Below are 57,671 nucleotides of genomic sequence, written 5' to 3' on the forward strand. Positions count from 1 at the left end.
CCTGAAATAATCGACCGCGTCATGGCCGATGAAATGAAACGCGGCTCATAGCTTCCATCTCTCGACACCCGAAAACGCTTTCGCCGGACGCTCACAACAAGACCGCAAAGTTCGAGCAGATGATGCCAATCACATCCGTTACTTGCGAGGCGGGATGCATCAAAGCTTAAAACGGCACCCACCTTCCCGGCGCACAAGAGCGCGACGAGACGGTCGAAACCGAGGCAGTTCAGCAAGGCCTGTGTGGAACTTCTGTCAAACTGACAAGTTGTGCGGAGTTTCTGCTAAAAGTGATAGTTCACTCAACAAATTTTTCCGAAGGATGGCTTCAGGCCTGAAACCGAGCCGATGGATCGGTGAGGGGCCTGTTCCGTCATTTCGCAGAGCATAAATCGGCAGCTATCGATCTGAGATGTCAGATGTCCGCGTCCTCAGCCCCGCACCGCCAAACCTTCAGCAAGGAATTCCACGAAAGCTTCGGTTCTACGGGAAGGACGCCGGCCGGGCGGATAGATTGCGTAAAGATTGTTTCCTAGGATCGCATAGTCTTGGAGGACTGGTTCCAGCCTTCCGGTCAGAAGATCGTCGCGAATGTCTATGCTAGATTTGAGGACGACACCCGCACCTCCTATCGCCCAATGACGCAGCGTGGCGCCTTCATTCACACTTCTATTTCCGCTAACGCGGACACCAAAATGACGGCCTCCCTCTTGGAAATGCCATATGTTTTGCGCGGAGTCCGGACGCGTCAGAACAAGGCAGTTGTGACGAGCAAGTTCGTCAGGATGTGTGGGACGCCCCATTTTATCCCAATAGGATGGTGATGCGCAGACATGTCGAACGCCTGATGTCAATAATCGCTGGTCTTTGCGTGACGAGCCCAATTGCGCCATTCGCACTCCCAGATCAAATCCGCTCTCAGCCAAGTCTGTAACGGAGTCGCTAAGCATAAGAATGATACTGATCTCGGGTTGGAGCTCGATAAATCCGTCAATGAGAGGCGCGAGGATAGCTCGCCCGAAGTCGACGGTGGCTGTTACCCGTATACTGCCGCGCAGCCGGCCGCTATCTCTGACAGCGTCAGTTGCTTGACGGATTTCAGCCAGGATGCGTCGGGCATCCGTAGAAAAACGTTCACCTTCCTCCGTGAGTGACAGCCGGCGAGTAGTACGCGCTATCAAGTTCGTGCCCAGTACATCTTCCAGTCTCTGAAGGGACATTGTCACCGTGGCCGGTGAAAGCGAAAGTGCCCTCGCCGCGCTCGCTAAGGAGCCGTGATCGGCGATCGCTACGAATATCCTAAGCTGCGCAAGAGAATCTATCATTCAATAATCTCAAATAGTGAAACGAATTTATTGCATATTATTTAGATAAATAAAATCTCCTAGTCTGTATTCGTCGGACCCGGGATGCGTCGATCGTGCTTCGGTGAGCCGAGATAAACGAGGAAAATCTTGGAGATCGAAACTATGCAAACGTTGGCAAATCAGAAGGTCTTGGTGATCGGTGGGAGCTCAGGCATCGGTGAGGCTTCGGCTTCGGCGCTGCAAGCGCTTGGAGCACAGGTTACCATCGCGTCTCGTGACAAGAAAAAGCTGGAAGTTGCGGCTGCACGGATTGGTGGGCAGGTCGGAGCGGACGTTCTGGATACGACCGACACGGTGTCACTAGACGCCTACTTCAGTCGCCACGATGCGTTCGATCATATCGTGATCTCTGCCGCCCAGACACCAGGTGGCCTGGTGCGCTCTCTGCCACTCGAACAGGCTCGCGCTGCGATGGAGAGCAAGTTCTGGGGAGCTTACAATGTAGCGCGTGCAGCGCGGATCAAGGACGGGGGATCTCTCACGCTCGTCTCCGGCTTTCTCAGTGTGCGGCCAGGCGAATGGGTGCTGCAGGGCGCAATCAACGCCGCGCTGGAATCGCTTGGTCGTGGGCTTGCGCTGGAGCTCTCGCCGGTAAGAGTGAACACGGTATCGCCGGGGGTTATCGCGACACCGCTGTGGAGCGGTATGGCCGACACCGATCGCCAGCATATGTTCGATACGACAGCTGCCTCCTTGCCGGCGCGCCGGATCGGCCGTCCGGAAGATGTTGCTAATGCTATCTGCTACCTCGTGACAACACCCTATGCCTCAGGCTCGACTGTGTTGGTCGATGGGGGCGGCGCGATTGCATAACGGCGGAGGATTCGTGATGACCGGAACGCAACAGAACAAGGTCGCGCTCGTTGTTGGCGCGACCGGAATCATTGGCACTGCTCTCGTGCAGACCTTGCTGAGTGCCCCCGGCTGGAATGTCCGGGCATTATCGCGACAACCAGTGTCCGATGTATCAACCATTGGTGCGGATCTCAGCGACCCTTCGGCACTAAAGGCCGCGCTTGCCGCCGCTCGTGACACAACCCATGTGTTCTATGCTGCCTTGGCGCCGCGTCCGACACTGGCCGATGAAAATGCAGTCAACGGCGCCATGCTGCGAAACCTGCTAGATGGGTTGTACGCGGTTGGTGCGCCACTGAGGCGTATCGTTCTTTATCAGGGTGCGAAAGTTTATGGCGTCCATCTCGGACGCGTACCCTCTCCCTTTTACGAAGATGAGAACCCGCGCCACATGGGTCCAAATTTCTACTTCACGCAGCAGGACGAGCTGTGCGACCGTCAGGCGAAGGGTGGACCGGATTGGTCTATTTTACGGCCAGACGTTGTTGTTGGGAATTCGATCGGTAGCTCAATGCATATCGCGATGGTGATCGGTATGTTCGCTGCGCTAACGAAGGCAAGTGGTGCAACCTTTCGCTTTCCGGGATCCAATCGGGTTTATGAGGATGTCTTGGCCCAGATCACGGATGCGAATTCTCTAGCTCGCGCAAGTCTCTGGGCAGCCCAAGCCGACGGAGCTCGAAACGAGGCCTTCAATTACGTCCAAAGTCCGTTTCGCTGGCGACGAATTTGGGAAAGGATCGGCGAAGCGTTCTCCCTTGAATGCGGCCCACCGATGCCTCTCAGGCTCGCTAATCACATGGCAGATAAGGCCGATATGTGGGGAAAAATGGTGAGGAACAGCGGCTTGCTAGAGAGGCCTTTTAGCGATGCCGTAGGATGGCCTTTCGGTGACTTTGTTTTCAACACCGAGTTTGACATGGTGTCTGACATGGGCAAAATTCGCCGTGCGGGCTTTCACGAGGATCCCGATCCTGCCGCATCGCTCATCAATGCAATCCGACAGTTGCAGGAGATGAGAGCCCTGCCTCGATTATGAGTGTCTCGTCATCGGACATTTTGTGCTTCTAAGCGTTGTTTTGTCCGGCGGCCGAGGTCGTCGGCAAGAGATTGCACGTCCAAATGAGAAGTGCCGGTGAGCTTGAGACGGCCCGCAAGTCGCAGTTCAGTGTAAACTTACAAGTGCGGTCAGAGTCGCATTAAAGCGACTTTCGAAATGCTGGTCGAGGCAAAACGCTTAGTCCGCAGGAAACGATGATCGAGGAAAGTACGCAGATCGCGAGGTATCGGGCCGGGCGCCCATACATTACAACTTCCTGAGTTGATCGCTGCTTTGTTCAACGATGACGCTGGGTCGATCCATCTGTTTGAGATCTCGCAGGATGCCAGCAAAAACCGAAGGGATTTGAAGCCGAACCAGCTCAAAAACCGACGCAATGGCAAGTGAAAAGACGCTGCGTGTATGATGTCGCGCAGATTTTCAGCTCTGCTGGGTCGCTGTCTAGTCAATCGCGACATGGGAGGAGCGAACATGAATCGGACTAAGAAATCGGCTACAACTGTACTCGGAGGTGTTGCCTTTTGCATCGCAACCTGCGTTGGGGTGTCTTCTGTTTCGGCCGCTGACAAGATCAAGGTCGGTGTGCTGGCAAGCTTGGAAGGACCGCTGACCGCTCTAGGTGAAGACGGGGTGAGGGGATTTCAGACTGCTCTTAAAGGACACAACGCGAAAGCGGGTGGTCGTGAGATCGACGTCGTAATCGCAGCTTCCGACGCCACACCGGACTCAGCGCTGCGGGCTGTCAGAAAGCTTGTGGAACAGGACAAGGTCGATATCGTGATCGGCCCCGTCTCCGGCGACGAAGGCATTGCCGTCAAGGAATATGCCAAGACCCATTCCGGGGTGACTTTCATCAATGGCGATTCCGCTGCGCAGGAAACAACCTTCCCGGACCCGGCTCCGAATTACTTCCGTTTCAATGGCGACGGAGCGCAGTGGATGTCCGGCCTTGCCGACTACATCTACAATGACAAGGGTTATAAATCAATCGCTGTGCTGGGAGACGACTATTCCTTCCCCTATACTCAGGTCTTCGGCCTGACGATCGAATACTGCTCACTGGGAGGCAAGATAGAGGATAAATTCTGGGCGCCTCTCGGAGCCAAGGACTATTCCTCGATCATCGCTGCGCTCCCCGATACCGTCGATGCGATTTTTGTCGCGCTCGGCGGGTCGGACGCCGTAAACTTCACGAACCAGTACCAGCAGGCTGGCGGGACCGCGAAGTTGATCGGCGGCGCCATCATGGTCGATCAGACAGTTCTTTCTGCCAAGGGTGAAGCGAAAAAGGCATTGCTCGGAACGGTTTCTTCGGGGCAGCAGGCCGACACCTGGGACAATCCGAAGTGGCAGGCTTATGTGAAGGCCTACCAGGACGCATTCCCAGCCGACAAGCGATTTCCGACGCCATCCGGTATCGCGACGGGATATTACAATGCGGCGCTCGCCGCATTCACGGCCTTGGATACGGTCAAGGGTGATCTGAGCGACGGGCATAAAAAGTTTCGTGAGACGCTTTCGACTATGACGCTCGATGCGCCCAATGGCGAGATCAAGCTCGACAAGAATCGACAGGCTGTAGTGACCAACTTTGTGACTGAGGTCGTCGAGGATTCGAACGGGAATCTGGTCAACAAGCTTGTCAAGACCGTTCCGAATGTCACGCAGACGCTTGGAATGGATGCTGCCGAGTACACCAAGATCGGCGCTCCTACGCGAAACGGCATCGAGTGCAAGAAATATCTCTAAGGCTCTCCCAAGCCCGACTGCGGCCGGCGTCGGAATCGACGTCGGCTGCTTTTTTGACCAACGGCTTGGCTCATATGTCAAATCACCGACCGGACAGAGGTAGGGTATTTTTTACATAGAGTATCATTCTTGCTCGGCTTTGCAGCAGATGACTTGAAAACAAGCAAAATCGGGATGTATGATCGATTTCCCTCGAGGAGGAGGGAGAGGCAGAGGAGGAGTTGCCTCAATGACAAAAGCAATTGGAGTGTATCACGGACCTTTTGGCCGCGCTACCCTGTTCCATCTAGACCGAGCGATTATACCGCATGCGCATAGGGAAGGGCACTTGCTCTTTCACGTTTGTGGCTCGGAAGGTCGTATCCGGATAAACGGCGTCGACAATGCGATAACCCCGACCGAAGCGGTGGCGGTCAACCCGTGGGAACTCCACGAGTATAAGCCAGACACAAGCCAAGGCCAGTATATCGTCGTTCTGTATATTCGGCCAACCTGGTTCAACTCGCGCCAGAGCGAATTCGGTGCCTTGAGATTTGCATCGACCCAGTTTTCGGTAACGCCGGATATTGGTTATCGGGTCAATCAGCTTGCCGAACTGCTTGCCAGTAACACGCGCGAGGAAGAGATCGACTGTCTTTTGTATGATCTGACCAGAGCGTGCTTTATCACCTCGTACCGTACTGCTGCGGAGAGATCGCAGGGAGACAATTATTCCAGCAACGATTTCCGTGTCAGGAAGTCTATGGTCCTGATGTCGGAACGCCTTGATCGGGAACTCGACGTCGCGCAGCTCGCCACGGATTCAGGATTGTCGCGTCCACATTTCTTCAAGCTTTTCCGAGCCCAGATGGGCATTACGCCGAAACTGTTCTGGAATACGCTACGGCTTGAAAAGGCCTTCGGGGAACTGGTCGAGACGCCGAAGCCGATTTGTGACATTTCCTACGATCTCGGGTTCTCGTCTCAAAGCAGCTTTTCACGCTTTTTCTGTCTGAACACGGGAATGGCTCCGACCGACTACCGCCGGGTCGGTCATGTCATTTCCGGCGGAGGCATGGCCGCTTAGGCCGGATCCACATTGCTTTCGCTTTTCGAAACCCTGCCACTGAAAAGCCGGCAGGGTTTTTCTTTGTGCTGCTTCGACTAGGCGGCCTCGAACTTCATTCCAGGCGTCATTTGAGAAGACGCTATGACAAACACGCCCTAACCGTTGGCGCTAACATCTCTCCATATTGCCTAACCCGGCCAGCCGGCGGTGATTTTTGGGAGGAATGATCAATGATCGGTACGGCCTTTGTCGCCCTATTCGCCTGCGCGGAGTTTTTCGCATGACGGATCTCGCAGGGGCGGCCGCCGCGGCGGCTAGGCATCGCGGACGGTTCTCGATATGGATAGAGCGCCATCCCGTCCGGACTAGCGTCTTCGCGATCCTTGTCCTCCTCTTTTTGTTTGCGGTGTTTGCTCCCTGGTCTCCAGGTCTCGAATCCGTATTCGGACGCAAGCGCATCTTCGTCTCGGCGATCATGAACGGGCTGACGCTCGGCGCACTCTACTTCGTCGTCGCGAGCGGTTTCACATTGATCTTCGGGTTGATGCAGAACGTCAATCTCGCGCACGGCTCCCTTTACGCACTCGGCGGATACATTGGATATGAGGTTGCGACTGCGTCGGGATCGTGGGCGCTGAGCTTCATCGTATCATTCCTTGCGATCGCGTTTGCTGGCGTTCTGCTGCAGTTCTTGGTCTTTCGCCGCATGGAGGGCGAGGTACTTCGCCAGACCATGGTTACCATCGGTATTTCGATCGTCGCAGGCGATGCGATGCTTTGGATCTGGGGTGGCGGCTTCTACCAGATAGAGGCGCCCCGCTGGCTGTCCGGGGCCACGCAACTTCCCATCGTCATCGCGATGAAATCCGATGGCTCGGCGGTCTATCTCGGCTATCCTCTCATCCGTGTCGCGGTGCTCCTTGCATCAATCGTTCTTGGCGTCGCCATATGGCTCGTTCTGAACCGCAGCCGCATCGGCATGCTGGTCCGGGCCGGTGTCGATGATCGCCAGATGCTGGCGGCGACGGGGGTCAGGGTTCAACTGCTTTTCGTTTCGGTCTTCGCGTTCGGCGCAGGACTTGCAGGACTTGCCGGCGTGATCGGCGGTACTGTCCAGGCGCTCGGCCCCGGTGAGGATATCCGTTTTCTCCTCGCCTCTCTCGTCGTCGTTATCGTCGGCGGCATGGGCTCCATTACCGGTGCCGCGCTGGGGGCGCTGATCGTCGGTCTCGCGGAGCAATTGGGCTCCGTCTATATCCCCACCTACGCGGCCATGATCACATTTCTCATCATGGTGGTCGTCCTCGCCATCCGCCCGCAGGGCATCATGGGGCGGGCTTGAAGATGGCGAACGTTATGTCCACTACCGGAAACACTCCAACAGAACGGCTCGAAGCCTGGTTTAAGTCTGTCCATCCCGCCGCCTGGTGCGTCGGAGCGGCTCTCGTTCTGGCGCCCACATATAGCAGCGACTTCATCCTCACGCAGATTTTCTGCTGGGCCTTCATCCTTGGAACGATCGGGCTGAGCCTTATGTTTCTCGCCGGCTATGGCGGCATGGTCTCGCTGGCACAGATGACGACCGCGGGCGCGGCAGGCTATGCGGTCGCCTTGCTCGGCCCGAGCGGCTCCGCTGTCAGCCTCGCGCTTTCGGCATGGATATACATTCCTCTGTCGATCATCTGTGCGATGGTCCTCGGTATGGTGGTGGGTGCGGTTTCGGTTCGCACCCAGGGCATCTACACCGTTATGATCACGCTTGCGATCTCTGCCGCCTTCTTCTATTTCACCAGCCAAAACCAGGAAGTCTTCAATGGGTCGCGGGGCTTCAACGCCATCACCGCCCCCAAGGTCTTTGGCGTCGACTGGCAGTCGTCCATTCCTTTCTACTACCTGTCGCTTTGCATTGCCTTCCTGACGTTCCTGCTTGTAACCTACGTTTCGCGCACGCCGTTCGGCCTCGCCTTGCAAGGAATCCGCGACAATCCCCGACGCATGGGTTCTCTCGGTTTCAATGTCACGGCCCATCGTGTGCTCGCCTATGCCATGTCGGCCTTCATCGCTGCACTCGGTGGCGTGCTGCTTGTCTGGTTCAACCGGCAAATCTCTCCCGGGACGGTGGCGATCGGTCCGGCAATCGACATCCTCGTCGTTGCCGTGGTCGGTGGACTGACCCTTCCGATCGGCCCGTTCATCGGTGCCTTCATCTTCGTTCTGCTGCGAACCTTCGCCCTTGATATCTTCCAGGCCTTCGGCTTCACCTCGATGCGGTTCAATCTCCTGGTAGGGCTGGGCTTCCTTGCAATCGTGATGTTTTCACCAGATGGCGTCCTCGGCCTCTGGAAGAGATGGCGCCACCTGATCGACCGCCGAACGCTCAGCGGTTTGCAGGAGACCAAGCCATGAGCGCAATCGTGACCGCCCACCAAGGCCATGCCCTCACATCCACGTCGGCCAGCATGGCCAACGCGCTCGAACTGCGCGGCGTCACCAAACGGTTCGGGGCTCTCGCGGCCCTGACCGAAATCACCCTGTCCGTGAAGCCGGGCGAGCGTCGGGCGGTTCTGGGTTCGAACGGCGCGGGAAAGACCACGTTGTTCAACTGCATCACCGGCGATTTCCTGCCGACCAGCGGCACGATCCGATTCTTCGGTGAGGATGTCTCGGCCTTCCCAGCCTACGAGCGCATTCGGCGCGGCCTGCGCAGAACCTACCAGATTTCGCTTCTGTTCGGTGGATTGTCGGTCCTGGATAACATCTATCTTGCCGGTCGCGGTGCATCCCGGTCGCGCTTTTCGCTTCTGAGGCCCGGTCGCGACGACGCCGTCATGCATTCGGCCGAGCAACTCGTGGACGCCGTGCATCTTCGCGATGTCGCCCGCGAGCAGGTCGCCAATCTCAGCTACGGCCAGCAGCGACAACTCGAAATCGCCATGGCTCTTTCCGGGGCCCCCCGCTTCATTCTGTTCGACGAGCCTGCCGCCGGCCTCTCCCCGACCGAACGGCGCGATCTCATATCGATCCTGCTGTCGCTGCCGCAACACATCGGCTTCGTCATCATCGAGCATGACATGGACGTTGCCTTGCGCGTCTCCGAAAGCGTCACGATGATGCACAACGGCCGCATCTTCAAGGAAGGCAAGCCCCAAGAGATCGAATCCGATCCGGAGGTTCAGGCGCTTTATCTCGGCGGAGGAGCACACCAGCATGGTTGACCGCACCTCCGCAGTCGCACTCGAAGTGCGCGGCCTGCACGTCTATTACGGCCAGTCGCACGCCTTGCAGGGTGTCGACCTCAGCCTCAAGAACGGAGTTCTGTCCGTCGTCGGGCGCAACGGGATGGGAAAAACCACCCTTTGCAAGGCGATCATGGGCATGGTCCCCGTCTCTAGCGGGACGATCAATTTCGCCGGGCAAAACCTCATTGGTAAGACGCCGACGGAAATCGCCCGTCTCGGTATCGGCTACGTTCCGCAGGGACGGCGTCTGTGGCGATCGCTTTCGGTCGATGAGCACCTGCGCCTGATGCAGAAGCCGAAAGGCGCTTGGTCGGTCGACCGGATCTATGCCACCTTCCCCCGGCTTGCGGAACGCAAGAGCAATGGCGGGGCTCAGCTTTCCGGCGGCGAACAGCAGATGCTGGCGATTTCCCGCGCGCTTCTCCTTAACCCCAAGCTGCTGGTGATGGACGAGCCGACCGAGGGCCTGGCGCCTGTCATCGTCGATCAGGTTGCGGACATGCTGGTTCGCATCGGCAGTGAGGGCGACATCGACGTCCTGGTAATCGAGCAGAATATCGGCGTGGCGACCTCGGTATCAGATGAAGTCGCGGTCATGGTGAACGGTCGTGTCAGCCGCGTGATGCAGTCGCATTTACTTGCTTCTGACAAGGAGCTTCAGCAGCGCCTGCTCGGTGTAGGACGACACGGGAACGAGGGCGAGTCTGTCCAGGAGCAGGCTACGTCGCCGGTAGGCCGACACACAGTGCGGGCGCCGGATCGCATCTTTCAATCGAATCCTTCGACTCCTACCCGCTGGGCGAAGCTGCCTTCGGTACGCACCTTGGAGCAATTGGCGCGGACGGTCACGGCCGCACCGGTTATTCAGAAGTTGTCCGGCGTGCCAACACGCTTTTCCAATCCGGCCGTCAATCGTCTAGTGCTGATTGTCGGCGCCATGAATCGCCGGCCCGAGGAGCTTCGCTTCGTGAGCGCGCAGCTCAAGGAGCATGGAGTCCCCACACAGATCGTCGATCTCTCCGATACCCAGGGAGATGGCCAAGCCTTCCGGCGCATCGTTGATGGGCAGGGAGCGGTCGCAGGTGCGATCGGCATTGCCGGTCTCGACGACGGCGTTGACATCGCAGCGGGCCTGGCCGGATTAGTCTTGGCCGCACCGAAACTTCTGCTGTGCCCGGCAACGCTTCGCTCTGGATCGGCCTGTGCGGAAGGTGCCGGCATCACAATGATGCCCACGCTGGCCGAGACCTTTGGCGTCACCAGGCTCAATCGGGACATCCTGCGCAGGGCGGCCATGGCGATGGTGGGGATGGTGAATTCCGGGCCTCGACAACAGGACGAACAGCCGGCCGCGATGCCGGTTCTTGCAGTCACCCGGTTTGCCGGCACGGACAGGGTCGCGGATCTTGTGTCACGAAAAGCCAAGCAATTTGATGTCTGGGGATTTTCCGCCGACGGTGTCGGAAGCTCGATCATCCCCCGATTGTGTGCGGAAGGCCGTATCGACATCCTTGCTGATCTCTCGATGATGGATATCGCAGACTTTGTCTGTGGTGGGACAGCGCCATGCGATCGTCTTGCGATCGGCGCAGTCGACTATTTCGGCACCTGCGGCGGCCTCGACACCGTTCGGCTTGACGCCGTTACGGCGGCGGCGGCAGGCCAGCGCGGACGCAAGGTGTTTCCTTTGTCCGGGAGTCTTTGGGGCATGCGCGTACTGCCCGAAGAAGCATCCGCGATCGGCCGTCATATCGGTAACGCCCTCAATGCGATGAGTGGCAGAATATACCTGTATTGGCCCGAGAGAGGTCTTTCGGAAGCGGATCGCATCAGAGGAGCGGCGGCAGACCCTCAAGCTGATGCAGCCCTATTGTCGGCTTTGGAAAGAACACTTCGAAAGACTGCATCACGACAGCTCATCAAGGTGCCATTCAGCGCCAACGATCCAAAACTCGCCGACATAGTGGTCAGCGATATGCCTGGCGAAGCCAAGTCGCTCCGCCTGACCAGGGCGCATCGATGATCTGCGAACCGGTATTCAGTATCAATCGAAAGCGCTGTTCTCGGCGCGTCAACAGTAATTAACGGAGGCAGCCTTGACCGGGGAAATGATCGGCCAACTCGTGCTTTGGCTCATTGTAGCGATCATCGCCATCTTCATCCTCTATTGGGTGATGAACTGGCTGTATCGTCGTTCGACCAAGGAGATTTCGTTTATCCGGACCGGCTTTCTTGGCGAGAAGGTCGTCATTGACGGGGGCGCCTTCGTGTGGCCCATCGTGCATGACATTACGCCGGTGAACATGAACACGCTGCGGCTCGCCGTCAGGCGTGAGCGTGACGAGGCGCTGATCACGAAGGACAAGATGCGCGTTGATGTCGATGCGGAATTCTTCGTCCGCGTCGCACCGACCCACGAGGCCGTGTCCAAGGCCGGTGCGACGCTGGGGCGCCGCACGCTTGAACAGGACGGACTGAATTCGCTGCTATCCGGTAAGCTCGTTTCCGCCTTGCGCACCGTCGCCTCGAAAATGAACATCGAGGAAATTCATGAAGACCGCGGGGCCTATGTCGAGCGCGTGCGCGAAGCGGCACAACTCGTCCTCACTCCGAACGGTCTGGATCTTGAAAGCGTGGCTCTGCTCGACCTTGATCAGACGGATCTCGAATACTTCAATCCGTCCAACCGTTTCGACGCTGAGGGCCTAACTCGCATCATCGAGCAGGTCGAGGCGAAGAGAAAACTGCGCAATGATATCGAGCAGGACTCGGTTATCCTGATCCGGACACGCAATCTCGAGGCCGAACGCCAAGCGCTTTCTATCGAGAGGCAGAGCGAACAGGCCCGCCTGGAGCAGGAGCGTGAAATCGAGTTTCTGCGCGCCCAGCAGCGCGCGGAGCTGGCCAGAGAGAGGGCTGAACGCGAGACCGATGCCGAGAGGGCACAGATCCTGGCGCGTGACGTCATCGAACGCGCGCGCATCACCAATGAGCAAAGCATTTCCGAAGCGCGCATAGCTTCCGAGCAGGAAGTCCGTCGCCGCGAACTCGACCGGCAGAAGATCATCGAGGCAGAAGAGATCGCGACCAAGCAGTCCATCGAAAAGGCACGACTGGTACAGGAACAGATCATTTCGGAAGAACGCATCCGCACGCGTCACGCCACGGAGGCCGCGGACATCAGCGCCAAGGAAGCGATCGAGCGGGCAAGGATAGCCCAGGAGCGCGCCGTCACCGAGGCCCGCATCGAGCAGGAACGCGAGACCCAAACCCTCGAGATCGAGCGCCGGCGTGTGATCGACCAAAAGACGATTGCTGCATCGGAAGAGACCGAAATGGCGCGTCTTGCTCAGGAACGCATCTTGACCGATGCGAGGATCAGCCAGGAAGAGCAGACCCGTCGTCGCGAGATCGAGCGCAACCGTACGATCGACGAGGCCGAGATCACCGCACGCGAAAAGACCGAAAAGCAGCGGATTGCACAGGAGAAAGCAGTCAACTCCGAGCGCATCGCCACAGACCGGGCTATCCGCAACCTCGAGATAGAGCGGAAAAAGACACTGGACGAAGCTCAGATCGTCGCCCAGCGATCAGTCGATGCTGCCAGCATCGAACGGGATAGGGTGATTGCAGCCGAACGGATCGCGGCCGACCAGACCACGCGGACATTGGAGATCGAACGCGACAAGCTGATCGATACGACCCGCATCACGGCTCGCGAGCTGACGGAAGCTGCTCGTATAGAACAGGAGCGTCGGAACCGTGAACTCCAGATCGCCCAGAATCAGGCGTTGGACGCTGCCGAAACAGCGGCACGGGCAGCGGTTGAAGCGGATCGGATTGCTCATGACACGAAAATCAACGTTGACCGTATCCTGTCGCAGGAAACCACGGACGCGCATGAGGTTGCTCGCAAGCAGGCCCTCCTGACCGCGGAGATCGCTTCGAAGGAAGCCACCGAGGCAGCCCGCATCGCACAGGAAAAGAAGGTTGCCGCAGATCGCATCGCTTTTGAACAGGCGACCCGCGAGCTGGAAATCGCCCGTAACAAGGCACTGGACGAGGCGGAAGTGGCTTCCAAGGCTGCGGTCGAGGCAGCGCGTATTGCCAGGGAGCGCTCACTGGCTGTTGATCGGATCGCCAGCGATGAGGAAACCCGCGAGCGCGAGGTCAAAAAGACAAGGGCTATTGAGGCCGCGCAGATCGCTGCCGACGAGGCGATAGACGCCGCACGTATTGCCCGTGAAAAGGTCATCGCAGCAGAACGGATCGCTGCGGAGCAGGAAACCAAGGCGCGCGAAATCGCCAGCAGCCAGTCTGTCGAGGAGCTCGATCTCAAACGGCGCCAGAAAATCGAGGGCGACAGGATCGCGGTCGAACTGGAGATCGAAAAGAAGCGCGTTTCAAGTACGCAGGTCCGCGAGGTCGTCGATATCGAACGCCGTCGCCAGGTCGAGCAAGCGGAACAGGAGCGCATCATCAGCCTCGCCACCAAGAGGGTCGAGCGTGCGGCGGCCGACGCTCAGGTTCGACAGGCGGAGATCGTGGCCCAGCGCGATATCGACAAAAGCGAGGTCTCCCGCGAACAGGTCCTCGATGCCGCACGGCTCGAGCGCAAGCGTTCGCTGGAACAACTGGATATCGCCCGCATGCAGGCTCTGCGCGAGGCGGAAATCAGTTCGCAGGAAGAGATCGAGCGTGCAAGGATCGCATCCGAACGCGGTCTCGACGAAGCTCGCATCGGTCACCAGACCGAGCGTCGAAAACTAGAGATTGGGCGCGAAAAGGCGGTCGAATCCGCTCAGATGGACAAGGCGATCGTTCTTTACCAGCTGTCGCTCGAACAGTCCGCCGCCCAAACGGCAGCCGAGATCGCAAGAGCGCGCGTCGCCGAGGCGGAAGAGCAGGTGAAAACTGCTCGCGAGACGGAAGAGGCGAAGCGCCGGCGGAGCGTCGATGTCGTGCTCGCCGAGAAGGCGGCCGACGAGAAGAGGATCGCTGCGGAAGCCGACAAGGTCCGCGCGGCTGTCGAGGCAGAGGCTCAGCGCCTGATCAACGAGGCGGAAAACGTACTGACGGACGGTGCACGCATGTCTCTGTTCCGCCGCAAGATGCTCGAGCACGTCGAGGGTATCGTTTCGGCTTCTGTCAAGCCGCTGGAGAAAATCCAGGACATTCGCATCATGCAGCTCGACGGGATCGGCGGTGGAGGCGATGCTTCTTCCCGCAATGCGACGGACGAGGTCATCAACTCCGCGCTACGATACCGGGTGCAGGCGCCGCTGGTGGACAGCCTTCTGTCCGACATCGGGATCGAGGGCTCTAACCTCTCCAAGATGGGTGGGCTGATCCGCGATGCCAGCGATATCCAACGCGTCGCCAAGGATGCAGAAAAGTCACCCCGCGGCGGCAAACCCGACGGAAAACAGGAAGGCTGAACGATCAGCCTTCCAATTCCAAAATTCGACCATCCGGAGCATCGAAAATGGCACGGGCGTATGTTTCATCCGTCATCAAAGCCCCAGCCGACAAGGTCTGGGCCAGGGTACGCAACTTCAACGGACTGCCGTCCTGGCATCCCCGGTTCCGGGAGAGCCGGATCGAGAATGCGGAACCGGCCGACAAGGTCGGCTGCATCCGGGAAATCCATCTCCAGAACGGTGAGCGCATCCGCGAGCAGCTTCTGGGTCTTAGCGACTATGACCTCTTCTGCAGCTACGGCATCCTCGAAAGCCCGATGGCGATTACCGACTATGTCGCAACCCTGCGGGTCATGCCGGTCACAGACGGAGACCGGACATACATCGAATGGACCGCCGATTTCGGTTGCGAGCCTAATGCCGAACCGGATCTGGTAGCCCGGCTCGAGCAGTCGGTGTTCCAGCCCGGCTTCGATGCCCTCAAGCGTCATTTCGGAGGCTGATTATGGTTCGTGTCGTTCGCAGCACGATTGTCGATGCGACGCCGGACAACGTCTGGGCCGTTATCCGCGCCTTTGGGGAAGTATCGCACTGGCATTCGGCGTATGCCGAAACCACGATTGAACGGGGCGCAGGCGGCGACGTTATCGGGGCCGTTCGCAAGGTGAAACTCGCAGATGGCGGCGAGTTCAGCGAGCAGCTTCTCACGCTGTCCGACGTCGATCTGTCGCTCACGACATGCCTGCGCGAAACGACTGTCCCGTTGTTCAACTACATCGCCCATACCCGACTCGGTTACATCACCGACGGCCAGCGAACCTTCTGGGAATGCGATTGCCGTTTCGACACCCCGGCGGCACGCCAGGAGGAACTGACGACACTGGTTTCCCAAACCCTTCTGGAAGCTGGCTTCGTGGCCATGCGCCAACGTCTCGGACTGGAGGTATAATGCCGATTTCACTGGAAACGTACGACAGGGTCGATCTTGCAGCCGACGCACTGGCGGCAGCTCGCGACGCGCGCGTGCTGGGTGGCGGAACGCTGCTGATGCGGGCAATTAATTACGGCGACCAGACTTTCGGGCGGGTCATTCGCTCAACCGATCCGGCACTAAATGAAGTGTCCTTCGACGGCCGCCGGATCCGGATCGGCGCACGGCTCACGATGGCCGGAATTATGAGGGAGCAGAATCTCGATTTCCTCGCGCCCGCCGCCCGTCTGGTCGGAGGCCCGGCGATCCGCAACGTGGCGACGCTTGGCGGAAACCTGTTTGCGCCGCATCCCTACGGTGACCTCGCCACCGCGCTTCTGGTCCTGGACTGCAAGGTCCAGGTCGCCGCGCGCGGCGTGCGCAGCGAATATGCGCTGGAAGAACTGCTCCAGGGGCGCGACCGCGGACCGCAACCCTTCGTTGCTTCCGTTACGATCGACCGCCCGGGCGCCGGCGAATTCCGTTACCTGAAAGTTTCGCGGGTCAAGCCAAAGGGGATTGCGGTCATAACGATTGCGGCCTGGCTACCGGTTTCGGCTGGCCGCATCGCCGGGGCCAGGATCGCCTATGGCGCCATGGCTTCCACCCCCGTGCGCGTGCCAGCGGTCGAGCGGGCGCTCGAAGGCCGCACACTGAATGAAACAGGAATTTCACTGGCCCTGGCGGCAGCGACCGAGGGCATCGAACCGCCCACGGATGCACTGGCAAGCACCTGGTATCGCAAGCAGGTCGCGCCCGTCCATCTCAAGCGGCTGCTGATGCAACAAGCAAAGACGAGATGAGACGATGAACAAAACACCTGTGCAATGCCGCCTCAATGGCTCCGATGTCGCCGCTTTCGCCGATCCGGGCGAAAATCTCCTGGATTTCCTGCGCCGCAGGGTCGGGGATCTTTCGCCGAAATACGGTTGCGGGCAGGGCACCTGCGGAACCTGTACCGTGATCATCGACGGCGAGCTTCGGCTCAGTTGTCTGACATTCGCGGAAACGGCAAGCGGATGTGAAGTGAGAACGACCGGCGGCCTGAACCGTGGCGGAAAGCTGTCAGCGCTTCAGACGCACTTTATGGATGGCTTCGCGGCCCAATGCGGCTTTTGCACGCCCGGCATGCTGATGGCGGCGACCGTGCTTTTGGAGCGTAACCCCGCACCGTCCCGGAAGGATGTCGAGGAGGCGATCTCCGGCAACATCTGCCGCTGTACCGGCTACGAGCCGATCATCGATGCCATCCTTAAGGCCGCCGATGAAATGCGCCGCTCCAACCGTTGAGAGATGTCATGAGCTCGATTGAATTTCGAAAAGACCTGTTCGCCGACGAGCGTGACGACACCCTCAAAGAGATCGGCAAGCCGACGCGTCGCCAGGACATTCTCGGCCATGTCACCGGACGCTCGCCCTTCTTCGACGACCATCTGTTCGAAGGGCTTCTGCACCTGAAATGTGTCCGCAGCCCGCATCATCATGCGCGCATCCGTAGCATCGACATCAGCGTTGCCGAAAGAATGCCGGGTGTGAAACGAGTCCTGCGCGGTAGCGACGTGCCGGTCAATCTGAACACCCTTTTGGGCATCATCGGCTTCGGCCGTGACGATGAACCTGCGCTTGCGACAAAGAAAGTCACATACGTCGGCGAGCCGGTTGTCGCTGTTATCGCGGAAACGGAACGTCTCGCGAGGGAAGCCTGCGCCGCAGTGCGCGTCGAATACGAGGTCATCCCGCATGTCCTAGATGTCGAGGAGGCGCTGCAGCCCAACGCGCCGGTGGTGAACGAAGCCTATCCCGACAACGCTTTCGAATTCCATGACAGGTACGATCATCAGAAGATCCGCTTCGGCGATGTCGAGGCGGCATTCGCACACGCGGACCACGTTCTGGAAGGCCGTTACCAGATGTCGCCGATCGAGCAGGCCCCGACGGAGACGTGTGGCGCGATTGCGGCGCCGGAAACCAACAATCGCTACGTCTGCTACACCTCGACGCAGGCTTTGTTCTTCTCGCTCGGCACGGCGGCCAAAATCTTGGACATCCCTTCAAACCGTCTGCATTTTATTGGCGGAACGGTAGGTGGCGGATTCGGGGGCAAGGTCGACAGCCTGCATGAGCCCCTCGCCATTCTCGGCTGCATCCTGACCGGGCAGCCTGTTCGTTACTTGTGGGACCGCTACGAGGAGATGCAGGTCGGAGCGCCGCGCGGAGCGGAACGCTGGTATCTCAAGGACGCGATTGGTCGCGACGGGCGAATCATCGCACGTAAATTTACCGGCTACTTTGATTCCGGCGCTTACACGCGTCTGTCCAGCTATGCGATCCTCAAGGCGGCCGGACATCTGCCTGGACCGTACACCATCCCCAATGTATCCGCCGACGTCTACTGCGTGTTTACCAACCGCACACCAGCTACGGCGATGCGCGGCTTCGGTATTACAGCCGTCGATTACGCTATCGAATGCCATATGGATAAGGGCGCCGAACTGGTCGGCATGGATCCGTTGGAATTCCGGATACTCAACTCCTACCGCGATGGCGATATGAAGGCGCATCGGCGGTTGGCCAAAAACACGGCGTTGATCGAATGCGTTCAGGTTGCGGCGGAAAAGGGTAATTGGCCAATCCAGCAGCAGTTCAAGGCGGATTCGAGCCTCAAGGGCGGCGGTGGCAAGCGGGCAGAATTGCCCGCCGCGACGCGAACAGACGAGCTTGGCAAGCCCGGCGCACGACGCCGTCGGGAGAGTCCGGCACCGCAACATGGCAAGGGTGTGGCGTCGTCCAGCGCGAGTACCTTGCGACCGTTGGCTCAGCCATCGCCGCAGCCCGCGTTTGCACCACCTCCGCCCCAGAATTTGCCACCACCGGTCACCTCGCCGCTGGCTGGCCCCTTGCAGGCAGCGGCGTCAGCTCCTCCGCTGGCACCCGCCGTCGAGAAGCCATATTCGCCGGACGAGCCGTTCCAGCGTGGTGTCAGCCGGCCGGGAGGTACACGCTTTCCGTCTGTTTCAGGTTTTAGGAGACGCTAATGGCCTTGCATCGTGGACGCGGCTTCGCCGCAATCAATTATCCGATCGGCATGAATCTAGGTGGTGACCCGTCTCAGGCACTGGTCCATTCCAGCCCGGACGGAAAGTTCACCGTTGCCCTCAGTTCCATTGATCTCGGTCAGGGCATGAAGTCTGTGGCCCGCCAGATTGCCGCCGAAACTCTCGGCGTTCCGGTTGCGGACGTCTATGTCGATACGGCTGACAGCGACACCGGCGCTCATTGCATGGGGAGTTTCGCCTCGCGCGGGACCCACCGCGTTGGGAACGCCGTCATCGAGGCCTCGAGAGAAGCTCGCGGCGTGATGATGGAAGCGGCGGCCCGCGAACTGGAAGTCGCTGTCGGCGATCTTGAGACCGATGGATCCGGAAACATTCACGTCAAGGGCGCTCCCTCGCGTTCGATCTCGACGGGCGCGGCCTGCGCGGCTGCTCAGTTCAAGCACGGCAAAACGGTATCCGGGCGTGGCATATTCCTTATCCCCCTGTCCTCCGTCGATGCCGATACCGGCGAGATGACACCGGTCACCTGCTTTGCCCATGCGGCGATGATCGTCGATATCGAAGTGGACGACGAGACAGGTGAGGTCAACGTTCTCGAGATGAACTCGGCCTATGAGGTTGGTCGCGCACTCAATCCCAAGCTCGTCGAACAACAGTTGGTCGGCGGCGCCTGGATGGGTCTCAGCCACGCCCTTTGGGAGACGACGGAGCCCTATTATCCGGCGCGAGATCATGGCCCGACCGACTTCAACGAATATACGATGCCCGGTCCGGCCGACATCGTCCCGCATAACATCGCCATTCTCGAGCGTCCGGCGCCCGACGGCCCATACGGTGGCAAGGGGCCTGGCGAGATGTGCGCCAATCCTGTCCTGCCAGCGATCGCCAACGCCGTCTATAACGCAGTTGGAGTGCGCGTAGACGAACTGCCGATAACGCCTGAAAAGGTACTTCGCGGCATCCTCGCAAACGGGGGCGCGCGCCCTCGCCATCGTCACTGAGGTCGCCATGCCCGTCCGTCGCAGCATTGCCGGCATCGATTCTCCCGTTGCGCTCGAAAATGCGCTGGCCGATGCGCAATACGTCGCCAATCCCGATCTGGCGACCGCATCCTACCTTGCACTGGCGCTCGGCAAGCCTCTATTGCTGGAGGGCGCGCCGGGCGTCGGCAAGACTGAGGCCGCAAAGGCTCTCGCGTCGATCCTCGGCCGCAAGCTGGTGCGCTTGCAGTGTTTCGAGGGCATCGATTCCTCCGCGGCGCTCTACGAGTGGAACTATCCGCGTCAGATGTTGGCGATCCGCCAGGCAGGCAACGACTATGTCAACATCTATACCGACGAGTTTCTGATTTCCCGGCCGATGCTCGAGGCGCTGAGGGAGGGTGAGCAGACCCTGCTGCTGATTGACGAGGTGGACCGCTCTGACCACGAATTTGAAGCCTATCTGCTGGAATTCCTGTCGGACTTCCAGATTTCCATTCCCGAGCGCGGGACTGTGCGGGCGAACGGCCGACCGGTCGTCGTACTGACCTCGAACAGGACGCGTGATCTTCACGAAGCTCTGCGCCGGCGCTGCGTATACCACTGGATTTCCTATCCGGAGCCGGCTCGCGAGGCACAGATCGTCATGGCACGGGCAGGTTCGGTAGCACGCAGCACGGCCGATGCGGTGGTCGCCTCCGTTAATCGCCTGCGTGCAGAGCCCCTGTCCAAGCCGCCCGGCGTCGCTGAAACGATCGAATGGGCCGAGGCGGCAAGCTTGCTGGCCGACCAAGGCAATCCTTGGCCGGCGGCATTCCGACGTTCGATCGGTGTGGCGCTGAAGGATCACGAGGATCTCGAATTCGTTGGCAGCCGGATCGAGGCCTTCATCCCGGGAGCAAGCGCATGATGGGCGTTGATCAGCTTCCGGTCCCGATTACGCATTTTGTACGGTTCACCGGCATCCTACGCAACAACGGTTTTCCGGTTTCGCCCGAGCAGACTATGGGCTTCATCAAGGCAATCGGGCTTCTCGGTCCTAATCGGATCGACGACATACATCAGGCGGCGATCGCCATGCTCGCCCCGCCGATCGAGCGCCGGGGTGAATTCGACGCGCTGTTTCGCAATCATTTTCAGGGTCAGGTGATCGAAGCGGCTGCCTCGGAAGCTGACGACGATGAAGAAATCCGGGTTCAGGACGCGCGAGAGGGAAGCATGGAGCCGCCGCAGGCGGACGAGGTGAATACTGTCGGTGGCGAGGCGACCTCGGCCGAGACGCTCACCTTGCGTGTGTTTGCGGACATGAACGAAGCAGAAGCTGTGCGCGCCTTCGCCCGGATGGCCGGGGAGCGGCTCCCCCGGCGTCGATCCCGGCGCATGATGGCGGGGCGAGGCGAAGGCTTCGATCTGCGCAGGAGCTTGCGGCAGGCGGTGCGCTTCGATGGAGAGCTCTTGCGCCTGTCGGAGACGCGACGCCGCACGACCCTGCGCCGCATCGTCCTGTTTCTCGACGTCTCCGGTTCGATGAAGGAGCAGACGGAAGCCATGCTCCGGTTTGCTCATGCCCTGGTACGCGTGGGTTCCGCCGCAGGCGCGGGGGTAGTCGAAGTCTTTACGATTGGCACGCGTCTGACTCGAATCACGCCCGCCCTGAAGGCGCGCAACCGCACGGTGGCGCTCGACGGCGCGTCCGCTCTGGTCGCCGACTGGGACGGGGGCACGCGGCTCGGCGACGCCATGGCTGCGTTCATGGCGGTGCCCCGCTTTGCAGGTTTCGCGCGGGGAGCTTCCGTGGTCGTCATCTCCGACGGCCTCGAGCTCGGCGAGACCGATACGCTCGAACGCGCCGTCCGCCGCATGTCGCAACTCGCATGGCGGCTAGACTGGCTGACACCGCTTGCGGCAGACAGTGCTTTCGAGCCTCGCACGGCGGCGCTGCAAGCCATAATCCCGTCGCTCACCAGTCTTGGCGACGGCTCCCGAATCCAGGTCGTGTGCGAGCATGTGCTTTCAATGGCCCGAAAATCTCACTTCAATCCGCAGCAGGGTTCGAACCCTCGTCAACAATGGAGGAAAAACATCTATGGCACTGGAAATTCATCTGCTCGATTTCGGTGATATCGAACTGGAAACCAGCTTTCTCGTCCTCGGTCTCGAATGTGGCCGCACGAGACGCGTACCGGTCTACGGATTCTTGATTCTCGGCGGGAAATATCCGGTCGTCGTTGATACTGGCTACCGCGACAACGCGATCATGGAATCGCTTGGCATGCGCGGGCTTCAGTTCCACGACAACCTGATCGAAAATCAGCTCGCCAAGCACGGCGTAAGGCCGGGCGACGTACGATACATCGTCCACACGCACCTGCATATCGACCATGCTGGCAAGGACGACGTGTTCCCGATGAATACGACAGTTGTCGTCAATCGTCGCGAACTCGAATGCTCTGTGTCCGGCATCATGCATCCACAATACCCGAAGCCCGACATCCAGCATATGATAGAGCGCCTTCACACCAAGGATGCGCTACGTCTGACGGACTTGGAGATCACCGGCGCCGAAGAGATTATTCCAGGCGTCTGGGTCGAGGCGGCCAATGCCCACACCGAAGGTTCGGCGAATGTCATTGTCGAAACGGCTGACGGCCTCGCCTGCATCTGCGGCGACGTCATCTATGACTTCAACGATCAGATCGTCGCTGATCGCTGGCGCGTTAACGACATGGAGCCGCGTGTCACCGGCAATCATGCCGGGTCGATCCGTGGCGAGAAGGCGGCGATCAAGAAACTTCTCAACAACTACCGCTACCTGCTGCCTATTCATACGCCGCCAGCAAAGATCGAGAATGGCAAGGTCGTCGCCCGCCTCGGGATGACCGTGCCAGGACCGATAACGCAGTCGATCACTGTGCCCGAATGGCGCCCGGTCTGAAACTGGCTATGCGCGGACGCGCCAGTGGCGCGTCCGCTTTTGCCTCTACGGAGAAACGAAATGCGTCCTCTTTTCATTGGTGGAAACCGTGTTGATACACCGGACACCCGATCGAACATCAATCCATCGAACCTGAACGATGTCATCGATCATTACTGCGTTGCCGATGCCAAGCTCACCGAACGGGCGATAGATGCGGCGGTGGAAGCATTTTCGGCATGGTCGGTTTCCGACATCCAGCTTCGCCACGACGTATTGCGTCGCACCGCCGATGAAATATTCGCCCGTCGGCACGAACTCGGCAATCTTCTCAGCCGCGAGGAGGGAAAGACGCTGAAGGAGGGCATCGCGGAGGTTACACGGGCGGCCAACATCTTCTGGTTCTTTGCCGGCGAAGCGCTCAGGGCGACCGGCGAGATCGTTCCCTCCGTCCGGTCCGGTGCGACTGTGGAAATTACTCGCGAGCCAGTTGGTGTCATCGGGATCATATCGCCTTGGAATTTTCCGATCGCGATTCCGGCATGGAAGATTGCGCCAGCGCTCTGCTACGGGAATACAGTGGTTTTCAAACCTGCTGAGCTGGTTCCAGGCTGTGCTTGGGAAGTAGCTGACATCCTTCACCGTGCTGGGTTACCTGCGGGCGTGCTGAATTTCGTTTATGGCCCGGGCTCCGTCGTAGGGCAGGCGATCCTCGACAGCCCCAAAGTCAATGCCGTGTCGTTTACGGGTTCGGTCGACACTGGAAAAAGGGTTGCCGAAGCGTGCGCGCGACACATGCGTCGCTGCCAGCTCGAAATGGGCGGCAAGAATCCCTTGGTCGTGCTGGACGATGCGGATCTGGAAAATGCGGTGGAATGTGCAATCGATGGGTCGTATTTCTCGACAGGTCAGAGATGCACGGCTTCGTCGCGGCTAATCGTGACCGAGGGCATCTATTCACGTTTCGTCGAAGCCTGTGTGGATCGTCTGAATGGCCAGCGGATTGGCGATGCGCGTGACCCTAACACAACCATCGGTCCGGTCGTCGATCAGAGCCAGCTCGATCAGGATATAGACTACATCGAGTTAGGGCGTCGAGAGGGAGCTAATCTGCGCTGGGGCGGTTTGCGCCTTTCCGCGGTGTCGGAAGGATTTTACCTCCAGCCCGCGCTTTTCATCGACAGCGGCCCTCATATGCGGATCAACCGGGAGGAAATCTTCGGCCCGGTCGCATCAGTCATTCGCGCCCGGAATTATGAGGAAGCGCTTTCGCTGGCCAATGACACACCGTTCGGCCTTACAGCGGGAATCTGCACGTCGAGCTTCAAGCACGTTCAGCACTTCAAACGTCATGCGCAGGCGGGAATGGTCATGGTGAACATGCCGACGGCCGGCGTGGATTTTCACGTACCATTCGGGGGCAGCAAGGGATCGAGTTTAGGCCAGAGGGAGCAGGGGACGTATGCCCGTGAATTCTTCACGCAGGTCAAAACCTCATACCAGCGTCCTTAAATGAGGGCAGAGATATCATTTCAGATTTCGCGAGTGACTTAAGATAATCAAGGAGCTGACGATGTCGACGACCGCTTCGCGTCACGGTCAATTCGATGATTACGTCATCGATTTCGCCGCCGAGAGACTGCTTATGGGACAGAGGGTTGCTCTCGTAACCCTTGTTGCTATCGACGGTTCGTCGCCCAGACCATTAGGCGCTCAGATGGCTGTGTCTGAAACAGGTGATTGGACCGGATATCTTTCCGGTGGTTGTGTCGAGAGGGCAGTTGTCACGGAAGCTTTGGATGTCCTTTCGGCCGGCCAGGACCGGCGTGTCCGGTATGGGAAAGGGTCCAAGTATATCGACATCCAACTTCCGTGCGGAAGTGCGATTGAACTCTACTTCCATGTGGATTTTGCCCCCGAAGCGATCCTGTCGGTGAGTAAAAATTTGCAGGACCGTTGTTCGACATCGATATCGATACCTAGCGAACTCAACGGGAAGAGCATTACACGCGTATACACGCCCGCGCGCCGGCTCATTGTAGCGGGACTGGGCCCCGCAGCCGTACAGCTTGCGATGGTCGCCAGTATCAGCGGATTCGAAACCGAGTTGCATTCGCCGGATCAGCCAACTCTGGCTGCAGTCGTTAATGAAAAAATCAGAATCCATACACTTTCCATCGGGCGCACCCCAGACTTTAAAGCTGATGAGCGAACGGCTTTTGCCTTCATGTTTCATGACCATGAATGGGAGCGCGATCTGATTCCAGCCGCGCTCGCGAGCGGCGCCTTTTACATAGGTGCCTTGGGCAGTTTTCGGACCCATATAAAAAGAATTGAAAGTCTTTCTGCTCTTGGTTTCGACAGGAATGTTCTGGACCGCATAAGTGGTCCAGCTGGCTTGCTGCCGGCGAGGAAGAGTGCGTCGGATATTGCCGTCTCCATTCTTGCGGAGATTATGCAAGCGGACGCTGCATTGCAGAGGCCACTGATCAGTAGTGAACACATAAATGGATCTCATCAGGTTGATTAGGTTTTTTTTAGGGAAGAGCAATATGTCGCAACCCAATTTGCCGATCGCAGCGTTGGTGCTCGCAGCCGGCAAGTCCAGTCGAATGGACCGGGGGCAGTCACACAAGTTGGACGCCTCTAAAAACCCCCTTTTTCGCTTATTTGTTGATTTCCGCGCAGAAGTGAGCCGGTGGGGGTGCGGACGAAAACTTGGACCACCAAGGAGGTAGTTCATGTATTCCTACGCAGACAGGCTTCGAGCCGTTGAGCTCTACATCCGGCTGGGCAAGCGACTGAACGCGACGATCCGCCAACTGGGATATCCCACAAAGAATGCATTGAGGGGTTGGTACCGGGAGTACGTCGAGAACCGCGACCTGCGTGTCCAAGCGGTGGCTCGAGCGCCAAAATATTCCGAGGCCCAAAAGCAGGCCGCCCTTGAGCACTTTCGTACCCATGATCGTTGCATCTCCGCGACGATGAGGGCGCTCGGCTATCCCGGTCGAGGAACTCTGACCGCATGGGTTCGTGAGGCGTTTCCGGAGACGCAGACTTCCCTGGTCGGTCGATCATGGCATCCGGGCTATAGTGAGAAGGTGCGGCAGGCTGGTGTCATCGGGCTATGCGGTGGAGATGAAACTGCTCAACAGGTCGCTGACCGGCTGGGCGTCTCAAGGCCGACATTGTACAGCTGGAAAGATCAGCTACTCGGTCATGAGGCTCCTTCATCCATGAAACGCCGCAATGCCAGCCCCAAGGTGCCTGAACGTGAAGAGCTTGAGCGACAGCTTGAAGCCCTCCAGCGTGATGTCCGCCAGTTGCAACTCGAGCATGATCTCCTGAAGAAGGCCAACGAACTCATAAAAAAAGACCTGGGCGTCGATCTGCAGATCCTGAGTAATCGGGAGAAGACCCAGCTGATTGACGCCCTTAAAGAAGTTTATCGCCTGCCAGAGCTGCTCGCTCAGCTGCGAATTGCCCGAAGCTCCTACTTCTACCACCGCGCTCGGATATCTCTGGCAGACAAGTATGCCGCCGTGCGCCTGAGCCTGACGGAAATCTTTGAAGCGAACCGTCGTTCCTATGGGGTCGGTTCAGGCTGAGGGCGAAATGACACTCTAAGCGGTCTTCTTGGTCGCGCTATCGTTGCCAAGATATAGGCTCACCAGGCAAACAAGCTCACGCTGCATCGCCGGGTCATCGATGCTCCCCCGGCGCGCTGCGTTATGGATCACCCCGTCTATCGCATCCGAAATCACGCGGCCCGCGACATTGTCGGCCTCGGTGGGCGCGCGCTTTCGGTAAGTGGCGACTGCCTGTGCGTAGTAAGAGAGATATTCAATCTCAAATTTGGTGTGGGGGTTTCGATACTCTTCGGAGCTGGGAGCTTCGTCCAGCAGCACACGGTGCAGGCCCGGATAGACGCTATGGGCCGCGACTACGGCCCGCACCAGCTGCGCGGCAAAGTCTGCCGGCGATAACCCGTCTGCACGGACGTTGCGCATCACGGCCATGCTGTCATCCAGATGACGGTGGCGGATCGCATCGACCAAAGAGAGCTTATCGGGGAAGTACTGGTAAAGCGAGCCGATGCTGACGCCGGCCAGCTCAGCTATCCTGTTCGTCGTAAACGCCGCCCATCCTTTATCACTTAGAATGCGAGCACCGGCCAGGACGATCGTTTCAACTGTTGCGCGGGATCGGGCCTGTCGCGGCTCCTTGCGCATCACGGATCGCTGTTTTGCAATGCGAGTAGACAAAAAGCTATCCCCGTAGAAAATGTGAAGGACTTGCTCACATTTTTAACCCTCGAGAGGATCGGTGGCAATGAGTGTTATACTCCAAACGCTTTACGGCTATCATGCTTGGGCAAACGTCGATTTGTTCAACAAGCTGGAAGGCGTAGACCCTGAAAAACACGGAACAGAGCTGCAAACGGCTCTTCGACTTATCAGCCATTATTACGTAGTCTCGCGGATATTCGCCGGCCATCTGCAAGGCGTCCCGCATGGCTTCATGTCCGATAATCTCGAAGAAATCCCGGCGCTGAATGATCTGAAAACCGCCGTCACGTCCTCTGACCAATGGTATCTTGATTATCTCCGTACAGTCTCTCCCGCTACCCTCTCCGAGGCCGTGGCCTTCACCTTCACCGATGGCGACAAGGGCTATATGACCCGAGAAGAAATGCTGGCCCATGTTGCTCTGCATGGCGGCTATCACCGGGGGGAAGTCGGCCGCATTCTCTGGCAGCTCTCCATCACTCCGCCCTGGGACACTTTCGCCGTCTACCTTCATCAAGCCGATCCCGCGCGGCGATTACAGGGTGAGCGGCCGCCTATACCGGTTAGCTGAGGAGTAATTCGTGAATGCCACTCACATGTTTTCAGCAACACTTCGCTTTGCGATATCTCCAACTGTATTTTTGCTGATCCCAAGATCACGGGCGATCCAGCGGTAGCTGCGGCCTTCAGCAATCAACGCCATTACCTTTGGCGCGAGGCGATCTGACTTGGGACGCTCCCCGACTTGGCGACCAAGCATTTTGCCCCGCGCCTTCGCAGCGGCGAGTCCAGACTTTACCCGCTCACTGATGAGGTCACGTTCGAATTCTGCAATGCCGGACAGGAATGTCGCGAGCATGCGGCCATGTGGCGAAGACAAGTCGAACGCCATCCCGTTCATGGCGATGACCGAGACTTTCCAGCTTTCCAGTTCGCGAAGGGTATGAAGAAGATCGACCGTCGATCGGCCCCAGCGAGACAACTCAGTAACGAGCACCGCGTCAATTTTACGAGCCTGGGCCAGTGCCATCACCTTTCGTCGCTCGGCACGGTCAAGTTTAGCTCCCGATCCGGTTTCTTTGAATATCGCGGCCACCTCGTAACCGGCGCGGTCGGCGAAAGCAGCCAGGTCGCGCTCCTGCCGCTCGCATGACTGGTCGGACGTCGAAACGCGGCAGTAGATGACGGCGCGCTGTCCCAATTGAACCCTCGTGGATTTTGGTGCCGGAAGGCCTTGATTTATAAGGGCTGATTGTTGTCCAGAACAGACTATACTTCAATAGGGACAATTGCGGCATGCCAAGGCGACATATTCTCACCGAGCGACAGCGCTCGGCACTCTTCGATCTGCCAACCGATGAATTGTCACTGCTTCGGCATTACACACTGGGCGACGACGATCTTGGACACATCCAGGAACGCCGCAGGCCGGAGAACAGGCTGGGATTCGCCCTGCAGCTTTGCACGTTGCGATATCCAGGGCGCGCGCTGGCTCCGGGCGAGGTGATCCCGCATGAGGTCCTGTCGTTCATCGGGACCCAGCTTGGTGTCCCGGCCGATGCGCTTCTCATCTATGCCGCACGACGGCAGACCCGCCAGGAGCATATGGATGCGTTGCGCGAGATCTACGGCTACAAGACCTTCGCGGGTCGTGGTGCCCGTGATTTGCGAGACTGGCTTTTCGACCAGGCTGAAGAGGCGCGCTCGAACGAAGATCTCGCTCAGCGTCTGGTCGCGCGTTGTCGTGAAACTTTGACGATCTTGCCAGCGGTATCGACAATCGAGCGACTATGTGCGGACGCGTTGGTCGCCGCCGAACGGCGGATCGAGACGCGGATCGCGGAAAAGCTCGACAATAACGCACGCGAACGGCTTGATGGGCTGCTGACCGAACTACTCGATGCCAATGTCAGCAGGTTCATCTGGCTTCGCCAGTTCGAAGTCGGCAATAATTCCGCAGCGGCGAACCGGCTGCTCGATAGGCTGGAATTCCTGCGCGGCCTCGCTCTCGATCCGCAGCTGATCGCCGGCATCCCGCCGCACCGTGTCGCACGCCTGCGTCGGCAGGGCGAGCGCTACTTTACCGATGGTTTGCGGGACATCAGCTCTGATCGACGCCTGGCGATCCTTGCCGTCTGTGCCGTGGAATGGGAAGCGGCGATCGCCGATACGGTGGTCGAGACCCATGACCGGATCGTCGGGAAGACCTGGCGCGAGGCGAAACGGCTGCATGAAGAACGGATTGCCGATTCGAAGGCAACTGTCACCGATACGCTCCGCGCCTTTACCTCTCTGGGATTATCCCTGCTAGAAGCCCGCAATGATGGTGTTCCGCTGGAAATGGCGGTCGCCAAATCGGCTGAATGGGGTCGGCTCGAACAACTGGTCGCGACCGGTGCCCAGCTCAGCAATACCTTGGCGGACGATCCATTGGCTCATGTCGGACAAGGATATCATCGCTTCCGCCGTTACGCGCCGCGCATGTTGCGGTGCCTTAAGCTCAAAGCAGCATCGGTAGCCCAGCCCTTGATTGCAGCCGCAAAAGCCATTGGCGAAATGCAAGCATCACCATCGGCGACCGACAGTTTCTTGCGGCCGAATTCGAAATGGCACCGCCAATTGAGAGCACAAGACCAAGGCGACAATCGCCTTCGGGAGGTAGCGGTCCTGTTCCACCTGCGGGATGCCTTCCGATCCGGTGACATCTGGCTCGACCATTCGCGCCGCTATGGCGATCTCAAACAGGTATTGGTACCGATGACCGCGGCACGGGCTAACACAAGAATGGCAGTGCCCCTCGATCCGCAAGTATGGCTGATTGATCGAAAGGCTCGGCTCGCCGATGGCCTGAAAAGACTTGCACGAGCAGCGCGCGACGGAACAATCCCTCGTGGCAGCATCGAGGATGGAACGTTGCGTATCGACCGGTTGACGGCTGACGTTCCGGACAGTGCCGAGGAACTAATACTCGATCTCTATCGCCGGATGCCGCCAGTTCGGATCACCGACATCTTGTTGGAGGTTGATGCTGCGCTCGGGTTCACCGAAGCCTTCACTCATCTGAGAACCGGGGTTGCATGCGGTGACCAGGTCGGCCTTCTCAATGTTCTGCTCGCAGAAGGGCTGAATCTGGGACTGCGGAAGATGGCGGAGGCCACGAACACGCATGATTACTGGCAGCTATCCCGCCTTGCCCGGTGGCATGTCGAAAGCGACGCAATGGACCAGGCACAAGCGACCGTGGTGGCTGCGCAGGCAAAGCTGCCGATGTCCCGGTTCTGGGGCATAGGCACGACAGCATCGAGCGATGGCCAGTTCTTCCCTTCGGCCCGGCAGGGCGAGGCGATGAACATGGTCAACGCCAAGTATGGAAACGAAGCCGGCCTCAAGGCTTACACTCACGTCAACGACCAGTTCGCGCCGTTCGCGTCACAGACTATTCCCGCGACAGTCAGCGAGGCCCCATACATCCTTGACGGTCTGCTCATGAACGAGGCCGGCCGTCAGGTTCGCGAGCAATATGCCGATACGGCTGGCTTTACCGATCACTTGTTTGGGACCAGCAGCATGCTCGGATACCGCCTAGTCCTGCGCATCCGGGACCTTCCGTCGAAGCGGCTGTACGTGTTCAATCCCGATGCGACACCCAAAGAATTGCGCAAGCTGGTAGGCGGTAAAGTCCGCGAGGAACTGATCGTTGCGAACTGGCCTGACCTTTTCCGCTGTGCCGCCACTATGGCCGCCGGCAAGATCAGGCCCAGCCAACTCCTGCGCAAGCTCGCTTCCTACCCGCGCCAAAATGATCTCGCGGTCGCGCTGCGGGAGGTCGGCCGTATAGAACGCACACTCTTCATTATAGAGTGGATCCTCGATACGGACATGCAGCGGCGCGCCCAGATCGGACTCAACAAGGGCGAGGCCCACCACGCTCTCAAGAATGCGCTGCGCATCGGTCGCCAGGGAGAAATCCGTGACCGAACCACCGAGAGCCAACATTACCGCATCGCCGGTCTAAACCTGCTCACCGCAATCATCATCTACTGGAACACCCTCCATCTCGGCCATGCAGTCGCAGAGCGCCGGAATGAAGGACTTGATGTGCCGCCCGAACTTCTGGCGCACATCTCTCCGCTGGGTTGGGCGCACATACTGCTGACCGGCGAATATCTCTGGCCCAACGGCGCAAAGGCTTAAAGTGTCATTTCGCCCCCAGCCGGAACCAACCCCATTGTTGCTTCACTTTTCATCGTCCTAGGCGTGTTCGCCTGCTGGCACCTGATACAGAAGCGCGACGCAATCATAGCCGGCGACTACTTTCGCCCGTTTGATTTGACTAACTGGTTTAATCTGGCCGCCTTTGCGGTTGGCGGAGCGTTTATATGGCTTGTCTTCCACCATATCTACGTCGCGAGTTTCGGGATTTCACTCAAAAGCATCTCGCTCAAGGATATCGAAATCACCCCTAAGGCGGCGGGTGAGGAATCAATCCTAAATCGTCACATGGACGAGATCATATACTTTTTCCAGTCGACGAAATATGACCTCGTGGTCATCGAAGATCTTGATAGATTTAACGATGCCGATATTTTCGTTACTCTTCGTGAGATCAACAGCCTGGTAAATACCAATTTAGGCAAGAAGAGAAAAGTCCGTTTCCTTTACGCCCTTCGTGATGACATATTCGTCAATACGGATAGAACAAAGTTCTTCGAATTTATAATTCCTGTCATACCTATCATCAACAGTTCGAATTCTATCGATATGGTATTGGAGCAGGGCAAGCGGCTGTCGCTCGACAGCAGGCTAGACAAACAATTTCTGCGGGAAGTTTCGAGATACCTAGATGATCTCAGATTAATTCAAAACATATTCAACGAATATGCAATATACGCAGCTAGCCTCGAAACAGATGACGAAGTCAATCTAAACGCGAACAAGCTGCTAGCAGTCTTGATTTACAAGAACGTGTTCCCCAGTGATTTTGAGAAACTCCACCGCGGCAAAGGCAACCTTGCACAAGTTCTTCATAGCCACGACCGCTACATCGCTGCTAGCGAAGCCCGCTACGCCGCTGAGATCTCCGAGATTGAGAAACTCGTGGACCTGAGCGAAAAACAACTGCCGGCCCACCTGAACGAATTACGCAGGATTTATGCGATGGCTTTAATAGAGCAGCTTCCTGCGAACTATGGAAGTATCTCGTCAGATCAAAGCAACTACATTCCAGTAGCTGATTTGGTCAAACACGAGCGACTTGAGGATTTTCTTAATGCAAGCCAAGTTTTCGTTAGAAATCCAAACGGATACCAGCAGAAAGTATCGCTGTCTGGTTTCCAGAACGACGTGAATCCGAATAGGACATTTCAGCAGCGAAAGAAAGATGTCGAAAATAAAGCCGCGTCATTTAGGAGCGCCGCGTCCAAGAAGCTTCAGGATCTACGGGCAAAGCTTGCTAATGTTCGGATGGCAAAATTTAATGAAATAGTTCGGGAGAGTTTGGACGAACTGGATGACATTTTTGGAGTTTTTGGGGATCGCGCCGAATTGGCTCGGTTTCTAGTTCTCGAAGGATTCTTGGACGATACCTACTACCAATATACGTCGTTATTCCACTCGGGACGCCTTTCGCCGAGCGACAATAAGTTTCTGATCCGGATTCGTAGCTTCAGTAATCCGGATCCTGATTTTCAGATTGATAACCCTAAGGAAGTCATTGCCGCAATGCGCGACGAGGACTTCAGCCGGAACTACGTGCTTAACGTTGAGGTCGTCGACTGCCTGCTTTCTGATCCATTGTTGTATGAGACGCAAATAAAAAAGCTGCTCGGATTCATCGCATCCGATTTTGACGACTGCGGGGATTTTTTTGCGGCCTACTATAGCCGCGGGCGCGGGGTGCCAACGCTGATCACGAGGCTCACGCGATCGTGGCCAGATTTCGTGACAGCTGCGATAAATAGCTCCGCCAACCTTACACATGTGGCCCGCATCATAACCCATCTGACTGAAACCAATTTAAAGAGTATCGCTGGCAAAAATCCAGCGCTGGCTGAATTTGTGTCTAAGAAGCTGCCCGACGTTTTGGCTCTCGGGATCGATTTTCCCCCTGAACGGTTAGAGCTTCTCGGAATTGAGGCCACCGATCTGTCTGCGATAGACCGTCATCCCGGTTTCATACGCGTGATATTCGACCGGGGGCTCTATGAGCTATCCATCGAAAACCTAGATTTCATATTCCGAACCGTCCTCGGTATTAAGGCTGACGCCAGGGCGCGGGAGCAGAGCTATACCCTGGTGCTTGAGGCAGACAGCGGGCCGCTTCTAGCTAAGGTAAACGGCCATTTCGGTGACTATCTGGAAAATGTTCTCCTTCGTCTGCCGGACAATCGCTTTGAAAGCGTTTCGGCCATTCTAGGTGTCATCGGTCGAGGAGATGTCGATCGTGAGTCGGTGGTAGCCTTCCTTGAAAAGCAGGCGATTTTACTACCGATATTGGATCAAGTTCCTCCGAATCTCCATGTGGTGCTTTTCAGGATCGAGAAGATCGAGCCGACCTGGGGCAATTGCCTGTCTTTCCTCGGTAGCGAAAGCTTCGACGCAGATATCCTCACGCAATTCTTAAACAGACCCGCCACGTTGGCAGCGCTTGCGGATCACGACGTTCCAGATGGGGACCAGGCACGCCCGTTGCGCAACTTCATCATCGAGAATGATCATCTGAGCGCGCAAGCTTATGCCTCTTACGTCGGGGCTCTCCCGAGGGCCTTCAGCGCATTCCCAAAACATCTTGGCTCGGAAAAGACGGGAATCTTGGTTGATTGCAAACGCGTAAGCTTTTCAGCCAAGAATCTCTCCCATCTTGGCAGCGACCTTTCGTTGGGCGTCAAATTCGTGGCGAACAACATCGACGAATTCTTTAAGGTCGAGGAGGAGTGCGAACTGGAGGACAACTTCCGAGAGAAGTTGTTAGAATCAAACCTGACCGACGAAAGTCGACTAAAAATAATTCGCGCGATGGACCTGAGTTTACTGGCGGGAGCACCAGCCCGCGCAGCGCTTATTGGAAAGATTCTGTCTCGCACTGGAATTGTTACGGAGAACTTGGGAATGGACGCCGCCCGTGAGGTTATCCTGAAATCCCACCCTTTCGAGACCCAGATACTGTTGTTCAATATGCTTCATGAGAAATTCGATGACGACCAGGTGCGGGAGATATTGAAAGCGCTTCCGGACCCACTGCCCGAGATCAAGCCGGGATGGGTAACGCCGAAGCTTCAAGGCAATGAAGCGAACCTGAAATTCGTTACGTGGTTGAAAAGTCGAGGGTTCATTTCGTCGTGGAAGCAGGGCGGGCTCTTCGACAACGACATACGTATGAACCTATTCAGGAAGTGAAGATCTGGCGCAAGTCGGGATCGTACTCGTAACCCTGAAATGCTCGGACGCCTTCCGGCTGCAGCGGTTGGTTGCCGCAGCCATAAGGCCACTGGCTGCTATCGAACGAGTTTGAAATTGAGCGCTGAGTTTAGATCCCGTCACACCAACGGATTGAACCGCCCCGGCTTTGCCGGAGACCCCAACTCGTGAGAAGTAGGGTCTATGACAAGCAAGACGACGAACAAATTCTCTCCTGAAGTCCGCGCCCGCGCCGTTCGGATGGTGACGGAACATGAAGCCGAACACTCATCGCGCTGGGCGGCGGTATCATCGATAGCTGCCAAGATCGGCTGCTCGGCGCATACCCATCATGAATGGGTGAAGAAGGCCGAGGTCGACAGCGGCAAGCGTGCGGGTTTGCCGAGTGACGTGGCGGAGAAGATGAAGGCTCTGGAGCGGGAGAACCGCGAGCTTCGTCAGGCGAATGAGATTTTACGCAAGGCCTCGGCGTATTTTGCCCAGGCGGAGCTCGACCGCCCACTGAAGCGATGATTTCCTTCATCGACGAACACCGCTCGGTGCTCGGGGTCGAGCCGATCTGCAGACTGCTGCCGATTGCCCCGTCCACCTATTATGAGGTCATCGCCAAGCGCACAGACGTGGACCGCCTGTCGGCCCGCGAACGCAATGATATTGCCATGAAAGTCGAGATACGCCGGGTGTTCAACGAGAACTTCCAGGTCTATGGCGTGCGCAAGGTCTGGCGGCAATTGCAGCGAGAAGGTTACGACATCGCCCGCTGCACCGTCGCTCGGCTTATGAGAACAATGGGGATTCAAGGCGTCATTCGCGGCAAGCCGATCAAAACCACCGTGTCGGACAAGTCCGCTCCATGTCCACTAGACCGGGTGAATCGACACTTCTTCGCTCCAGCGCCGAACATGCTGTGGTTATCCGATTTCACCTATGTCGCGACCTGGCAGGGCTTCGTTTACGTGGCCTTCGTCATTGATGCCTTCGCACGCCGTATCGTCGGTTGGCGGGCGAGCCGGACTGCCCATGCGGGCTTTGTGCTCGATGCCCTCGACCAAGCACTTCATGACCGGCGACCCGTCAAACGGGGCGGGCTGGTTCATCATTCCGACCGCGGCTCGCAATACGTGTCAATTCGCTATTCCGAACGGCTGGCGGAGGCGGGCATCGAGCCGTCCGTCGGGAGTGTCGGCGACAGTTACGACAACGCTCTCGCCGAAACGATCAACGGCCTTTACAAGGCCGAGGTCATCCATCGACGAGGACCGTGGCGAAACTTCGAAGCCGTGGAGTTCGCCACTTTGGAATGGGTCGATTGGTTCAACCACCGACGCCTTCTGGAGCCCATCGGCAACATACCGCCAGCCGAGGCCGAAGAACGATATTACGCCATGCTGGACGCGCCAGCCATGGCCGCATAACTTAAACCATACGGTCTCCGGTAAAGCCGGGGCGGTTCACCAGTTCGTGGGCCGATTGATCGACGTCATCATCTGACAACACCACTTTTGCTCGGATGGCCGCCAGCCAATTGGCAACGAACTCTTTAGCGAGCAGAGCTTTTTGCGATTGTTCGTAGATGCAGCGTATGAGCCTAAATTCTGCCCTTGCGGCGATTTTCTGCAGTTCGTTGGCCACAAAACCAAGGCATATACCGCCACCGCCACTATAGCCTCGCCATTGGCTGAGCAGGTCATCGTCTTCCGCAAATGAAACCGTATAGACAAATCCTTGCCGGTATATCTCTACCAGCTCGATAGCCCGAAGAAGTACCCCTTTTTCGGTGGGGCCTGCGTGGCCCGCTTCAGAACCAAGTTCTTCGGTCAGATAGCGGAGACCGTAGGAAAATTCTTCCGAGTCGTTAAGATAATGAATGTTGGTCGCCCATATCGCTTTTTGAGACACGATACCAAGATACCCGGCGAGCGTTGTGTAGTGGAAAAGTCGAGGTCGTGGGGTCGCGGAATGGGACCCGTTTGAATTCGGCATCAAAGCAAAATGATCTTTGATTGTGTAGGTCATCTCATTGCTCCGGCTAGAGGATATGCAAATCGACGTGGCGTCTCCAAACTACGTGAAGGTGCAGTAAAGAATGTTTGGCGACAAGCTGAGAGATTGCACAAGAACGCTCATGACTTCGTTGTTAACGTCATCACCTGATATAGTGACATCAATGGTGACGGTCCTATCCAGTGAATTGACGCGCCGTGCGAGCGATGTAACTGTTAGTTGATGGTCGCGCGTTTGGCTCATCAAACTCGACCGGACCTCGCTTTCGCCTTCCGTGGTCGTGCGGACCTCGACCCTGCGCCGTTGTGACTCGACTGGGTGTTGTGGAACAATGCGCTCGATGAGCCGAACAACTCTGGGGGAGGTTATGTTGATCAACAAGATCAGAAGCGTTGCCTCAGCAGCCTCGAAAATTTCTCCATAACCCGCGAGGACGCCGATCGCTCCCGTAGCCCATATTGTCGCCGACGTGCTCAACCCGCGAATGTTGAGGCCGTCGCGCATGATCAGTCCTGCGCCAAGGAAGCCTATCCCCGTCACCACCTGACCTCCCATGCGGATATCCTCGTTAACTTCGAGGATGGCGGGCAGGGCGCAGTAAGCCGCTGCGCCAAAGGCGACAAGCGCGTGTGTTGTCAGCCCGGCCGTGCCCTGTCGCCACTGCCGCTCCAGCCCGATGATCGTTCCAAGTACGACAGCCGCCACCAGACGGATTGATATCGACAGCGTGTCATAGAGCCAAGGGAGGAAGTCGTTTATCAAGAGCGTCACCAGGAGGTTGTTGTACGCGCTGCCAATCGAAACTTCAGATATTGGGAAAACCTTTTATCACAGAATCTCGGTCGCGATTGAAGGGAACAATTCTATCGGTTTCCGGTCTTCGATCATTTCCTCTGAACAAGTGTTCTTGATCTTCCACTGAGAACTGAGGCAGACTGTCACGAGCCGAAGTGGAAGCGCCGGGAATTCGACGGCTCTTCAGCGCCTTCCGGGAGACGATTCGATGCTGTCATTTCTGCTGAGTCTTCGATACGTCATGGGGCTTGCGTCTGTCGGCGTGATTGCCGCGTCTTTTCTAATGTTCTGGGAGGGCTTGCTGGCGATTGGCAACGCCTTTGTTCAGGTGCGTGTAAACCCGGATCAGGCAATCATTGCAGCAGTTCTGCAGGGCGTGGACAAATTGTTGTTCGCCATCGTTCTCGTCATTTTCGGATGCGCCATAACCGTCGGATTTGTGGTCAGCCCCAGGGCGCCGTGGAAAGCGCAGCTTCCGCGCTGGATGGTCATCGAGGACGTGGCGGAGCTCAAAACCCTCTTTTTCCAGATGATTATTCTCTATCTCGTCGTCCATTTCGTAACGCTGGTTGCTGAGTTGGAGGACATGCCAGACTGGAATGCACTTGTCCTACCCGTTTCCATTATTCTGCTTGCCGCTGCAATGAAGATTATCGCTACAACATCCGCCCACGGCCCGTCAGCCCACGTGGACTTCACCGACGGCGGAAATCGATAATAAGCGGACACCAGGAATAACCCATTACTTGTTATTGTTGCGAGAGCGCTTTTTCCCTATCGTGATACACGTTTAAGTGATATCTGATATAGTGTGTTGCGTGCCAGGCTCAGCCGTAAGTGCTTAAATCTTCGGAAATTTAGACGTGCATCGCGGACGTCCGCAAAACTTCCAGGCCAAGATCGATCGTCGTCAGTTTATCTGACTGCCAGTGTGATTGAGCGTGAGTTTTAAATGCGTAATCGTGACTTTTTCACTATCGGAAACTTGCGAGGGTTTTGCACGGTCGCATTGATCTCAGCCCTCCCTTTCGGTCTGAGCGCGCAATCCCTGCAGAGTGTCGAGGTACTGCCCGTCCAATTGGTGAATGTGGCCCCGAAGTTCGAATTCGTGGGCCGCGTCGAAGCCGAAAATTCGGTCGATATACTTGCCAGGGTGCCTGGATTCATCAGGGAGCGACTATTCGAGGAGGGCCAATCGGTCACCACGGACCAACCGCTTTTTGTGATCGAACAAGAGAACTATCAACTGGCTCTCGACGATGCGCTAGCCTCACGAGACGCTGCGCAATCCAATTTCGTCAATGCCGAACAAAGCCTCAGTCGAAACCTGTCCCTTGCCAGGGGCAGCGTTTCTCAAGCGGCTCTTGAACAAAGTCAAGCTGCCCGCGATTCCGCCGCCTCCAGCCTTCGCTCCGCAGAAGTGAAGGTAAATCAGGCAAAGCTGAACCTCAGTTATACGAGAATTTCCTCTCCGATTGCGGGAAGAATAGGCGTATCGAATGTTGCTGTGGGGGGCTTCGTTGGCAATGCCACCACCGTGCTTGCCCGCGTGGTGCAGATGGACCCTGTTCGCGTTGTTTTTTCCGTCAGTGATCGCTCCATTCTCGACCTGCGTGCCGCTGCTGGTGGGGCTTCCAAGGAAGAACTCGCAAAGCACTTCAGGACAAGCCTGCGTCTTTCTAACGGACAGGTTTACATTCAGTCTGGCCGGATTGAATTTCTGGACAATCAGATTGACCTGCAGACGGGGACCTTGCCGATCAGGGCTTCGTTTTCGAACCCGGATGCTTTGCTGCTGCCCAACCAGTTCGTGACGGTCGTTGTGAGTGAAAATGCGCCGGCGATGAAGCCCGTGGTTCCGCAGGAGGTTGTACAGCAAGACAGAGACGGAAAATACGTGCTGTTGGCTGGTGTGGGCGACAAGGCGGAACTGCGTCGTATCAGGGCCGACAATCAAATGTCAGGAAACTGGATCGTCGAAGACGGCCTTGAAGGGGGTGAGCGGCTCATTACCGGAAACCTTCAGAGTGTCGCTGAGGGCATGCCGCTCAAGGTGATGCCCGCAACCGATCTCGGTAGCACGGGAACGAAGCCATGATTGGCCCTGGAAGCTTTATCCGGCTTCCCCGTTTTGCAATGGTGATTGCAATCGTTATGGTGATTGCAGGCGCCCTTGCGATGACGCAGATCCCGGTCACGCAATACCCTCCGATCACACCTCCCGAAGTGCAGGTCTCAGCGAGTTACCCTGGCGCCAATGCCACTGTCATGGCTGAAAGTGTTGGCGCGCTGATCGAGGAGCAGGTGAATGGCGTTGATGGCATGCTTTACATGTCTTCATCCAGCACCAACAATGGCACCTACTCCCTCACCGTGACATTTGCGGTGGGGACAGATCCCGAGATAGCACAGATCAACGTACAAAACAGGGTGGCAACGGCAACGCCGCGCTTGCCGGCGGTCGTTTCGCAAACCGGCGTCACCGTTAGAAGCCGGTCGTCGAGCATGCTGATGGGGGTTGCCATCTACTCCCCCAAAGGCACGCGGGATGAGCTTTTTGTCAGCAATTATGCCTCAATCAACATCAGAGATGCATTGGCTCGTATCTCAGGTGTCGGCGATGCCGGTGTCTTTGGTCCTGCCTACAGCATGCGCATCTGGATGAATCCGGATCGCATGGAAGCACTTGGTGTCACGGCGGCCGATCTCAGTACCGCGGTTCAGTCCCAAAACGCTCAGGCTTCGGCAGGTCAAATCGGATCACCGCCAACCTCAGATAGCCAGCAACTGCAACTTACCATTCTGGCAAAGGGTCGATTGAGTGAACCCTCGGAGTTCGGAAACATAGTTGTCCGGACCAATTCCAATGGCGCAATCGTCAGATTGCGGGATGTGGCGAGGGTCGAGCTTGGTGCTCAGTCCTATGATACCGTATCGACGTTCAACGGAAAGCCGAGCGCGACCATCGTTCTATATCAGTCGGCAGATGCGAACGCCTTGTCCGTTTCACAAGCTGCGAGAGCGGAACTGGAGCGTTTGCAGCAGCAATTTCCGGAGGACATCGCATATACGGTCGTCTTCGATACGACGAGTTTCCTCAACGCGACGATAGAAGAGATCATCATAACCCTTGCGATCACATTTGTTCTGGTGGTCGCTGTCGTCTACGTCTTCCTGCAGGATTGGCGGGCGACAATTCTCCCGACGCTGACAATTCCGGTTTCGTTGATTGGTGCCTTTACCGTTCTCTATTTCATTGGCTACTCGGCCAATACAATCACCCTGTTTGCCATGGTGCTGGCGATCAGCCTCGTTGTCGACGATGCGATTATCGTTGCGGAAAATGCGCAGCGCATCATGCAGGAAGAAGGGCTGTCGATCACTGACGCGACGCTCAAGACAATGGAACAGGTGACGGGCCCAATCATCGCAACGACGCTCGTTCTTGCTGCGTTGTTTGTTCCGGTGTCGTTTTTGCCGGGAATAACCGGGCAGCTCTACCGCCAGTTTGCAGTCACGATTTTGGTCACGATCAGCTTTTCGACCATCAATGCCCTCACGCTCAGCCCGGCACTGTGCGCCATGCTTTTGAAGCCGCCGGCGACCAAGCGAGCAAAGGTCTTCGAGCGGTTCAATACGGGGTTGGCTTGGATCAGGGATTTTTATGTCCGGATGCTGCTTGCGCTGTCGAGGCGTGTCATCGTGTCGATCGTGATCATTCTGGGGATCTTTGCCGGGACCTACGCGCTGGTACGGGTCTTGCCAACCGGGTTCATTCCCTCGGAGGATCAGGGGTATCTTTTTGCGAACGTCCAGCTTCCCAATTCCGCTGCCATAGGGCGTACGCAACAAACCGTGTCGCAGGTCCAGACAATTCTCCGGAATACGCCAGGTGTTGAAAACGTCATCGGTATTTCAGGCATGAGTCTCATCGGGGGCGGCGGATCGAACGCTGGCATGGTGATTGCCGCGTTGAAGCCCTGGAGCGAGCGTAATTCAGACGAAAGTGCGGATGCCATTCTGGGGAAACTGCGGCGCGAATTTACCGTTTTCTCCAACGCTTCAGTCGTCGCATTCAATCCCCCTGCCATTCCTGGCCTTGGTACCACGGGCGGGTTTGATTTCCGGCTGCAGGCACTTGATGGGCAGGAGCCCGGCGAACTTGCTCAGGTCATGAGGGGTCTCATAGGCAAGGCAAATCAGACCTCAGATCTTGCTGGCGTATTCAGCACGTTTTCTGCCGACGCTCCACAATTGTTCATGGACATCGATCGCAACCGGGCCGAACTCTATGGCGTGTCACCGGCAGCGATCTTCAGCGCTGCGCAGGCGCAGCTTGGTTCAGCCTACATTGATGATTTCAATCTCTCGTCCCGAGTGTTTCAGGTGCGGCTCCAAAATGATACGCAATTCCGGTCGCGCATTGAGGACATTCAACGCCTGAGAGTGAGATCGTCAAACGGGGCATTGGTTCCGATCCAGGCTGTGGCATCCGTTTCCACGATATACGGTGCAAGCTCAATCAGTCGTTACAATCTTTTCCCGGCTGCATCGATCAATGGTCAGCCGGGTCCCGGTGTCAGCACCGGGGAGGCACTTGTCGCGATGGAGAACGTTGCAGCTGAGACCCTTCCGTCAGGGTTTGGTTTCGAGTGGACAGGGTTGGCGTTGCAGGAACGTCAGGCCGGCGCGCAAACCGCGCTGCTGCTCATCATGGGAATAGTTTTCACCTACCTGTTCCTCGTCGCCCAATATGAAAGCTGGTCGGTCCCACTCGCGGTCATACTTTCTGTGTGTGCTGCAGCGGCAGGTGCATTGAGCAGTCTTCTGATCGCCGGTCTGGATTTGAATGTTTACGCACAGATCGGGCTTGTGTTGCTGATCGGTCTTGCGGCAAAAAATGCGATCCTCATCGTTGAATTCGCCAAGGAACGGCGCGAGGCCGGACTGGAGATCACTGAGGCTGCCAGACTTGCCACATACCAACGTTTCCGGCCTGTGTTCATGACGGCAATGGCCTCGGTACTGGGTGTCCTTCCGCTGGTCTTTGCGACCGGGGCCGGAGCGGCCAGCCGTCAGGCGATTGGCGTCTCGATCTTCGGCGGCCTGTTGGTTGGCACCCTGGTGGGCATCCTGATTATCCCGCTTCTCTACGTCCTTGTTCAGACGGCGCGCGAAAGGGTGAAGTCTTCCTGGTTTGGAGTAGGCGTGCAATCCAAACATTCGACAACAGTCGGAGGGGAATGAAGATGCCCGCAGCCGGTGAAGCAAAGCTATCTCTGGTGACTTTGACGGGCATGGTCGTAGGCTCCATGGTCGGGGCCGGAATATTCTCTTTGCCGCAAGCATTTGGAAAGGCAACCGGCCCGCTTGGAGCGATTATCGCCTGGACGATTGCCGGAATTGGCATGCTGATGGTCGCATTCGTTTTCCAGAGCCTTGCGCAGCGTCGTCCGGATCTGGATGCGGGTATCTTCATGTATGCGAAGGAAGGTTTCGGCAACTATCTGGGTTTCCTGTCTGCTCTTGGCTATTGGGCAGCCGCGCTGCTTGGAAATGTCACCTACTTCATCTTGGTAAAATCGACGCTTGGTCTGTTTTTTCCGGCTTTCGGTGACGGCAATACTTTGATCGCCGTTGCGACGTCGTCCGTGCTGCTGTGGGTGTTTCACAGCCTGATTCTAAGAGGTATCCAGCAGGCCGCGGCCCTGAACACGGTCGTGACCGTTGCCAAAATTTTGCCTATCCTCGTCTTCCTTCTGCTGGTTATGATGGCCTTCGACTGGCAGATATTTAAGGAAAACTTCTGGGGTGCAGATAATGCAGGGATGGAATCGCTCTCCGCCCAGATCCGGAACACCATGCTGGTTACTGTTTTCGTTTTTGTCGGCATAGAGGGCGCAAGCGTTTACTCGAGATATGCTCAAAAACGCAGGGACGTAGGCACCGCAACCGTCACCGGTTTTCTGTTCGTTCTCGCTCTTATGCTGGCAGTCACGCTCCTCTCATACGGCGTCATGCCGAAAGAGGATCTTGCCGAGTTACGCAATCCATCGATGGCAGGAGTGCTGGCAGCCGTGACAGGACCATGGGGAGCGATCTTCGTCAGCATCGGCTTAGTCATCTCCGTCGCTGGAGCGTACATCGCCTGGGTGATGCTGGCAGCAGAAATCCTTTACGCCGCAGCGAGGCACCAGACCATGCCAAGGTTTCTCGGTCGGGAAAATGTGGCAGGCGTTCCGGCAAATGCGCTGTGGCTGACGAACACCATCGTGCAGGTGTTCCTCATCATATCGATGTTTTCGGACTACGCGTTCATGATTGCGGTGGCGATGACGAGTTCGATGATACTTATTCCGTATCTTCTCGTTGCTGCATTCGGAGTGAAAACCAACTTGCGGGGCGATAACGCGCTCACTCTGTCCAAAGGCAGCGGTGCTGAAACGGTACAGTCATTGGTGGCCCTGCTCTACACCGCCGGGCTCGTTTATGCCGCGGGACTAAAGTTCCTTCTTCTTACAACGTTGATCTATATCCCAGGGACGGTTCTTTTCTTAATGGCAAGGAACGAGCAGAAATTAATTATATTTAACCATGTAGAGTGGTTTGTATTTTCAGTTTTGGCGGCGGGATTTTTTGCTGTTATATTCGCAGTTGCAAGAGGAACTCTGATTATTTAGAAATCTTATCGCGAATATACGATTAATGTAATGGGTTTTGCTTGCCGAAGGCGGGCTTTAGACTGACTTTATACTTGGTTGAGAGGGTTAGGCTTATGGCAGCGTCGCAACAGAAACTCACGTTATTTTCTTTAACGGCAATGGTCGTCGGCTCCATGGTTGGGGCGGGTATTTTCAATCTTCCGAGCCGCTTCGGAACTGCGACCGGACCTTTCGGCGCGATTATCGCCTGGGCTATTGCCGGAACGGGCATGTACATGCTCGCCCGGGTCTTTCAGGCTCTTGCAGAGAAAAAGCCAGACATTGATTCGGGTGTTTTCGCTTATGCCAAGGCAGGATTCGGGAACTACATGGGTTTCCTCTCCGCCTTCGGCTATTGGCTCGGCAGTTGCCTTGGAAACGTCTTTTATTGGGTTCTCATCGGATCAACGCTCGGACGCTTCTTTCCCGAAATCTTCGGGGATGGAAGTAGCGCAACGGCGATCCTCGTATCCCTTGTGGGAATTTGGGCATTTCATTTCATGATCCTGCGGGGCGTCGAACAGGCCGCATTCATCAATACGATTGTCACCGTTGCTAAGGTTGTGCCGATCCTGGTTTTTATTTTGGCGCTGATCTTCTTCTTCAACTATGGGCAATTCGCGGGCAACTTTTTCGGTGGAGCCGATATGCCGGTCAAATCGCTCGTCGCACAAGTGCGGGACACAATGTTGATCACGGTTTTCGTGTTCCTCGGCATTGAGGGTGCCAGTGTCTACTCCCGTTTCGCGCAAAAAAGGTCAGATGTCGGCTCCGCGACGATCCTTGGCTTCGTGGGTGTTACCGGGCTTATGGTCGCGGTCACGTTGCTGCCTTATGCAGCCTTGCCCCAATCAGCCATTGCTGCGGTCCAGCAGCCCTCGATGGCTGGCGTACTTGAAGCGGTCGTCGGGCACTGGGGGGCCGTGTTCATCTCCATTGGCGTGCTGGTTTCCGTTCTCGGCGCCTATCTCGCCTGGTCTCTCATTTGCGCCGAGGTGCTTTTCGCCGCGGCCAAATCGCAGGACATGCCAAAGATGTTTGCGGCGCAAAACGCTAATCGCGTCCCGGCAAATGCGCTCTGGCTGACCAATATTGTCGTGTCGCTTTTCGTGATCTCCACCTACTGGTCACGAGATGCCTTCAACTTCATGCTCGACATGACAAGTGTGACGGCGCTTTTGCCCTATCTCCTTGTCGCCGGTTACGGGGTTCTGCTGGCCCGTCGAGGTGAGGGTTACGAAACGACACCGGAACAGCGCGGACGTGATCAGGTCTTCGGCTGGGTGGCTGTCATATACACGCTGTTCATGTTTGCTGCCGCTGGGTTGAAATATGTCCTGCTGGTCGCGGTGCTCTTCGTTCCCGGCACCATTCTCTACTTCTGGGCGCGACGGGAGCAGAAGCTCACTTTGTTCACGCCGGCCGAACTCATCGTGTTTGCAGTGACGCTCATCGGTGGCCTGGTTGGGGCCTACGGTTTGCTGACAGGTATCATTACACCCTAAACTGAGAGGCGAAGGTCATGACACAGACGAAACCCTTTGGCGTTCATTCCGAAGTTGGGCAACTGCGCAAGGTAATGGTTTGCGCGCCCGGCCGAGCGCACCAACGACTGACACCGACCAATTGTGACGCGCTTCTCTTCGACGATGTCCTTTGGGTTGAAAACGCCAAGCGCGATCATTTCGATTTCATGACGAAAATGCGTGACCGGGGGATCGAGGTGCTGGAGATGCACAATCTCCTGACACAAACGCTCGCCGTGCCGGAAGCAAAAGCCTGGATTCTCGATCATCAGGTCGTGCCCAATCAGATTGGACTGGGTCTCATCAACGAGGTTCGGTCATATCTCGAAGGATTGGCGGACCGCGAACTCGCCGAAACGCTGATAGGCGGTCTCTCGACCTTTGAATTTCCTGACAGCATTGGAGGAGAGCAGCTCGCGTTGATCCGCGATGCTGCGGGAGTGAATGAATACCTGCTGCCACCGTTGCCAAATACGCTCTACACGCGTGATACGACGTGCTGGATTTACGGTGGTGTTACCCTGAATGCGCTTTACTGGCCGGCGCGTCATGAGGAAACGATCCTGACGTCTGCGATCTACAAGTTCCATCCGGACTTTGGGGGCAAGGTCAATGTCTGGTGGGGTGATCCAACCAAGGATTGGGGACTAGCGACGCTGGAAGGCGGCGATGTGATGCCGATCGGTAAAGGCAATGTCCTGATCGGGATGAGCGAACGAACATCGCGCCAGGCCATCAGTCAGGTCGCGGCCGCCTTGTTCGAGAAAGGCGCGGCGGAACGTGTGATTGTCGCTGCCATGCCGAAACTGCGCGCCGCCATGCACCTTGATACCGTGTTCACCTTCGCTGACCGGGACTGCGTGCTGCTCTACCCGGATATCGTCAACGGTATCGAGGCATTTTCATTCCGTCCGGACGGCAATGGCGGTGTCGAACTGCATAAGGACAAGGGTAGTTTTGTTGATACGGTTCGGGATTCTCTCGGACTTAAAAAGATGCGCGTCGTTGAGACGGGAGGTAACGATTACATGCGTGAGCGGACCCAGTGGGACAGTGGCGCAAACCTTGTCTGCGCGTCACCGGGTGTCGTTTACGCTTATGATCGGAACACCTACACCAATACCCTGCTTCGCAAGGAGGGTATCGAAGTCATCACCATTACAGGAGCGGAGCTTGGCCGTGGCCGGGGCGGCGGCCATTGCATGACATGCCCGATTGTCCGTGATGCCGTCGACTATTGAGTATTTCTAGAAAAACAGGGAGCGCGTCCAGACGCCGCGCTCTCTGATTTGCCGTATCGGGAGGCCACCATGATAGCGGTGGTGGGCAACCTTGTTGGGGAGACCATGCCTCATGCAAAGTTTCGGAAAGAAATATAGCCATCTGGCTCACAATTCCGGTTGCGCGTGCTTCAATCCGTCGCTGCAGATTGTATCGCGCCGGCTGGAAGCCCTTTCAAGACGCGGATTTCTGGCGGGGTTAGGCGCTGCTATGCTCTCTGGCACAATGCCTAGGCCCTCCGCGGCTCAAAGCGGACCATCAACGACAGTGTTTCGCGACGTGCGTCTTTTCGATGGTAAATCGAGCACAGTCCAAACAGGCGTGCAGATTGTTGTCGAGAACCAGAAGATTACTGCCGTTGATCCTGCAAACAATCCGGTGCCAACAGACGCGGTTGTCATAAATTGCCGCAATGGTGTTCTGCTGCCGGGATTGATCGACGCGCATTGGCACACAATTTTTGCAGCGGTTCCCCTGAACGTCCTGCTGGCCGGTGATCCGGGGATCATTTTTGCGGCGTCGACTGCCGAGGCCGAGCGGACCCTTCTGCGCGGCTTTACAACGGTGCGTGATCTTGGAGGGCCGGTCTTCTCCTTCAAGCAGGCCATCGACGGTGGCATGATACCAGGGCCGCGCATTTTTCCGTCCGGTGCCATGATAACGACGTCCGGTGGGCACGGCGATCTTCGGTTGCCAACGGAAATCCCACGGGATCGAGCGCAGCTCAGCACCGGCGAATTGATGGGTGCAGCAGCTATTGTCGACAGTGTCGGCGAGATCAGGTTGCGGGTTCGAGAGCAACTTCTGCAGGGCGCGTCGCAGATCAAGATGGTCGGAAGCGGTGGGGTGTCATCGCCGCGAAGCCCGCTTGATATGACGGCATTCAGCGAAGAAGAGCTTCGGGCCGCAGTCGAGGTTGCCCAGGACTGGAATACCTATGTCGCGACGCACGCCTATACACCCCGTGCAGTCCAGCGAGCGCTGGCAGCGGGTGTCACCTGTATAGAACACGCCCATCTGGTCGACGATGAAACGGCAAAAATGATCGCTGACAAAGAGGCATGGCTCAGCACACAACCTTTCCTGACGATGGAGGATGCAGCGCCCCAAAGTGGACCCGCGTTGGAGCGCATCGAGCAACTGTTCGCTGGCACGCCGAAGATTTACGAGTTTGCCCGGAAGTACGGGATCAAGACGGCATGGGGATCTGATGTGCTGTTTTCGCCGGAGCTTGGGCCGCGCCAGAACTTCATGCTGACGCATCTTCAAAACTGGTACTCCAACGCTGAAACCCTGCAGATAGCGACATCAGGTAATGCCGAGCTGCTTGCCCTTTCCAGTCTCCGAAATCCCTACCCTGGCAAGCTTGGTGTCATCGAGACGGGTGCTCTGGCAGACCTTATTGTCGTCGATGGCAATCCTCTCGATGATATCAGGCTGCTCGAAAATCCGCAGAAAAACCTTTCCATCGTCATGAAGGATGGCCGTATCCATAAGAACATACTTTGAAGGAGCGTAATGTGCAGGTAGAGCCTCGCAGGCCGATGGCGGGTATGCTCGTTTCCGGCATTCTTTTGGTCGCCCTTCTGTTTGCGGCACAATCCGTGTTTGCTCCGCTCTTTTTCGCTCTGTTTATCATTGCTGTCGTCTGGCCTTGCCAGCTCGCCTTGCAAAGCAGGCTTCCACGTCTGTTGGCGCTGCTGATCACACTCATCATCACCGTCGGCTTCATTACGGCGATTGGTTCATCTCTTGCCTGGGGATTGAGCAGAGTTGGCCAATGGTTGTTTACAAATGCTGACCGTTTACAAGCGGCTTACATGGCGTTCGTCGACTGGCTTGAGCAGCATGGTATTGCGATAGCCGGGCCGATTGGTGATTGGTTTAATGTTTCCAGACTGCTTTCCGTTATGCAGGGAACAGCCGGCCGCCTGAACCAGTTCGGTGGTTTTTCTCTTTTGGTGCTGATCTTCGTGATGCTGGGGCTGCTGGAGGTTCAGGAATTCGCCGCTCGTTTGCGGTTGGCCGCCGCTCAGCCCTATGGCCAAATCATTCTTTCTGCAAACCGCATCATCGCGATGAAATTTCGCCGCTTCATGCTGGTGCGGACCTTTGCCAGCGTTCTGACAGGATTGCTCGTATGGCTCCTGTCGCTTGGGGCGGGATTGGAACTGGCGGCGGCCTGGGGTGTCATCGCCTTCGCCTTCAACTACATTCCTTTTCTCGGGCCGTTGGTAGCGACAACCCTGCCTACGCTTTTTGCCATAGCCCAGTTCGATACATGGCAACCGGCCTTGCTCATCTTTGCAAGCCTCAACATCATCCAGTTTGTGATCGGTAGTTATCTCGAACCGAGACTGGCTGGTGCATCCCTTTCCATTTCGCCTTTTGCGGTCATCTTTGCGGTGTTCTTCTGGAGCTTCATGTGGGGGTTGGCTGGAGCATTCATAGGGGTTCCGATATTGATCGCATTCACAGTTTTCTGCTCGATGGCCGCTTCGACAAAATGGATCGCGACCATCCTTTCAGACAACGAATCCGCCAATACCGCCTGAGAACGACATCATGGCCAAAAGCAGTGCGGTTATGAGTGTAAAAATAAAGAGGTGCATGCAGCGCTTTCTGACCGTGTCTGTCTTCTTCTTTGCGCCATTCGTAGAGAGCAGGGGACAGGCTCAGGACGAAGCCAGAAGTGAATGTGTTGTCCTGCTTCACGGCCTTGCCCGCGGGAGTGGGTCGTTTTGGATGATGGAGAAAGTGCTCTCGAAGGCGGGGTATTACGTTTTAAACGTCGAGTATCCTTCAACCACGACCACCGTTTCGAAGCTCGCGCTTCATGTCGGCGATGCGGTGGAAGATTGCGGTTCTCGGCGAACAAGCTTTGTGACCCATTCCATGGGCGGGATCATTTTGCGTTTTTGGCTGATGGATCACAGACCTGAGATTCTCGGGCGGGTTGTCATGCTCGCTCCGCCAAATCACGGGTCGAAGATCGTGGACGTCTTCGGAGACATGCCACCATTCGAGTGGCTCAACGGTCCTGCTGGTCTGGAACTGGGAACGGATGCAAATTCGATATTGGCCAGATTGCCCATGCCGGATTTCCCGCTCGGCATCATTGCAGGCGACGTGTCGCTCAATCCTGTTTTTGATGCTATTCATGATGGGCCCAACGACGGCAAGGTCACGGTTGAATCGACCCGACTGGATGGCGCTCAAGAGCACCTCGTTTTGCACCCCGCACATACCTTCATGATGTTCAATCCGATCGTCGTCGTCGAGACGCTCAATTTTTTAAAGCACGGTAATTTTGTTCGAGCGCTCGATGTCACAGACGCCGTCGAGATGCTCGTGAAAACCTTTCAATAAGCCTTGGAGGTCGCATGCTGCCAGAAACAACGAAACAGAAAAATTGGAGATGGATTTAACGGGCGAGAAGCCCGCACCTGTCTGAAGGAGATCAGGTTATGAATTTCTGGAAATTGATGACGATCACGTTCATGTCGGGAAGCATGCTTTGGGCTGGTATCGTGCCTGTGCAGGCGGCGCCAGCGGTGGTCACCGCCAACAACGTTCAACTTCGCGCTGGCCCCAGTTCTTCCTATCGTGTTGTCGGGCACCTGCGGGTGCGAGAGCGCGTTAATGTCACTCGTTGCATGACACCAGGGCGTTGGTGCCATGTGCAGCCACGAGGCATGCGCAGTGGATGGCTTCGTGCGCGCTATCTGGACCCGGTCCGGTGGGGATCGGCAAATCGTCCTGGCAGCATTTGTTTCCATGGCGCGCGCGGACACGTGTGCCTCAACAGATGACATTTTTCTTCCTTAACCGGCAATGGGCGGCCAGGCTTGTCGTGCCGTCGATCTGCTAAATTGATCGGCGCCTGGAGAGGGCTGAAGAGATGCGTACACTGAACGCCATAACGTTGCTTCTCATTGTCATCGGCGGACTGGATTGGCTGCTGATCGGCCTGTTCCAGTTCGATCCCTTAGGTCTGCTGTTGGGAGGCTCTGGCGCTATCCTCACGCGTATCGCCTACACGTTAATTGGGGTTTCGGCACTATGGCAACTCCTCCCGATCTTAGGAGTCGTTCAACGTCGCGATGCCGAAGCCAACATGAAGCGTAGCAACATTCACCGGCCCTGACTGGTCGGGCCGGCTTAAAGCGGCAGGATCATCGATCGGATGCTCCTGTTGCCAGTGGTCAGCGTGCTTTATGATCGGTGGCCTTGAAATTGTCCGGGGATCCATACATGTCGGCTGCGGCGGATGCTCCACACCCAACGTCCGGGAACCCAGCGATATCCCTTGCGAGGCGGGGGCGTTTTTTCCTTCAGGTCCGGTGGCGGCGGTGGACGCTTTCCCACCGGAACCCGCGGCCCAGCTTGCTGGGATAAGGCCGCGGTTGGGACAAGCAACAGTGTCCCAAAGAGTTGAAGAAATAATCTGCGATGTTTTTGCATGCGCCATTCCTCTCCCGTTATTGCGTCGGATCTGCAGACCTGTGTGATGGTGACTGAACCGCATCCTCGTCCAGCAACTCAACGGCCTGCCTGAGGATGCGTTCGTCCTCTGAACCTGCGGACGAGACGGAGAGCGTTCCTGTTCCGACCCTTCCAGCGGTCAAGGCCTGCAAGGGTATTCTGGGTAGCATCGTTGCAAGCGTGACGAACCTGTCGTGCCTGATCCTCGTTGGTGCCCGTACATCGCTGATGTCGATGATCTGAAGATTGCGTTCCTCTGCAAGCGCAATTGTGCGGGGATCGTCTATATCAAGCGCTCCGGCCTTCGCCGAGGCGCCTGCGAGCCACCGTGATGTTGCGAGAGCCAGATCGTCCTGTGTCGAAAGCACGATGATCGGTTTCGACAGGCTTCCCACGGCTTCCAGTTGTTTTTGGAAGACATCGATATCGATGTCGGGTGCCGCGAGGATCACCTGATCTATCTTGTGAAGAGAGTGAGCTTTTGACTGAAGGCGCAGTTGTCGCAGTGCTTCGACAGTCAGCCAGCTCCCCATGCTGTGCGCCAAAATCTTGGTCTCGACTTTTCTGGTGCCAAGGTCGTCCAACGTCTGGACGAGTTCATCGCGCGAGAAGTTGCTCGCATCCCGGTCCGCGAGGTAGCTTGAGAAATTACCACGAGATGGCCAGGCAAACAGGATCGGGGTGCTTCTCACGTCGGCATCGGCGGATATCTGGACGAGCCTGAAGAGGCTTTCCTGAAAACTGTTGTTGTAGCCATGAACAAAGACGAAAGCTGAAGGGCTTGCCGCAGCCACGCTGACGAATTCTTGACGTGAAATGACTTTGCTGTCGATAACAGCAAAAGAAGAGCTAGCGTTAGGCACGCCACGCGGCCATTCGATCGTTCCCGGTCTGTGTCCCGGGGGCACTGAAACCACCATGCGTAGATAGGTCGGTCTTTGGGCTCTTTCGCTTGTGAAAATGTTCTTTCCACGAGTATCGGGGTTGCGGGTAGTAACGACCAGAACCGTTTGCTGCACGGCACTTCCCGCAGGTGACACGACTTTCAGACTTCCAGGGCCCGGCCGTGCACACGACGCCAGGAGCACAAGAAAAGATGCACTTAGCAAGAGGCACATAGCCTGACGGGCAATTGCCACGATATACCCAAGTCTCCTCACCATCATGGCGGAATTAAACCATAGCTGGATCGCCATGGTAAGCAGGGAATGCTCACGAGTCGGCATTTCAGCCATTCACGGGCGGACTAGCATACTCAATAACAGACGTCTGTCCGACGATGACAACAACGTGGCTCTTTAATCAAGCCCCGAATGAGTCACCCGGCGACGAAAGGCATGCCCTCGACGCGCATTTAACGTCTCGGCTAATAAGGGTTAGCGGGTGGGTGAACCACCTCACCGGTTCGACATGGTTCAAGGCGAAGTAGCTTGGGCGAACAGCGGCTCGGCGCGAGATGCCTTGCCGTGCGACGGCATCTTTGCGCCGCCTAGTCGTTCGTAAAGGCCGTCATCGCTCTTGCCCGAGAGCAGACATAGCTCCGTGGCTGCGTCACACCGCCTTTGCGCCAGAAGCGGTCATTGCGATTTCAAGGAAGACCTTATTACGAGCCGGTTTTCGTTCGGGGAGGCCCCGAGGGAATGACGCTCAGAGCCTTCCAACTGTCAGACCTGCGCTGCGCCGCCGTCGGCGAAGACTTCGCTGCCGGTCATGAAGCTACTATCCTGTGAAGCAAGAAAGAGCGCTACGGCCGCGGTCTCCTCGGGGTTTGCGACCCGGCCGAGCGGAATCTGTGCTACCAAACCTTCAAGCAACGCAGCCTCCTCCGCTGGTGTTACAAGACCCTTCAGACCGGGCGTCTCCGTGGCCCCAGGAGACAGCACGTTGACTCGAATACCTGACCCCTTCAAATCCAAGGCCCAGCTACGGGCAAAGTTGCGGATCGCCGCCTTCGTCGCGCTATAAACGCTGAACGCTGCAGTTCCCATGGAGCCGGTTGTCGATCCGGTGAGGATAATCGATCCACCCGCGCGCATCAGCGGCAGGGCTTTTTGCACCGTGAACAAGGTCCCTTTGACGTTGACGCTGAACGTCTGATCGAATGACGCTTCGTCAATCGCACCAAGCGGGGCGAACGTACCCAAACCCGCATTGGCAAAGAGGACGTCTATCCGGCCGCTCCTTTCGCGCACCGTCTCGAACAGTCGGTCGAGATCGTCCATCCGCGACACGTCGCCCTGTACTGCTGTCACTCCAGCGCCAATTGTTTCGACCGCCCTGTCAAGTTCTTCTTGACGGCGACCGGTGATGAAGATTTCGGCCCCTTCTGCAACGAACCGCTTCGCTGTCGCTAGACCAATCCCACTGCTTCCGCCCGTGATGACGCCAATCTTACCTTCAAGTCTGCCCATCTAAATCTCCTTTCAGGGTGTCGCAAGAGATGAACATAGGCACCTGCTTTCCTTATTGGTAGTATGCACATTTCGGTAAGTGGGAAACATTCCGTATGATCTCATCCAGTTTTGTCTGCGGGCTCGACGCTTCACTCGCTGTCATTGGCGGAAAATGGAAGCCTTTGATCCTATTTCACCTGGCTCACGAAGCTCGACGTTATGGCGATCTCAGGCGTGCTATCGGCAACGTCAGCGATAAGATGCTCATCCAGCAGCTCAAAGAACTAGAGGCCGACGGGATTGTTGATCGGCACGACTTCAAGGAAATCCCTCCGAAAGTCGAATATTCGCTTTCTCCATTCGGTAACACGCTTGCTGAGGCGCTAAGGCCGCTCTGCGATTGGGGAACGCAGCACATGTCGGAGGTCGAAAAACTGATGTCACGACGGGAGCTTGTCGAGTCGAGTAAGATCGCCTGATATCTTTTTCTGAGAGACCGATAAGGGCCAAAACCAGACGTCGGCGATAACAGAAGCGGCGTCTGCGTTTTAGTTCAACGTCGGCAGTCGGTCTCCTGCCTGCCCCATATCAGGCATGTCCAGAACAAGAGGTCGTCCTTAAAGGCAATTTAGCGCGAACGCATCGACCAAACTACACGGTCGCCGGTTCGATCCCTTTCAAAAGCTGAAAGTTGTAACGGACCTGGTTAGGCTTAAGTCGCAAGCTCACCTGCCAGGGGTTTACTATCCGTTACTGACCGGGATCGTAATGTCCACACATAGTCCTCCCGACGGTATATTCTTGGCCGTTGCACTGCCGCCGTGCCATTCGGCAGCTCGCCGTGTGATAGCAAGGCCAAGCCCGAAGCCGGAGCGTGTGGTGACGATGGCGCTTTGTGAGAACGGCTTGAAAATAGCGTCTAACTCTGCCTCTGGTACGCCCGTGCCCTTATCCAAGATGGAAAGCTGGAGTTGTTGTCCATGCACTTCCGAGCGGACGAGAACAGAAGTCTGATTTTTTGTGTAGACTATCGCGTTACGAATAACGTTCTCTAACGCTCGGTAAATCAGTTCGCCGTTGACGGACGCCACGAAGGTTTCGACGCCTTCATACTCAACCGTGACATCGCGCGACAGGGCCTCAAAACGTGCATCTTCGACAATCTCCCTGACGAGATCGACTATATCTAGGGTCTGCCGATCAAAGCGCGGGTCATGCCGTTCTGAAAGCCGTGCAAGCGTCAGAATACCACCGACCAGTTCGTCTAAGCGTTCGACTTCCCCCACCATCCTCTCGATCATTGCCGACAGCCTTGATGGATTCTGTTGCAACACGCCTATAGCTGCCTGCAATCTGGACAATGGTGATCTGATTTCGTGAGAGACATCGTGAAACAATTGCTGCTGTGCAGCCTGGAGTTCTTGCAGGCGCGCTGCAGTCGCGTCGAGGTCATGTGCGAGAGAGGCAATTTCGTCGCGTTTGCTACCAATTGTATGGGCTATCCGGACGTCGAGTTGACCATCTGCAATGGATCGGAGCCCAAATCTCAGTTGCTCCACAGGGGTGATGAAGTATCGCGCGAGCCAATACGCAGCCGCCGCGGCTGCCATGAGAGCGGCCAGCCATGGCAGTGTTCGTGGCCACGCTCTCGAAATCAATCCTTGAGGCGAGCCGCCGATCTCAAGCTCGTAGCAATCGCCTTTACTGACCACATTTACAGTGAGGTCACGACCCGCGTTTCCGGCACAGTTGGCTGCTGAAGGCCTCTGGTTGAAGCGGATGGGCAGTTCTCGACCGGTCCGCCGCAGATCCTCAACCAGTTTTTTTGCCGCGTCCAACCCATCCGATTGTAAGACCTGAGCAGATGTTTCGAGGGCAAGCTTGCGCTCGCGGTTCGCGACTTCTTCTTCGAAAGGAGATTCGAACAGGCTGGTAACCGCAAACAGCAGTGCGATCGACCCTGCCATGGCGAGCCAAACCACGGTAAAAAATCTCCAGAATAACCGGCGCATGATTAGCCTTCCAGCAACTGATAGCCGCGGCCTCTGACTGCTTGGATCCACGCCTGGCCGTCTTCGCGTGTGCCGAGCTTCTGGCGGATACTGCTGATGTGAACATCAATGCGGCGATCGAACACCGTTAGTGGTTTCCCAAAGGCCCGCAGCGAAATATCCTGCTTGGAAACAAGCTGTCCGGAAGAGCGCACAAGCACTTCGAGCAGGCTGAACTCTGTTCCGGTCAATTCAAGCTGGGAACCGTTCCATTCAGCTCTGCGGTTTGACGGGTAGAGAACCAAGGAGCCTGTCTTCAATACCTCCAGCGAGCCACTTCGATCCGTTCGACCCGACCGGCGAAGAATGGCTCGGATCCGAGCTGCCAACTCGCCCGGTGAGCATGGCTTGGCGACATAATCATCTGCGCCCAGGTTTAGGCCTGAGATGCGATCGATGTCGTCCCCGCGCGCCGTGAGCATCAGAACCGGAACTTCACTTGCCCCCCTGATCTTTCTCAATACATCGAGGCCATTCAACCGTGGCATCATGATGTCAAGAACGACGAGATCGATAGAAGAGCTGGTCACGGCAGTGATACCGGTTCTGCCGTCGTTCGTGGTCTCAACCTCGAAGCCTTCTTCGGTGAGATACTCGCAGAGGAGATTTGTCAGCTCGATATCATCGTCGATTAAAAGCACCTTTGGCATGTCTTGCATCCATCGCGTCGATGTTTCCATCTTTAGAACGTGAAGCCTGCAAATACAGCACTTTTACCTAACTTAACACGTTCTTGACCGACATTAACATCGCGATCCCTATAGTGCAGGCAACAGCCTCCAGAGCGGCCTCACATATGCGCGTATCTTTTTCTTCTATAGCTATCGTCACTGTCCCGGTGTTGCTCAGCGGCTGCACAGCACTCGTCGACCTCAAGCCTTCAAGTCCCGTCGTATCAAGTTATTGGCACGAGACATTGCCACACTGGGGCCGCTCCGCGGATCTCGTAGACTGGTGGGCCAGTTTTAAGGATCCTTCTCTCGCGCAACTGCTCGACATCGCAGAGCTTGGAAATCCCACGATCCAAGAGGCTGTTGCGAACATCGATAAGGCACGCGCGTCGATCGATACAGCTCGTGCTGGTCTCTTCCCATCCTTTGCTGGGTCGGCTTCCGTTACGCGCGGCGGCAATAAGGGCGACGATCTTAATAGAGCGGGAGCCGGAATCAGCAAAAGCGGCGGACTGGATGCTTCTTGGGAGCTTGATCTTTTCGGGAAGACCAAGAAACAGACACAGGCCGCAATAGCGCGCGCGCAAGGGAAGGTCTGGTCATGGCACGACGCGCGTGTTTCCGTCGCAGCTGAACTCGGCGACTATTACGTTCAATATCGTGCATGCCGTCAACTGGAGCAGCTTTACCGAGACGAGCTTGCATCGCAAAAGGAAACAATCCGCGCGACAGAAAGATCGGCTGAATCAGGGTTTACTTCCGCCGCTGATTTGGCGCTATCTCGCGCCAGTGCGGCGACATCATCGTCCAGCCTGACGTCTCAACACGGGGCGTGCGAAATTCTTGTCAAGTCAATGGTTCAGTTGACCGCTGCGGACGAGGTTTCGATCCGCAAGCTATTGGATAGAGGAACGCGGCGTATTCCACAGCCTTCAGTCGTGAGGATTACCTCAGTACCGGCAGAAGCTTTACGGCAAAGACCAGACATCAATGCTCTGGAAGCCGAGGTAGCGGCGACAATCAGCGACGTCGGCGCGGCGAAAGCCGATCTTTACCCAAGCCTCAGCCTGAGTGGATCGATTTCAATTAGCGAGGCAACCGTCACCGGCAGGTCAATTCCGTGGTCGTTTGGACCGGCCTTGTCTATTCCGATATTTGATGGGGGAACGCGACGGGCAGCAGTGCGAAGTGCTGTTGCCGATTATGACATCGCTGTCGCAAGCTACAAATCAGGCGTTCTGCAGGCCGTCTCAGACGTCGAGACAGCGCTGGTCAACGTCAATACCGCACTGAAGCGAATTAACGACGCCAAAATCGCGGCCGACAACTACCAGAGCTACTTCCGATCGATTGATGAGAAATGGAAGTCTGGCGGGGCAAGTATTCTGGACCGCGAGG

General features: G+C 56.9%; 47 protein-coding genes, 2 pseudogenes and 1 other annotated feature (1 of these 50 running past the window's edge). Of the genes and pseudogenes, 38 read left to right on the forward strand and 11 right to left on the reverse strand.

The window, feature by feature from the left end:
• Window positions 1–221: pseudogene (locus tag ACFVTJ_RS24190) on the reverse strand (hypothetical protein); the annotation flags it as partial.
• A gap of 210 nt (window positions 222–431) precedes the next feature.
• A complete protein-coding gene (locus tag ACFVTJ_RS24195) occupies window positions 432–1,325 on the reverse strand; it encodes a LysR family transcriptional regulator (RefSeq protein ID WP_386911070.1) in 894 nt (297 codons plus the stop codon).
• A 144-nt stretch (window positions 1,326–1,469) separates the two neighbouring features.
• On the opposite strand from ACFVTJ_RS24195, the gene ACFVTJ_RS24200 reads away from it, so the two are divergent.
• From ACFVTJ_RS24200 to ACFVTJ_RS24300, 21 genes and pseudogenes are all read left to right on the forward strand, one after another.
• Window positions 1,470–2,180 carry an SDR family oxidoreductase gene (locus tag ACFVTJ_RS24200; protein WP_386911113.1) on the forward strand — a complete coding sequence of 237 codons (711 nt, stop codon included), beginning with the start codon at window positions 1,470–1,472 and terminating at the stop codon, window positions 2,178–2,180.
• 16 nt (window positions 2,181–2,196) lie between these two features.
• Complete coding sequence (locus ACFVTJ_RS24205; protein ID WP_386911071.1) at window positions 2,197–3,261, forward strand: SDR family oxidoreductase; 1,065 nt, start codon at window positions 2,197–2,199, stop codon at window positions 3,259–3,261.
• Window positions 3,262–3,753: 492 nt separating this feature from the next.
• Window positions 3,754–5,031 (forward strand): ABC transporter substrate-binding protein, encoded by a 1,278-nt coding sequence (locus ACFVTJ_RS24210; RefSeq protein ID WP_386911114.1) that lies wholly within the window; start codon window positions 3,754–3,756, stop codon window positions 5,029–5,031.
• 229 nt (window positions 5,032–5,260) lie between these two features.
• Complete coding sequence (locus tag ACFVTJ_RS24215; RefSeq protein ID WP_386911072.1) at window positions 5,261–6,097, forward strand: helix-turn-helix domain-containing protein; 837 nt, start codon at window positions 5,261–5,263, stop codon at window positions 6,095–6,097.
• A 262-nt stretch (window positions 6,098–6,359) separates the two neighbouring features.
• Window positions 6,360–7,421, forward strand: coding sequence for a branched-chain amino acid ABC transporter permease (locus ACFVTJ_RS24220; RefSeq protein WP_386911073.1), 1,062 nt, complete (start codon window positions 6,360–6,362; stop codon window positions 7,419–7,421).
• Window positions 7,422–7,435: 14 nt separating this feature from the next.
• A complete protein-coding gene (locus tag ACFVTJ_RS24225) occupies window positions 7,436–8,485 on the forward strand; it encodes a branched-chain amino acid ABC transporter permease (protein WP_386911074.1) in 1,050 nt (349 codons plus the stop codon).
• Window positions 8,486–8,538: 53 nt separating this feature from the next.
• The gene (locus tag ACFVTJ_RS24230) at window positions 8,539–9,294 is read left to right on the forward strand and encodes an ABC transporter ATP-binding protein (protein ID WP_386911115.1); all 756 of its coding nucleotides are present in this window, start codon (window positions 8,539–8,541) and stop codon (window positions 9,292–9,294) included.
• Window positions 9,287–11,341 (forward strand): Tm-1-like ATP-binding domain-containing protein, encoded by a 2,055-nt coding sequence (locus ACFVTJ_RS24235; protein WP_386911075.1) that lies wholly within the window; start codon window positions 9,287–9,289, stop codon window positions 11,339–11,341. The genes ACFVTJ_RS24230 and ACFVTJ_RS24235 overlap by 8 nt, the downstream gene beginning before the upstream one ends.
• A 73-nt stretch (window positions 11,342–11,414) precedes the next feature.
• Window positions 11,415–14,756 (forward strand): flotillin domain-containing protein, encoded by a 3,342-nt coding sequence (locus ACFVTJ_RS24240; RefSeq protein ID WP_386911076.1) that lies wholly within the window; start codon window positions 11,415–11,417, stop codon window positions 14,754–14,756.
• Between the two features lie 47 nt (window positions 14,757–14,803).
• Window positions 14,804–15,241 (forward strand): SRPBCC family protein, encoded by a 438-nt coding sequence (locus ACFVTJ_RS24245; RefSeq protein ID WP_386911077.1) that lies wholly within the window; start codon window positions 14,804–14,806, stop codon window positions 15,239–15,241.
• 2 nt (window positions 15,242–15,243) lie between these two features.
• A complete protein-coding gene (locus ACFVTJ_RS24250) occupies window positions 15,244–15,687 on the forward strand; it encodes an SRPBCC family protein (RefSeq protein WP_386911078.1) in 444 nt (147 codons plus the stop codon).
• The gene (locus tag ACFVTJ_RS24255) at window positions 15,687–16,511 is read left to right on the forward strand and encodes an FAD binding domain-containing protein (protein ID WP_386911079.1); all 825 of its coding nucleotides are present in this window, start codon (window positions 15,687–15,689) and stop codon (window positions 16,509–16,511) included. The genes ACFVTJ_RS24250 and ACFVTJ_RS24255 overlap by 1 nt, the downstream gene beginning before the upstream one ends.
• Before the next feature lie 4 nt (window positions 16,512–16,515).
• Complete coding sequence (locus tag ACFVTJ_RS24260; RefSeq protein WP_386911080.1) at window positions 16,516–16,998, forward strand: (2Fe-2S)-binding protein; 483 nt, start codon at window positions 16,516–16,518, stop codon at window positions 16,996–16,998.
• Between the two features lie 8 nt (window positions 16,999–17,006).
• On the forward strand, window positions 17,007–18,743 hold the full coding sequence (locus ACFVTJ_RS24265) for a xanthine dehydrogenase family protein molybdopterin-binding subunit (protein ID WP_386911081.1): 1,737 nt from the start codon (window positions 17,007–17,009) through the stop codon (window positions 18,741–18,743).
• Window positions 18,743–19,765: a xanthine dehydrogenase family protein molybdopterin-binding subunit gene (locus ACFVTJ_RS24270; RefSeq protein WP_386911082.1), complete on the forward strand. Its 1,023-nt coding sequence runs from the start codon at window positions 18,743–18,745 to the stop codon at window positions 19,763–19,765. Before ACFVTJ_RS24265 ends, ACFVTJ_RS24270 begins: the two co-directional genes overlap by 1 nt.
• Window positions 19,766–19,772: 7 nt before the next feature.
• Complete coding sequence (locus ACFVTJ_RS24275; RefSeq protein WP_386911083.1) at window positions 19,773–20,654, forward strand: AAA family ATPase; 882 nt, start codon at window positions 19,773–19,775, stop codon at window positions 20,652–20,654.
• Window positions 20,651–21,865 carry a VWA domain-containing protein gene (locus ACFVTJ_RS24280; RefSeq protein ID WP_386911084.1) on the forward strand — a complete coding sequence of 405 codons (1,215 nt, stop codon included), beginning with the start codon at window positions 20,651–20,653 and terminating at the stop codon, window positions 21,863–21,865. The genes ACFVTJ_RS24275 and ACFVTJ_RS24280 overlap by 4 nt, the downstream gene beginning before the upstream one ends.
• On the forward strand, window positions 21,831–22,679 hold the full coding sequence (locus tag ACFVTJ_RS24285) for an MBL fold metallo-hydrolase (RefSeq protein ID WP_386911085.1): 849 nt from the start codon (window positions 21,831–21,833) through the stop codon (window positions 22,677–22,679). The genes ACFVTJ_RS24280 and ACFVTJ_RS24285 overlap by 35 nt, the downstream gene beginning before the upstream one ends.
• Before the next feature lie 60 nt (window positions 22,680–22,739).
• Window positions 22,740–24,170, forward strand: coding sequence for an aldehyde dehydrogenase family protein (locus tag ACFVTJ_RS24290; protein ID WP_386911086.1), 1,431 nt, complete (start codon window positions 22,740–22,742; stop codon window positions 24,168–24,170).
• Window positions 24,171–24,231: 61 nt separating this feature from the next.
• Complete coding sequence (locus ACFVTJ_RS24295; protein WP_386911087.1) at window positions 24,232–25,188, forward strand: XdhC family protein; 957 nt, start codon at window positions 24,232–24,234, stop codon at window positions 25,186–25,188.
• A 211-nt stretch (window positions 25,189–25,399) separates the two neighbouring features.
• A pseudogene (locus ACFVTJ_RS24300) lies at window positions 25,400–26,254 on the forward strand (transposase); the annotation flags it as partial.
• A 30-nt stretch (window positions 26,255–26,284) separates the two neighbouring features.
• Here ACFVTJ_RS24300 and ACFVTJ_RS24305 read toward each other — a convergent pair.
• A complete protein-coding gene (locus ACFVTJ_RS24305; RefSeq protein ID WP_386911088.1) occupies window positions 26,285–26,926 on the reverse strand; it encodes a TetR/AcrR family transcriptional regulator in 642 nt (213 codons plus the stop codon).
• A 67-nt stretch (window positions 26,927–26,993) separates the two neighbouring features.
• On the opposite strand from ACFVTJ_RS24305, the gene ACFVTJ_RS24310 reads away from it, so the two are divergent.
• Window positions 26,994–27,521 carry a DinB family protein gene (locus tag ACFVTJ_RS24310; RefSeq protein ID WP_386911089.1) on the forward strand — a complete coding sequence of 176 codons (528 nt, stop codon included), beginning with the start codon at window positions 26,994–26,996 and terminating at the stop codon, window positions 27,519–27,521.
• Window positions 27,522–27,542: 21 nt separating this feature from the next.
• On the opposite strand, the gene ACFVTJ_RS24315 is transcribed toward ACFVTJ_RS24310, so the two are convergent.
• Entirely contained in the window at window positions 27,543–28,151 is a 609-nt protein-coding gene (locus tag ACFVTJ_RS24315; RefSeq protein ID WP_386911090.1) for a recombinase family protein, read from the reverse strand.
• A gap of 95 nt (window positions 28,152–28,246) precedes the next feature.
• Here ACFVTJ_RS24315 and ACFVTJ_RS24320 point away from each other — a divergent pair, with 95 nt between their 5' ends.
• The 3 genes from ACFVTJ_RS24320 to ACFVTJ_RS24330 all read left to right on the forward strand — a co-directional run bounded on the left by ACFVTJ_RS24320 (window position 28,247) and on the right by ACFVTJ_RS24330 (window position 35,781).
• On the forward strand, window positions 28,247–31,144 hold the full coding sequence (locus ACFVTJ_RS24320) for a Tn3 family transposase (protein WP_386911091.1): 2,898 nt from the start codon (window positions 28,247–28,249) through the stop codon (window positions 31,142–31,144).
• Window positions 31,145–31,177: 33 nt separating this feature from the next.
• The gene (locus ACFVTJ_RS24325) at window positions 31,178–34,345 is read left to right on the forward strand and encodes an ATP-binding protein (RefSeq protein ID WP_386911116.1); all 3,168 of its coding nucleotides are present in this window, start codon (window positions 31,178–31,180) and stop codon (window positions 34,343–34,345) included.
• 204 nt (window positions 34,346–34,549) lie between these two features.
• Window positions 34,550–35,781 (forward strand): IS3 family transposase gene (locus ACFVTJ_RS24330; protein ID WP_386911092.1). Its coding sequence is split into 2 segments (ribosomal slippage): window positions 34,550–34,841 and window positions 34,841–35,781, totalling 1,233 coding nucleotides; the frame shifts between segments, so codons are not numbered across the junction.
• Window positions 34,834–34,950: a sequence feature (AL1L pseudoknot), on the forward strand. (Overlaps the previous gene by 117 nt.)
• Window position 35,782: 1 nt before the next feature.
• On the opposite strand, the gene ACFVTJ_RS24335 is transcribed toward ACFVTJ_RS24330, so the two are convergent.
• Together ACFVTJ_RS24335 and ACFVTJ_RS24340 are read right to left on the reverse strand one after the other, a co-directional pair.
• Window positions 35,783–36,382, reverse strand: coding sequence for a DUF2971 domain-containing protein (locus ACFVTJ_RS24335; RefSeq protein ID WP_386911093.1), 600 nt, complete (start codon window positions 36,380–36,382; stop codon window positions 35,783–35,785).
• A 48-nt stretch (window positions 36,383–36,430) separates the two neighbouring features.
• Window positions 36,431–37,132 (reverse strand): MgtC/SapB family protein, encoded by a 702-nt coding sequence (locus tag ACFVTJ_RS24340; protein ID WP_386911094.1) that lies wholly within the window; start codon window positions 37,130–37,132, stop codon window positions 36,431–36,433.
• A gap of 241 nt (window positions 37,133–37,373) precedes the next feature.
• On the opposite strand from ACFVTJ_RS24340, the gene ACFVTJ_RS24345 reads away from it, so the two are divergent.
• The 11 genes from ACFVTJ_RS24345 (at window position 37,374) to ACFVTJ_RS24395 (ending at window position 50,820) form a co-directional block, all read left to right on the forward strand.
• Window positions 37,374–37,883, forward strand: coding sequence for a YqhA family protein (locus tag ACFVTJ_RS24345; protein ID WP_386911095.1), 510 nt, complete (start codon window positions 37,374–37,376; stop codon window positions 37,881–37,883).
• A gap of 234 nt (window positions 37,884–38,117) precedes the next feature.
• Window positions 38,118–39,263, forward strand: coding sequence for an efflux RND transporter periplasmic adaptor subunit (locus ACFVTJ_RS24350; RefSeq protein WP_386911096.1), 1,146 nt, complete (start codon window positions 38,118–38,120; stop codon window positions 39,261–39,263).
• Window positions 39,260–42,412, forward strand: a complete 3,153-nt coding sequence (locus tag ACFVTJ_RS24355; RefSeq protein WP_386911097.1) for an efflux RND transporter permease subunit — start codon at window positions 39,260–39,262, stop codon at window positions 42,410–42,412. The genes ACFVTJ_RS24350 and ACFVTJ_RS24355 overlap by 4 nt, the downstream gene beginning before the upstream one ends.
• Before the next feature lie 2 nt (window positions 42,413–42,414).
• Window positions 42,415–43,845: a basic amino acid/polyamine antiporter gene (locus ACFVTJ_RS24360; RefSeq protein ID WP_386911098.1), complete on the forward strand. Its 1,431-nt coding sequence runs from the start codon at window positions 42,415–42,417 to the stop codon at window positions 43,843–43,845.
• Window positions 43,846–43,940: 95 nt separating this feature from the next.
• Entirely contained in the window at window positions 43,941–45,371 is a 1,431-nt protein-coding gene (locus tag ACFVTJ_RS24365; protein WP_386911117.1) for a basic amino acid/polyamine antiporter, read from the forward strand.
• Between the two features lie 17 nt (window positions 45,372–45,388).
• Window positions 45,389–46,633, forward strand: a complete 1,245-nt coding sequence (locus ACFVTJ_RS24370; RefSeq protein ID WP_386911099.1) for an arginine deiminase — start codon at window positions 45,389–45,391, stop codon at window positions 46,631–46,633.
• A gap of 112 nt (window positions 46,634–46,745) precedes the next feature.
• Window positions 46,746–48,182, forward strand: a complete 1,437-nt coding sequence (locus ACFVTJ_RS24375) for an amidohydrolase family protein (protein ID WP_386911100.1) — start codon at window positions 46,746–46,748, stop codon at window positions 48,180–48,182.
• A gap of 35 nt (window positions 48,183–48,217) precedes the next feature.
• Window positions 48,218–49,228 (forward strand): AI-2E family transporter, encoded by a 1,011-nt coding sequence (locus tag ACFVTJ_RS24380; RefSeq protein WP_386911118.1) that lies wholly within the window; start codon window positions 48,218–48,220, stop codon window positions 49,226–49,228.
• A 10-nt stretch (window positions 49,229–49,238) separates the two neighbouring features.
• A complete protein-coding gene (locus ACFVTJ_RS24385; RefSeq protein ID WP_386911101.1) occupies window positions 49,239–50,042 on the forward strand; it encodes an esterase/lipase family protein in 804 nt (267 codons plus the stop codon).
• 143 nt (window positions 50,043–50,185) lie between these two features.
• Window positions 50,186–50,485 carry an SH3 domain-containing protein gene (locus ACFVTJ_RS24390; RefSeq protein WP_386911119.1) on the forward strand — a complete coding sequence of 100 codons (300 nt, stop codon included), beginning with the start codon at window positions 50,186–50,188 and terminating at the stop codon, window positions 50,483–50,485.
• An 89-nt stretch (window positions 50,486–50,574) separates the two neighbouring features.
• Window positions 50,575–50,820 carry a DUF378 domain-containing protein gene (locus tag ACFVTJ_RS24395; protein WP_386911102.1) on the forward strand — a complete coding sequence of 82 codons (246 nt, stop codon included), beginning with the start codon at window positions 50,575–50,577 and terminating at the stop codon, window positions 50,818–50,820.
• Between the two features lie 68 nt (window positions 50,821–50,888).
• Here ACFVTJ_RS24395 and ACFVTJ_RS24400 read toward each other — a convergent pair whose 3' ends face one another.
• The 3 genes from ACFVTJ_RS24400 to ACFVTJ_RS24410 form a co-directional block, all read right to left on the reverse strand.
• On the reverse strand, window positions 50,889–51,137 hold the full coding sequence (locus ACFVTJ_RS24400; protein ID WP_386911103.1) for a hypothetical protein: 249 nt from the start codon (window positions 51,135–51,137) through the stop codon (window positions 50,889–50,891).
• Between the two features lie 17 nt (window positions 51,138–51,154).
• Window positions 51,155–52,177 (reverse strand): alpha/beta hydrolase, encoded by a 1,023-nt coding sequence (locus ACFVTJ_RS24405; protein WP_386911104.1) that lies wholly within the window; start codon window positions 52,175–52,177, stop codon window positions 51,155–51,157.
• A 645-nt stretch (window positions 52,178–52,822) separates the two neighbouring features.
• Window positions 52,823–53,569: an SDR family NAD(P)-dependent oxidoreductase gene (locus tag ACFVTJ_RS24410; protein ID WP_386911105.1), complete on the reverse strand. Its 747-nt coding sequence runs from the start codon at window positions 53,567–53,569 to the stop codon at window positions 52,823–52,825.
• 95 nt (window positions 53,570–53,664) lie between these two features.
• Here ACFVTJ_RS24410 and ACFVTJ_RS24415 point away from each other — a divergent pair, with 95 nt between their 5' ends.
• A complete protein-coding gene (locus ACFVTJ_RS24415) occupies window positions 53,665–54,030 on the forward strand; it encodes a winged helix-turn-helix transcriptional regulator (RefSeq protein ID WP_386911106.1) in 366 nt (121 codons plus the stop codon).
• A gap of 264 nt (window positions 54,031–54,294) precedes the next feature.
• On the opposite strand, the gene ACFVTJ_RS24420 is transcribed toward ACFVTJ_RS24415, so the two are convergent.
• On the reverse strand, window positions 54,295–55,563 hold the full coding sequence (locus ACFVTJ_RS24420) for an ATP-binding protein (protein WP_386911107.1): 1,269 nt from the start codon (window positions 55,561–55,563) through the stop codon (window positions 54,295–54,297).
• Window positions 55,564–55,565: 2 nt separating this feature from the next.
• Window positions 55,566–56,252: a response regulator gene (locus tag ACFVTJ_RS24425; protein WP_386911108.1), complete on the reverse strand. Its 687-nt coding sequence runs from the start codon at window positions 56,250–56,252 to the stop codon at window positions 55,566–55,568.
• 83 nt (window positions 56,253–56,335) lie between these two features.
• On the opposite strand from ACFVTJ_RS24425, the gene ACFVTJ_RS24430 reads away from it, so the two are divergent.
• On the forward strand, window positions 56,336–57,671 hold the 5' portion of the coding sequence (locus ACFVTJ_RS24430; protein ID WP_386911109.1) for an efflux transporter outer membrane subunit. It continues 152 nt past the right edge of the window; 1,336 of the gene's 1,488 nt are visible here — the first part of the coding sequence; its start codon is at window positions 56,336–56,338; its stop codon lies off the right edge, out of view.

It is taken from the genome of Agrobacterium sp. NPDC058088 (assembly GCF_042885035.1).
Classification (GTDB): Bacteria; Pseudomonadota; Alphaproteobacteria; order Rhizobiales; family Rhizobiaceae; genus Agrobacterium.

What these genes read in the sequence shown, in the direction of transcription:
- ACFVTJ_RS24195 (WP_386911070.1), bottom strand. Translation starts at nt 1,325, where the DNA reads ATGATAGATTCTCTTGCGCAGCTTAGGATATTCGTAGCGATCGCCGAT.
- ACFVTJ_RS24200 (WP_386911113.1), top strand. Translation starts at nt 1,470, where the DNA reads ATGCAAACGTTGGCAAATCAGAAGGTCTTGGTGATCGGTGGGAGCTCA.
- ACFVTJ_RS24205 (WP_386911071.1), top strand. Translation starts at nt 2,197, where the DNA reads ATGACCGGAACGCAACAGAACAAGGTCGCGCTCGTTGTTGGCGCGACC.
- ACFVTJ_RS24210 (WP_386911114.1), top strand. Translation starts at nt 3,754, where the DNA reads ATGAATCGGACTAAGAAATCGGCTACAACTGTACTCGGAGGTGTTGCC.
- ACFVTJ_RS24215 (WP_386911072.1), top strand. Translation starts at nt 5,261, where the DNA reads ATGACAAAAGCAATTGGAGTGTATCACGGACCTTTTGGCCGCGCTACC.
- ACFVTJ_RS24220 (WP_386911073.1), top strand. Translation starts at nt 6,360, where the DNA reads ATGACGGATCTCGCAGGGGCGGCCGCCGCGGCGGCTAGGCATCGCGGA.
- ACFVTJ_RS24225 (WP_386911074.1), top strand. Translation starts at nt 7,436, where the DNA reads ATGTCCACTACCGGAAACACTCCAACAGAACGGCTCGAAGCCTGGTTT.
- ACFVTJ_RS24230 (WP_386911115.1), top strand. Translation starts at nt 8,539, where the DNA reads ATGGCCAACGCGCTCGAACTGCGCGGCGTCACCAAACGGTTCGGGGCT.
- ACFVTJ_RS24235 (WP_386911075.1), top strand. Translation starts at nt 9,287, where the DNA reads ATGGTTGACCGCACCTCCGCAGTCGCACTCGAAGTGCGCGGCCTGCAC.
- ACFVTJ_RS24245 (WP_386911077.1), top strand. Translation starts at nt 14,804, where the DNA reads ATGGCACGGGCGTATGTTTCATCCGTCATCAAAGCCCCAGCCGACAAG.
- ACFVTJ_RS24250 (WP_386911078.1), top strand. Translation starts at nt 15,244, where the DNA reads ATGGTTCGTGTCGTTCGCAGCACGATTGTCGATGCGACGCCGGACAAC.
- ACFVTJ_RS24255 (WP_386911079.1), top strand. Translation starts at nt 15,687, where the DNA reads ATGCCGATTTCACTGGAAACGTACGACAGGGTCGATCTTGCAGCCGAC.
- ACFVTJ_RS24260 (WP_386911080.1), top strand. Translation starts at nt 16,516, where the DNA reads ATGAACAAAACACCTGTGCAATGCCGCCTCAATGGCTCCGATGTCGCC.
- ACFVTJ_RS24265 (WP_386911081.1), top strand. Translation starts at nt 17,007, where the DNA reads ATGAGCTCGATTGAATTTCGAAAAGACCTGTTCGCCGACGAGCGTGAC.
- ACFVTJ_RS24270 (WP_386911082.1), top strand. Translation starts at nt 18,743, where the DNA reads ATGGCCTTGCATCGTGGACGCGGCTTCGCCGCAATCAATTATCCGATC.
- ACFVTJ_RS24275 (WP_386911083.1), top strand. Translation starts at nt 19,773, where the DNA reads ATGCCCGTCCGTCGCAGCATTGCCGGCATCGATTCTCCCGTTGCGCTC.
- ACFVTJ_RS24280 (WP_386911084.1), top strand. Translation starts at nt 20,651, where the DNA reads ATGATGGGCGTTGATCAGCTTCCGGTCCCGATTACGCATTTTGTACGG.
- ACFVTJ_RS24285 (WP_386911085.1), top strand. Translation starts at nt 21,831, where the DNA reads ATGGCACTGGAAATTCATCTGCTCGATTTCGGTGATATCGAACTGGAA.
- ACFVTJ_RS24290 (WP_386911086.1), top strand. Translation starts at nt 22,740, where the DNA reads ATGCGTCCTCTTTTCATTGGTGGAAACCGTGTTGATACACCGGACACC.
- ACFVTJ_RS24295 (WP_386911087.1), top strand. Translation starts at nt 24,232, where the DNA reads ATGTCGACGACCGCTTCGCGTCACGGTCAATTCGATGATTACGTCATC.
- ACFVTJ_RS24310 (WP_386911089.1), top strand. Translation starts at nt 26,994, where the DNA reads ATGAGTGTTATACTCCAAACGCTTTACGGCTATCATGCTTGGGCAAAC.
- ACFVTJ_RS24320 (WP_386911091.1), top strand. Translation starts at nt 28,247, where the DNA reads ATGCCAAGGCGACATATTCTCACCGAGCGACAGCGCTCGGCACTCTTC.
- ACFVTJ_RS24335 (WP_386911093.1), bottom strand. Translation starts at nt 36,382, where the DNA reads ATGACCTACACAATCAAAGATCATTTTGCTTTGATGCCGAATTCAAAC.
- ACFVTJ_RS24345 (WP_386911095.1), top strand. Translation starts at nt 37,374, where the DNA reads ATGCTGTCATTTCTGCTGAGTCTTCGATACGTCATGGGGCTTGCGTCT.
- ACFVTJ_RS24350 (WP_386911096.1), top strand. Translation starts at nt 38,118, where the DNA reads ATGCGTAATCGTGACTTTTTCACTATCGGAAACTTGCGAGGGTTTTGC.
- ACFVTJ_RS24355 (WP_386911097.1), top strand. Translation starts at nt 39,260, where the DNA reads ATGATTGGCCCTGGAAGCTTTATCCGGCTTCCCCGTTTTGCAATGGTG.
- ACFVTJ_RS24360 (WP_386911098.1), top strand. Translation starts at nt 42,415, where the DNA reads ATGCCCGCAGCCGGTGAAGCAAAGCTATCTCTGGTGACTTTGACGGGC.
- ACFVTJ_RS24365 (WP_386911117.1), top strand. Translation starts at nt 43,941, where the DNA reads ATGGCAGCGTCGCAACAGAAACTCACGTTATTTTCTTTAACGGCAATG.
- ACFVTJ_RS24370 (WP_386911099.1), top strand. Translation starts at nt 45,389, where the DNA reads ATGACACAGACGAAACCCTTTGGCGTTCATTCCGAAGTTGGGCAACTG.
- ACFVTJ_RS24375 (WP_386911100.1), top strand. Translation starts at nt 46,746, where the DNA reads ATGCAAAGTTTCGGAAAGAAATATAGCCATCTGGCTCACAATTCCGGT.
- ACFVTJ_RS24380 (WP_386911118.1), top strand. Translation starts at nt 48,218, where the DNA reads ATGGCGGGTATGCTCGTTTCCGGCATTCTTTTGGTCGCCCTTCTGTTT.
- ACFVTJ_RS24385 (WP_386911101.1), top strand. Translation starts at nt 49,239, where the DNA reads ATGGCCAAAAGCAGTGCGGTTATGAGTGTAAAAATAAAGAGGTGCATG.
- ACFVTJ_RS24390 (WP_386911119.1), top strand. Translation starts at nt 50,186, where the DNA reads ATGCTTTGGGCTGGTATCGTGCCTGTGCAGGCGGCGCCAGCGGTGGTC.
- ACFVTJ_RS24395 (WP_386911102.1), top strand. Translation starts at nt 50,575, where the DNA reads ATGCGTACACTGAACGCCATAACGTTGCTTCTCATTGTCATCGGCGGA.
- ACFVTJ_RS24400 (WP_386911103.1), bottom strand. Translation starts at nt 51,137, where the DNA reads ATGCAAAAACATCGCAGATTATTTCTTCAACTCTTTGGGACACTGTTG.
- ACFVTJ_RS24410 (WP_386911105.1), bottom strand. Translation starts at nt 53,569, where the DNA reads ATGGGCAGACTTGAAGGTAAGATTGGCGTCATCACGGGCGGAAGCAGT.
- ACFVTJ_RS24415 (WP_386911106.1), top strand. Translation starts at nt 53,665, where the DNA reads ATGATCTCATCCAGTTTTGTCTGCGGGCTCGACGCTTCACTCGCTGTC.
- ACFVTJ_RS24420 (WP_386911107.1), bottom strand. Translation starts at nt 55,563, where the DNA reads ATGCGCCGGTTATTCTGGAGATTTTTTACCGTGGTTTGGCTCGCCATG.
- ACFVTJ_RS24425 (WP_386911108.1), bottom strand. Translation starts at nt 56,252, where the DNA reads ATGCCAAAGGTGCTTTTAATCGACGATGATATCGAGCTGACAAATCTC.